Consider the following 57,671-nt stretch of genomic DNA (forward strand, 5'->3'; position numbering starts at 1 on the left):
GGACGTGTGTGGTGTCATCAGGGGACGGATCCCGGGAGGTCGGACGCCCACATGCGCCACAACGTCGGGCCGGCGCAGTCGGCGAAGACAGCCGCGTCGGCCGAGCAGCAAGCCGAGCGCCACGTCGGGCGCGGCGTCGACCACGAAGTCGGACGTGAAGCCGGGGAACCGCCCGGCTCGGCCGATCCGGTGTGGGGTCCCGTGTCCGCCCCCGCCCTCCCGTCCGTGGAGCCGGTGTGCCACGACGTCGCGGGCGTACCGATCTCCGGGCTGCTCGCGCGGCCGGTCCGCTCGCCCGGTCGCGGCACGATCCTGGCCCTGCACGGCGGCGGCTCGCGCGCGGCGTACTGGCACCGCGACAGCGCCGCCGACACGTCGCTGCTCCTGCTCGGCGCGTCGCTCGGCTGGTCGGTGCTCGCGATCGACCGGCCCGGGTACGGCGCCTCCGCCGGTCTCGCGCGCGAGGTCCAGGACCTCGACCACCAGGCCGACCTGGTGTTCCGGCTCATCGCCATGCTGCCCGGGCTGCTCGGGGACGACTTCGGGCCCGGGGTCTTCCTCGCGGGCCATTCGATGGGCGGCATCCTCGCGCTGCGCATGGGCGGGCGCGAGGAAGGCCTCGGGCTGTTCGGCGCCGCGGTGGGCGGTGTGCCGCTGCGCTACACGCCGGGAAAGGCGCAGGCGATGGCCGGGGTGTCGGAGGACGTCGAGCACGCGCCGCCGCTGCGCGGACCGAGCACGGCATTCGAGACGTACTTCGGGCCTGTGGGGTCGTACGACCCGGCGCTGCGCACGCGCGAAGGGCGCATCCTCGCGCGGATTCCCATCGCGGAGTTCATCGACGCGAGGGACGCGCCGCTCACGCTGCCCGGCACGATGGGCAAGGTGCGGGTGCCGGTGCACTGGACGGCCGCCGAGTTCGAGGCGTCCAACGCGGCCGGTCCCGAGACGCTGCCCGAGGTCGGGCAACTGCTCGCGCAGGCACCGCGCGTGGAGTTGCACACCCATCCCGGGGTGGGGCACAACATCAGCCTGCACCACGCCGCGAGGGCGTATCACCTGCGGGTGATCGCTTTCGCGGAGGAGTGCCGCTCGGACGCGGTGTTGCCGGTGTGACGGTGTGACGGTGTGACGGTGTCCAGGGTCGCTGCGGTTCCGGGGACCTGTCGAGGGCCCGTCGGTCGGCCCGCCGCGTCACTTGCCGAGTGCGGCGGCGCCGGTTCGTTGCCCGGCCGGTTCGGGAGCGTCGCGGACGCGGTCGTCGACCGCGCGGATGGCCGATGCCGTCGACACTGCGCCGGCACGCGACGCCCGCCCGCCTCGCGCCCGCGTCTTGCGTGGGATCTTGACTTCCTCCCCCTCGTAAACGAGGGGGAGTCCCCTCGGCCTCGCGGCCGAGCCACCGCGCGTCAGCGCGGCGGTCGGGACCTTTCCTGCTTCACCGACGACCGCCCCGTCCGGGAGGACTCCCGTTGAGGTCTCACACCGTCTCCACAGGCGGCAACCGCCAGCCCGGCGGCCAGAATGTTGTTCGCGGCATTCACGTCGCGGTCATGGACCACGCCGCATCCGCACGTCCACTCGCGGACGTTCAGCGGGAGCTTCTCCCGGATGGTTCCGCACGCCCCGCACAGCCTGGAGCTGGGGAACCAGCGGTCGACCACGACGAGTTCGCGCCCGTACCAGGCGCACTTGTACTCCAGCATCATCCGCATGTCCCGCCACGCCGCGTCCGAGATCGCGCGGGCCAGCTGGCGGTTCTTGACCATGTTGCGGACGGTCAGGTCCTCGATCACGACCACTTGATTCTCATGGACGAGCCGAGTCGTCAGCTTGTGTAGGAAGTCCCGTCGCCGGTCGGTGATCCGCGCGTGGACGCGGGCGACCTTCACGCGGGCTTTCGCACGGTTGTTGGAGCCCTTCGCCTTGCGGGACAGTTCCCGCTGCGCTCTGGCGAGGCGGGCGCGGTCGCGGCGCTCGTGCTTCGGGTTGGCGATCGCCTCCCCGGTGGAGAGCGTCACCAGCGAGGTGATGCCCGCGTCGATGCCGACCACGCTGTCGGTGGCCGGTGCCGGGGCGATGGTGTCGTCGCACAGCAGCGACACGAACCAGCGTCCGGCCGGATCACGGGACACCGTCACGGTGGTGGGCGTCACCCCTTCGGGCAGGGGACGCGACCAGCGGATGTCCAGCGGTTCGGACATCTTCGCGAGTGTGAGTTTCCCACCGCGCCAGGTGAACGCGGAACGGGTGTACTCCGCCGACGCGCGGGACCTCTTCCGCGACTTGAACCGAGGGTACTTCGCACGCCGGGCGAAGAAATTGCCGAACGCCGCCTGGAGGTGCCGCAACGCCTGCTGCAACGGAACGCTCGACACCTCGCCGAGGAACGCCAGTTCACCAGTCTTCTTCCACGCCGTCAGCGCGGCCGACGACTCCACGTACGAGACACGGCGCTGCTCGCCGAACCACGCGCGCGTGCGTTCCTCCAGGGCCTTGTTGTAGACGAGACGGACACAGCCGAACGTACGCGACAGCTCCGCCGCCTGCTCGCCGGTGGGGTAAAAGCGGTACCGAAACGCCCGCTTGACCGACAACTGCCCCATACCTCACAGACTATCAGCTTCCGTGTGAGACGCGGGCGTTCGCGTTTCGCTGTGCTGAAAGCCGAACCGCCCGGAGGCGGTTCGGCTGCCTTGTCCTGCTCCGCAGGGGTCTGTTTCCTCCCCGGCCTGAAGGCCGGGGTATCCACGGAGGAATCCGATTAGGTCCCGTTCGAGTCAGCTGATTTCGCCTGCCGTGGGTGGACCGTCCCATGACCCGTCTGCGATCTGCCGTGCCCGCTGAGGCTGTTCGCCTGCGAGATCGTTGCCACCGTGATCCTGCCGCCTCGAAACACCTGGGGAAATCACCGGATCAGGTGAATTCGTCAGCCGGTGCGGAGAGTGAACCACACCGTTTTTCCGTGCGGTTCCGCGTCCACGCCCCAGGTGTGGGCGAGGCATTCGATGAGTTTAAGGCCGCGTCCGAATTCGTCGTCCGCGTCGCCGCCGTGCTTGATCGGCAATCGGGTGCAGGCGTCCCGGACTTCGACGCGCAGGTACGGCCCGTGGTGGCGCAGCGTCAATAAATGCCAGGCCCCCGGCCCGACGTGGAGCAGGACGTTGGTGAGCAGTTCGCTCAGCAACAGCGCTGTGGTGTCGGCGAGTTCGTGCATACCCCACTCGTGGAGGACGCGTTCGGCCTCTCTGCGGGTGAGCCGGACGCCCCGGTCCGACGCCGCGAGTTCAACGCTGAAGTGACGGACGTCTTCCGCCATCACCGGCATGGTCATCCTCCGAAGGGACGCGCAGGGCGTGCGCCGAAAACGGGTCGGACGGTCGGAAAACCGCGACCGAGCGCGACCTGTTGACGGCGGTGAGTCAGATCGGGGATTCAGCGTGCCCTGACACCACTGAGCCTGCAACTCCCATTCTTGGATTGGCTGTTCTTTTCTCAATGTGGCCACGAAGCGCGTCATCGTGGTGCACACTGTCCCCCCATCCCGGCCGCGAAATCCAGTCGGCTCAGCCGGATTCCCGTCCGGTTCCATCCTCGGATCACCTCGGAGGCGCACCGTGGCCTTAGCCCCCAACCCCACTGTCCGCCAGCGCCGGCTCGGCACCGAACTCCGCAGGCTCCGCGAGATGTGCGGGCTCAGCCTGGAGGACGTCGCGCTGCGCCTCGAATGCTCGGACTCCAAGGTCAGCCGCATCGAATTGGGCCGCAGCGGAGTCCGGCCGGTCGACCTGCGCATCCTGCTCGACCTGTACGGCGTCGGCGACGAGACCGAGCGCGAAGCGCTGCTCACGCTTGCCCGGGAGGCGAAAAAGCGTGGCTGGTGGCGCAGTTACTCGTCGGTGCTGCCACCGTCGTACACCGAGCTCCTCAGCCTGGAGGCCGACGCCGCCGGCATGCGCGGCTTCGAACTCTCTCTGGTGCCGGGGCTGTTGCAGACGCCCGACTACGCCCGTGCGGTCATCTCGTCGGTGCGCGGTGACCTTTCGCCCGACGAGGTCGACACTCTCGTGCGGGTGCGCGCCGAACGCCAGGCGATCCTCGACCGCACCGGCCCGGACGGCGAACCGGCGTTCCAGCTCACGCTGGTGCTCGGCGAAGCCGTGTTGCGCCAGGTCGTCGGCGGGCGGGAAAGCATGCGCGCGCAATTGGCGTACCTCGCCGAGGCGTCGCAGCGGCCGAACATCCGTATTCAGGTACTGCCGTTCACGTGCGGCGCGCACCCCGCCATCGAAGGGGCTTTCGCCATCATCGATTTCCCCGCGCTGTCGGATCTGGACGTCGTGGTCGTCGACACGCGCATGAGTAGCCTCTATCTCGAAGAGCCCGACCAGGTCCGGGTCTACCAGCGGATGTTCGACGACATCCGCGCCTCCGCGCTTTCCTACGGGGACTCCTCGTCCTTGATCGAGCACGCCGCAAAGGAATTGTCTTGAGCAACGCACAGCACGATCCAGTACTCCGCACCGAGTCCGATGCGGACGACGTCACCGCAGATCAACCGGGTCTGCCGTGGCACCGCAGCACGTACAGCGGTGGCGCCAACAACTGTGTGGAAGCCGCCGGGGCACCCGCATGCATCCGCGTCCGCGATTCCAAGCGCCTTCCCGGCCCGGTGCTCGCGGTGGCTTCCGCGGCGTGGTGCGTATTCCTTGGCGAGACGCGTGCCGAGGGGCCGGTCGGCTGAGTTTCCGTCGATCAGAATTCACTCGTAAGCGTGATGGCCTTTCCCCGAAAGTGTGAATTTCGGTGATGATCGTTTTAGTGCTCGCCGGTTCCTGAAACGGCCCGCCGAGTCGCACGGGAGAGCGGGCCCGCACCCCAAGCGGCGACCCCCGCGCGCACGCGCCGAAACGTCGCCCGCCCACCGGGCACGGCGACAACGACCCGTCCGGGGCGACGACAGCCGAAGGTCTTCGGGCGCGGGCATGGGCGTCGGCGCGGTCCCTCGGACACGGTCCTCCGTGTCACCTGGGAGAGTGGGGGTGTGCATGTCTCGGTGTTGGGCCCGTTGCTCGTGCGGGACGACGAAGGGGAAGCCGTCACGGTCTCCGGCGCTCGCCTGCGCCTGCTGTTGACCCGTCTCGCGCTCGACGCCGGCCGGCCGGTCCCGACCGAAAGCCTGGTCGACGCGGTCTGGGAGCGGGACGGGCCGGCAGGCGCGGCCAATGCCCTTCAATCGCTGGTCTCGCGCCTGCGCCGCATGCTCGGTGCCGAGGCGGTCACCTCCGGCCCCGCCGGCTACACCCTCGCCCTCGACCCCGGCGCCGTCGACGCACACCAGTTCGAACGCGTGGTCGCACGGGGACGGCGGCTCCTCGCCGAGGGAGACCCGGCAGCCGCCGAGAGCGCTCTCACCGAGGCCCTCGGGCTGTGGCGCGGCGCCGCACTCGCCGACGCCCCGGCCGCGTCCTTCGCCGTCGGCCCCGCCACGCGCCTCGAAGAGCTGCGCCTCACCGCGATCGAAGACCGCGCGGACGCGCGGCTGCGCCTCGGTCGGGCCCCCGACGTCGTACCGGAACTCGAAGAGCTCGCGACCGAACACCCGCTGCGCGAACGCCTGCACGCGCTGTTGATGGCCGCGCTCGACGCCGTCGGCCGCCGCGCCGACGCGCTCGCGGTCTACCGGGCGGTGCGGGGTCACCTGGCCGACGAGCTGGGGATCGACCCGTCGCCGGAACTCGACGCCGCATACCTCGCCGTCCTGCGGGGGGAGCGGAGCGTACGCCCGGACCAGGCGGCTGCCGCCCCCGGAAACCCAGCCGCCTCCGACGCGCACATGCCACCGCCCGACCGGCGGGACTCATCCGCCGCCGGCACCGCGCTCACCGGCGCCACCGACACCGGCAACCCCGCAGGCGCCCCGGCGACCGCAGCCGACGAGGCGCCGGCCTCTCCGCCCCCGGCCGCCACCAACCTCACCGCCCGCCTCACCAGCTTCGTCGGCCGCGACTCCGACAGGGGGCGGCTCGCCGACATGCTGCGGCAGGCGCGCCTGGTCTCGGTCGTCGGACCGGGCGGCGCGGGCAAGACCCGACTCACCGTCGAGACCGGCGCCCGGCTCCTGCCGGATTTCCCGGGCGGTGTGTGGTTCGTCGAGCTCGCCTCCGTGCACGACCCCGCCGACATCCCGCAAGCCGTGCTCGCCGCACTCGGCCGCCGCGACGTCGGAGTCATCACGGTCGGCATGGTCGAGACCCAGGTCGGCGGAACCCCCGGTCGCGACGCGCTCGACCGCGTCGCCGAAATCCTCGCCGGGCGACGGCCCACGCTGCTGATCCTCGACAACTGCGAACACCTCGTCGCGTCCGCCGCCGCGGTTGCTGACGTTCTGCTCACCGAGGCGCCCGCGCTGCGCGTCCTCACCTCGACCCGGGAACCTCTCGGTATCGACGGCGAACTCCTCTATCCCCTGGGACCGTTGTCGCTGCCGTCCGACAGCGGCGATGTCGCCGCCGCGCTGGAGTCGCCCGCTGTACGGCTGTTCGCCGATCGGGCCCGCGCGGTACGGCCCAGCCTCGTCATCGACGCGGCGAACATCGGCGCCGTCACCGAGATCTGCCGCCGCCTCGACGGCATGCCGCTGGCGATCGAACTCGCCGCCGCCCGAACGCGGTCGCTCACCCCGACGCAGATCGCCCGGCGCCTCGACGACCGTTTCCGCCTGTTGACCGCCGGCAGCCGTACGGCGATGCCTCGGCACCAGACACTGCGCGCGGTCGTGGAGTGGAGCTGGGACCTCCTTGAGCCGCGCGAACAGGCTTTGCTGCGCAGGCTTTCGGTGTTCGCGGGCGGTGCGACGCTGGATGCCGCGGAGACCGTCCTCGCCGATCCCGGCGGCGAACTCGTCGACAGAGACGACGTGTTGGACCTGCTGTCGGGGCTCGTGGACAAATCGCTCGTGGACATGTTCGGCACCGGCGAACCGCGCTACCGCATGCTGGAGACCATCGCGGCCTTCGCCGCCGAACGCCGGGACGACACGGGCGCGGACGCCGGAGTTGCCCGCCGCCACCTGGAGTGGTGCTTCGAACTCCTCGAACGCACCAACCCGATGCTGCGCACCGGGGAACAGCTTGACGGCTTCGCGGCCATCTCCGAGGAACACGACAACATCGCCGTCGCGCTGCGCTTCGCGATCGACAACCGCGACGCGCCTTCCGCGGTGCGGCTCGTGGCTCTCATGGGTTGGTACTGGGCGGTGCGCGGCTACCACCGCGAAGCCGCGGCTTGGCTCCGCGACGCGCTGGCGCTTCCCGTGGAGGCCCCCGACCCCGACCCCGAACCGCGGGTCCTGGCCATGTGGTTCCTCGGTATCACGCTGGTGAGTTCGGGCGAGGAGTCCGAGGGGCTGCGCTGGCTGATGCGAGGCCGCTGGGCACTCCGCCACCTCCCGGGGAACCCGCTGAACCCGCTTCTGGACTTGGTCCGGGTGATGTCCGCCGGGCTGCGCGACTTCACCCGGGGGACAACGGAGGAGATCGACACGGTCGCGGAGCACGGCGAGCCCTGGATCCGCGCGGTCGCCGACCTCATGGGAGGTCATCTCGCGATCAACATCGGACGCGGCGAGGACGGAGTGCGCAGACTCGCGCAGGCTCGGGCCCGGTTCCTCGAACTCGGCGACCGCTGGGGCCGTTCCTCCGCCGCCGGCGGCCTGTCGGAGGTCTATCGCTTCACCGGGAGGTTCCAGGAAGCGCTTGCCGCCCTCGACGAATGCCTCGAACTCATCGGCCGGCTCGGCGCGGTCGAAGACGTTCCGCTGCTGTTGTCCCGGCGCGGGACGCTCCGCCTGCGCATGGGCGACGAGGCGGGTGCGCGGGCCGACATGAACAAGGCACTGGAGGTGGCCGAGGAGGGCGAGACCGCCGGCGGCCTTGTGCTGGCGTACGCGTGGGCGGGCGACATGGCCCGAATCCTCGGGGACCGCGACGAGGCCCGGCTGCACTATGCGCGAGCCGAGGAGGAGCTGCCGAGGACGCGGTCGGTGCCGTTCCAGATGGTGGCGTGCCTCCAGGTGAGCCTCGCCTACTTCGCGGATCTCCCGGCGGAGCGCGGCAAGGCCCGTCTCGCGCTGGACGCGGCGCTGGCCGCCGCCCTCGACGGCCGGGACATGCCGATCGTCGCGACCGTCGGCGAGGGCCTGGCGTGGTACGCGTTCCACGACGGCGCTCCGGTGCGAGCAGCCGAACTGCTCGGCGCGTCGGTCGCGGTGCGCGGACACCGGGACCTGGCCAGCCTGGACGCCGAGCGCGTGACGAACGAGGTACGGGCCGCGTTGTCGCAGGAGGAGTACGACAAGGCCTTCGCCCGGGGCGCGGCATTGTCCCAGCAGGCGGCCGTAGAGCTGATGAAGCGAAGCTGACGCACCGTCAGGCGACGTGCGTCGGGGGGGGGGGGGGGGGGGGGGGGGGNAGGTACGGGCCGCGTTGTCGCAGGAGGAGTACGACAAGGCCTTCGCCCGGGGCGCGGCATTGTCCCAGCAGGCGGCCGTAGAGCTGATGAAGCGAAGCTGACGCACCGTCAGGCGACGTGCGTCGGCGGGCCGGCGTGGGATTCCACGCCGGCCCGCCGGACAACCCCCAGACGGTCAGGTCTTGTTCGCGTAGCGGTTGACCGCGAACGGCGCGAACACCGCGAAGATGCCGGCCGCCCACAGCAGCGTGGCGGCGGCGTCCCCGCCCGCCGATCCGCCGTCGACCAGCAACGTGCGTACGGCGGAGGTGAGATGGCTGACCGGGTTCACGTCGACCCAGGCCTGGAGCCAGCCGGGCATGGTCTCGGTGCGGGCGAAGATGTTGGCGCCGAACGTCAGCGGGAAGCCGATGAGCATCGCGGTGCCCTGCACGCTGCGCGGGTTCTTCATCGTCACGCCGAGCACCACGAAGATCCACGACATGGCGAACGCGAAGACCAGGACCAGGCCGATCGCGGCGAGGACGGAGAACACGTCGGTCTGGACGCGGAATCCGATCGCCGAGCCGAAGCCGAACACGATCGCGATGGAGACGACGTACCGGCACACGTCGCCGAGCGCGGCGCCGGCCAAGGGCGCGAACCGCGAGATGGGAAGCGAGCGGAAGCGGTCGAAGACGCCTTTCGAGATGTCCTCGCACAGGGCGACGCCGGTGCCGAGCGACGCGAACACCACAGTCTGGACCAGGATTCCGGGCAACACGAACTGAAGGTAGTCGTCGGTGCTGCCTTCGATCGCGCCGCCGAAGAGGTAGACGAACATCACGATGAACAAGATCGGTTGCAAGGTGAGGTCGATCAACTGCTCGGGCTGGTGCTTGAGTTTGATCAGATTGCGCCAGGTGAGCGTCAGGGAATGGCGGACTATCGCGAACGGACGTGCAGCGACCGGGACTTCGGGCGTCGGGGTGCGGTGGTCGGACGGGGTCTGGGCGGAAGCGGGCTTGGCCACGGCGGTGGTCATGGGGTCACTCCTGTAGGCGGGGTCACGGTGCGGAAGGACGGAACGTCACAAAGGCGTGCGGCGAACCGCGGCCGGGCGGCTCAGGCGGCTCGCGGCCCGGAATTCTCCGCGGGCTGACGTCCGGTCAGCTCCAGGAACACCTCGTCGAGGCTGGGCAGGCGCAACGCGAGTTCGGTCGCCCGAATCCCCGCCTCGTCCAGGCGGCGAACGACGTACGGCAGCAGGTCCGGGTCGTGCACGGACACCGTCACCACACCGGGACGGCTGTCCCTGTCGGGCGTGAGACCGGTCAGCTCGGCCACAATCGCGACCGTGTCGTCCACACGCGCGGGATCCGCCGGACGGATCTCCAGGCTCTGGCCGCCGATCTGCGCCTTGAGCGCGTCCGCGGTGCCGTTCGCGATCACCCGGCCCTGGTCGATGACGGCGATGTCGTGCGCGAGCTGGTCCGCCTCGTCCAGATACTGCGTGGTGAGCAGGACGGTGACCCCCTCGTCGGCGACCAGGCCCCGGACGAGGTCCCACACGTCGCCGCGGCTGCGCGGGTCGAGCCCGGTGGTCGGCTCGTCGAGGTAGAGGAAACGGGGCCGGCCGACGAGGCTGGCCGCGAGGTCGAGGCGGCGCCGCATGCCGCCGGAATAGGTGCCGGGCGGGCGGTGCGCCGCCTCCGTCAGGTGGAAGCGTTCCAGCAGCTCACGGGCCCGGGCGCGGGCGTCGGACCGGGAGAAGTCGAGCAGCCGGCCGAGCAGGACGAGGTTCTCGAAACCGGTCATCTCCTCGTCGACCGAGGCGTACTGCCCGGTCAGCCCGATCAGCCGCCGCACCTGTACGGCGTCGCGCACGATGTCGTGCCCGCCGATCGCCGCGCGCCCCGCGTCCGGCGTGATGAGCGTGGCGAGCATCCGCACGGTCGTCGTCTTGCCGGCGCCGTTCGGCCCCAGCAGAGCCAGCACAGCACCCTCACGGGCGACAAGGTCGATGCCGTCCAGGGCGGTGGTCTGGCCGTAGCGCTTGACAAGGCCTTCGGCTTCGATCGCGTAGCGGGTCATGGCAGCTCCCGATGGTGGGTCTCGTGGCGGACGACAACCACCGTGCCGCGCGGCCCTGATACGCCCCGCACACACCGCTGACAGCGGCGGGCGAACGCGGAGCCGGCGCTGACACGGCGCTGACAGGGGCCTGACACGCGGCTGAGACGAGGCGGGTGGGCGCTGGCAGAGCGGTGGCCCCCGAGCGTTTCGCATACGCGTGACCTCCAGAGCACTGCCGTCCGCCTCGGAGCGGGCAATCCTCACGCTACGGATGACGCGGTCGCCCTCGCGGAGCCCGAGCGCGCATAGATCCTCGCCGGGGACTGTGATCAAGCGCCACGGAGAGTGAAATGGCGCCACGGTTTCCAACAGAGGCCTGCGCACGCGCTTCCGAGTCGGCGTCGAAGGCGACGGCGCAGCGCTTACGAGCTGTTCCCGTTGCCGACGCAGCTCGCCCCCTGCGCGTCCGGCATCGTTGCGGTGCCCTTAGCGTTCTCGGCGGCGCGGCCTTCTCGGCTTGTGCTGTGGCGTGGATGTCCTGCAGCCGCTGCCCGTCGGGGGATTCGTCGAATTGCGGCCCTCGCAACTTCCGCCCCGCGCGGCGGCCCGTGCGGTCTCTCGGGGGTGAACCAGACTCCGGGCCCCCGGAGATCAGGTGCGTGCGCCCAGCCAGGCGCGCCGTGACGGCGTCGGCTACGCCGTCTGCCACCGATACCACGTCATGGTGCACGAACCGTCCGAGGACCACACGGCTCATCAGCCACGCGCGACCAAGACGCCGACCACCGTCACCGTCACCCCGACGCCGGTCAGCAACAGAGCCAGGATGGACCGATTGTCCAAATTGCGATGTATGACCACTGGAGGAGACTGATATTAGTGGCCACGTCTCCGCCTCGCGGACATCGAATCGAAGCGCGACGAACGCACGCACCGGGCGTACGCCCCGGGCCGTCGGTGGCGCTCGTCCTCATCCCTCCGCGACTGTCTCCGACCTGCCGAGAAGGGTGTTCAGGCATGGGTGGTATCAGCGGAAGCGCCCTCGACAGCCTCCGCGAGAGACTGCGAGGACGTGTCCTCGCCCCACAGGATCCCGGCTACGACGAATCCCGCAGCATCTACAACGCCATGGTCGACCGGCGTCCTGCGGCCATCGCCCAGTGCGTCGACGCCGCGGACGTCCAGGCCACGATCGCCTTCGCCCAGGACACCGGGGTGCCGCTCGCGGTGCGCGGCGGCGGCCACAGTGGTCCGGGCCTGTGCCTGGTCGACGACGGAATCACGCTCGACCTGTCGCCCATGCGCTGGGCGCGGGTGGATCCGGCAACGAGCAGCATGCAGTTGGGCGGCGGCAGCCAACTGGGGGACGCTGACCACGCGGCTCACGGCTTCGGCCTGGCCATGCCGACGGGGATCAATTCGACCACGGGCGTGGGCGGTCTCACGCTGGGCGGCGGTCACGGCCACCTGACCCGCAAGTACGGGCTCACCATCGACAACCTGCTGGCTGCGGATGTCGTCCTGGCCGACGGGAGGTTCGTCACCACGTCCGAGAAGGACTACCCGGACTTGTTCTGGGCGCTGCGGGGTGGCGGCGGGAACTTCGGCGTCGTCACGTCCTTTACCTTCCGGCTGCATCCGGTGCACACGGTCGGGGTCGCGGTGACGGTGTGGCCCATCGACCGCACCGGGGAAGTGCTGCGCTGGTACCGAGAGTTCCTTCCGACCGCGCCGGACGACCTCAGCGGCTTCTTCGCCGTGATGGTGGTGCCTCCCGGGCCGCCGTTCCCCGAGCCGATCCATGGGCAGAAGGTGTGCGCCGTGGTGTGGTGCTACACAGGTGACCTGGATGCCAACCGCCTTGAGGAGGTGCTGGCCGCGGTGAACGACCCGGCCCCGCCCGCCTTCCACTTCACCACTCCCATGCCCTATCCCGCCCTGCAGACCATGTTCGACGATCTGGTCCCCAAGGGACTCCAGTGGTACTGGCGTGGGGACTTCTTCGACGGGATCTCCGACGCCGCGATCGACGTGCACCGGCGGTACGGGGAGGGCATCCCCACCGATCTGTCGACGATGCACCTGTACCCGGTCGACGCGGCGGCCCACCGGGTGGGTGCCGACGACACCGCCTGGGCCTACCGCGACGCCGTCTGGTCCGGCGTGATCGCGGGAATCGACCCCGATCCCGCCAACGCCGAGGTGATCCGGCAGTGGTGCATCGACTACTGGACCGACCTCCATCCGCACTCCATGGGCGGCTCCTACATCAACTTCCTGGGCGAGCAGGAAGGTACGGAACGCGTGCAGACCACCTACCGGGGCCACTACGACCAACTGGCCTCGATCAAACACGCCTACGACCCTTACAACTTCTTCCGAGCCAACCAGAACATCCCGCCCACGACCGGGTGACTGGCCCCTTCGCCACCCGTCCGGCAGCCTGGCGAGCAGCTATGACTTGGGCTGCGGCACCTCGGGGCTGCCCTTCTCCCGGACGGTGCTGCCGGTATACCGCTTGCTGACGGCGTCGGCGGTCGGTTTCGACGCGGACGTGAACACCACCTTCCCAGCCTCGGTCACGACCTCGAACTGCGAGCCTCACGCGCCTTGACATGGCTCACCGTCGCCATGCCCGGCACTGTCCTCGCCCTGATGCTCTGGGGACTGCCGACCGACGATCCGAAACACCGCAAACCACTGGCACCCTGCCGCCTACCGGGCAGGCCGTCGACTTGGGTCTCCGACGGGGCTGCACAGCGCGTACGGCGACCGGTTCACGGCCAAGCGGGCAGAGAAAGCCGGGCGGGTTGTCCTCAACTCTGTGGTCTTCCGCTCGTTGGCCACAACCTCACCACCGTCGGCACCTACACCGAACTGCTCTCTCGCTTCTTCGAGCCCGTCCTGCTCGCCCACGCAGTCCTCGCCGTACGCGGTCGCGTCAAACGCTGACACCCGGCTGAAGAACAGCCCCGGAAACAGCGAACCGGTTCCGGGGCCGTCCAGCGGAAGACGCGGTCAGCGCCCTACCAACTGGCGTAGCCGGTGACTTCGCTCGGCCTGACCTCGATGGGCGCGAGAGGTTCCAGCGCGGGCGCGGCCGGGGCCGGAGCAGGCGTTCACCCTCATGGGCAGAACCCGCGAGGCATACGCCGAGCGGGAAGCGGCGCTCGCCCTGACCGGCTCTCCGTCCGTGATGACCCGCGCTCTCCTGGCCATGGACGCCGCGACGTGCCTGCGAGCGGACGGAGACCACACCGCGGCGGCCAACATGGCAGCGAACGTCTGGCAGCAGCTTCCAGAGGCGTACCGCGACGGTCTCGTCCGGTCCCGCGCAGAAGCACTCCACGAAGCCCTGTCCGGCCATGCCCACGCACAACTCGGCGAGGCCCTGGCCGGATAGGCAACAGGCTGCAGCCGCGCGGCGGAGATCTCGTACGACGCCGTCGCGCCGTCAGTTCCCTGACCCGGACGGGCTCGCTGCGGCGCGACGCTCGCGGGCTGTACCGGGGGCCACCGCGTCCACCGATCGGACGCTCGCGCATAAGGGTGGCCCGTACAGCTATCGTCCTGACCATGGTGGTTCCGGAGCATTTGGAACGAACATCGGTGATCCTCCGCGCGGCATACCCGACAGGCCTGACCGACGCGGACCACCTGCCGCTGCTCCGCGTCCTGGCCGAGGGCATGTCGTGGAGCAATCTCCGGGCTGTCGGCGCGGAGTTCACAGCGGTGGCGGAGACCAAGGTGTGGATGGACGCGATCCGGGCCGAGAACACGCTCGACCTGGCGGAGCCCAAGGTGGCACGGGTGAAGGCGAAGCTCGTCACGTTTGGATGGGACCCGGAGGACGACCAGTGACCGCCACGCCGCCGCGTCCCGTCGTCGCCGCGCTTGCCGGGGTGACGGTCCGCAAATACACCACCGACCAGATCATCCTCGGCGGCGTCGACTGGACCGTGCGGGCCGGGGAGCACTGGGCGCTGCTGGGAGCGAACGGTGCCGGGAAGACGACGGTGCTGCGCATCCTCGGGGCGACGATCCACCCCACCGAAGGCACCGTCGACGTGCTCGGCAACCGGCTCGGCCGGGTCGACGTGCGGGAGCTGCGGACCCGGATCGGCTTCGTGTCCAGCGCGCAGAAGGTGCCGCTCGACGAGACCGCCCACACCGTCGTGCTGACCGGCGCCACCGGCACCGTGCAGCCCCTGTGGCGCAAGTACGACGACGCCACCCGCCGCCGCGCCCACGAACTCCTCGCCGAGCTCGACCTCAAGGACCTCGCGGACCGCCCGTACGCCGTCTGCTCCGGCGGCCAGCGCGCCCGCATCCTCATCGCCCGGGCGCTCATCGCGGACCCCGCGCTGCTGCTCCTCGACGAGCCGTTCAACGCCCTCGACCTGCCCTCCCGCGAAGACCTCGTCGACGCGCTGCACCGCCTCGCCGCCGCACGTCCCGACCTGACCACCGTCACGGTCACCCACCACCTGGAAGAACTCGCCCCGAACATCGGCCACGCCCTCCTGCTGCGCGACGGCCGCGTGCAGGCCGCCGGGCCCATCCACGACGTCCTGACCGGGCGTCACCTGACCGAGTGCTTCGGGCGCCCCATCGAGGTCACCCACCACAACACCCGCTGGCACGCCTACTCCCCACGCACGCAGACCACGACCGAAGGCTGAACACCCCGCCCTGGACACGGCTTTGGCCGCCGCCGGGAGCACCGTCCCGCCTTGGCGCGGGATTTCCCCCATCCCCTTCCGCCGGGGTGGATTGAGGGAAGACCATCGGGCGTCCGGGTTGGTGCGCACGATAGCTTCGGTGGAAGGGGACCAGGGGTGGGAAGACCCGTGGTGGGGCCGTGGTCGTGGGGAGGTGGCGGATGGTGACGACGGTGGTGCGCCCGCCCGCCACCGCATCCCGACTACGGGTGCCGGTGAGGCGGGTCGTGCGCGGCGCGCGGACGACGCCGGGGCGCTGGGCGGTGACGGGGGTGCTGCTGGTCGTGGTCGCGCTGCTGGCCGGGGTGTTCGCATTCGCGTCGGTGCGCGAGCGTGCTGCGGCGGCGGACCGCGTGGCGACCTCCAGCGAGCCGCTGGGCGTGCGCACCCAGGAGCTTTATCGCGCGCTCGCGCAAGCCAACGCCACTGCCGCCGCGGGGCTGTTGTCGGGCGGGGTGGAGAAGAAAGAGGTGCGTGAGGAGTACGCGGCGTCGCTGGACAGCGCGCAGCGCACTCTGATGTCCGCCCTGTCCGCCGGGAGTTCCGGCCGTATCGGCGAGTTGCTGTCGGGTCTTTCCGTCGAGATCCCGCGCTACCGCGAGGACGTCGCCCGGGCGAAAGCCGCGGCGCGGCAAGGTAATCCGCTCGGTGCGGCCTATCTGCGCGTCGCCTCGCGCCAGATGGAGGAAGTGATCCTGCCTGCCGCCGACGAGCTGCACGCGATCGCCGCCGACCGGCTGCGCGCCGACCAGCGGGAGGCAACCGCCGTGCCGTGGGCTGCGGTTGCGGTGGCGCTGGGGTCGCTGGCCGGGCTGGTCGTCGCGCAGGTGCTGCTCGCGCGCCGCACCAAGCGGGTGTTCAACCCCGGTCTGCTCGTCGCGGGCCTCTCGGTCGCGGCGCTCACCGGGTGGACGGTGCTCAGCCTCGCCGCGGCGGGCGACGCGCTGCGGGAGAGCCGCGACGACGGCTGGCGGCCGGTGGACGCGCTTTCCCAGGCCCGCTTCTCGCTGTTGCAGGCCCGCGCGGCCGAGGGCCAGATCCTCGTGCAGCACGGCAGCGACGGCGGCAAGTACAGCGCCGAACTCGACGCCAGATTCGCGGAGTTGACACGCGTCCCGGACGGGAGGCTGAACGTCGCGGCCGAGCTCTCCGCCGACGACGCGACCACGGCCGCGAAGGTCGCCGAGGCCCGCGCCGCGGTCGCCGATTGGATCGTCGCGCACGGCCAGGTCATGGAGAAGTACAACGCCACGCAGTTCTCCGCGGCCGTCGACCTCGTGATCCAGCCCGACGGCGCCGCCCAGGTGGCCTTCGTCCGCGCGGAGCGGGCGCTCGCCGACGCGATCGCCGAGGATCAGGCCGACTTCGTCAAAGCCGTCGGCGAGGCCCGCGACACCACCGACGGTGCGGCGGTCGGCGCGCTCGTCCTCGCCGTCGTCGCCGCCGCGGGCATCGTGGACGGCATCCGGCGCCGCGTCGGGGAGTACCGGTGAGGGCCCGCAACCGCCCCGCCGCGCCGAGGCGTTCGGTACCACGCGGCAGGTCGGTCGCCACCCTGGCGCTCACCTGCGCGCTCGTGCTCGCGGCGGGCGGCTGCGGAACCGAGCAGGCGGGCCACGGCACCGGACGCCCGGACACCCACCCCGTCGGCGGGCAGACCGAGCAGGCCAGGCAATTCGCGCAGGCCGCGGGACCCGCCGACCTGCCCGCCGCGACCGCCGCGACACCCGACTGCGGCAACCCCGAGCTCAGCCTCGAACCGCCCGCGACCGTGCCCGCGCCCGGCACGTGGCCCGCCGGCAGCACGATGCAGCGCATCCGCGAACGCGGCTACCTGATCGCCGGCATCGACCAGAGCTCCTTCCCGTTCGGCTATCTCGACCCGATCGACAACGGGCTCAAGGGCTTCGACGTCGACCTGATCCGCGAGGTCGCCCGCGCGATCTTCGGCGACGACCTGGACAACCGCATCCAATTCCGGGTGCTGCGCAATGCCGACCGGGTTCCCGCGGTGGAGAACGGCGACGTCGACATCGTCGCGATGACCATGACCGTCAACTGCGAGCGCCGCGAGCATGTCGCGTTCTCCGATGTGTACTTCGTCGCCGGCCAGCGCGTGCTCGTCCAGAAGGACCCGGCGCAGCCGCCGCGCGTCCGCGAGGGCCTGCCCGGCCTGGCGGGCCACCGGGTGTGCGCGGTCAACGGCTCGACGTCCCTCGAACGCATCAAGGACCCGCGGTACCAGGCCGTCCCGGTCGTGGGCGAGACGTGGGCCGACTGCCTCGTCAAGCTCCAGAAGGGCGAGACGGACGCCGTGTCGACCGACGACACGATCCTCGCCGGCCTGGGCGCCCTCGACCCGATCTACACCGAGGTCGTCGGCGCCACCGTCAGCCGAGAGCCGTACGGCATGGCCATCGCCCGGCAGAACACCGACTTCGTGCGCTTCGTCAACGCCGTCCTCGCCGACCTGCGCGCCGACGGCACCTGGGCCGAGCTCTACCGCAGGCACATCGGCCTCACCCTCGGCGAGCCGAACCCGCGGCCACCGGCCGTCACCGCCTGGCAGGACGCGCCGTGACCCCGGTCGGCGCGTGGACGCGCGAACACGTCGACCGCGAAATCGCCCGCCTGGAAGCCGAACGCGACAGCATCTCGGCCGGCCTCATGGCGCTGGAGGAGCACCCGGGCCGCCGCCTCCTCGAAGGCGCGGCACTCGACGGGCGCACGCGGGAGCGCTGGGACACGTGCCGGGGCGACATCGCGCGGCTGTGGGAGCTCTATGCGGCCTACAGCGCGGTGCTCGACGAGGCACGCGCCGTACGGGCCCGCCGAGTCCGGCCCAACCGCGCGGAACTCGAAGAGCTGACCCGCCTGTTGACCACCGCGTCCATCCGGATCCCGGGCCAGGAGGTGCCGATCGGCCGGCGCGGTCTGGTCGATCCCGCCGCGTCCACGCGCGCCGTCACCTTCGACATGCTCGTCGCCGAGATGAACACCGTGTGGCAGCGCGCCACCGAAGTCGTCGCCGCCGTCGACGAGGTGTGGTCCACGCTGCTGCCGCGCCTCGACCGGATCGAGGCCGCCGTCGCCGAGACCGAAGCCCTCCTCGACCGGCTCGGCGGCGCCAGACTCGCGATCGAGGCCCAGGTCGTCGACGAGGTACGCCGCCGGCTCGGCGAGGCCCGCACCCCCGTCGCCGCCGACCCGCTGCGCTTCGCCGGCAAGACGACCGGCCCGGACATCGCCGGCGTCGACCTCGACGTCCTCGAAAGCGATCTGCACGGCGTACGCGACGGCCTGCGGCAGCTACGCCACCTCCAGGAACGCTACGAGGAACGCCTCAGCCGCCTCACCGGCCTCATCGACGCGCTCGCCGCGGACCAGGCCGAGGCCCAACGGCGGCGGGACCACGTCGTGACCAGGATCGCCGGCGAGATCCCGCAGATCCCGGCGCTCGCCGGGCCGTTGCGGGCCCGCGTCACCGAGGTCACCGTGCTGCGCAAACGCGACGCCTGGTCGGAACTGTCCACCAGCCTCGGCGCGTTGGAACGAGAGACCACCGCGTCCGCGGAACGCCTGCGGACGGCACGCGACGACGTCGACGCGCTGCTGGCGAAACGCGACGAACTGCGGGGCCTGCTGCGGGCATACCGCGCGATGGCCGGAGGCCGGGGACGCGGAGAGGACGAAGCGTTGGAGGAAATCCACCACCGGGCGTACGAAGTGCTCTGGCGCGCGCCTTGCGACCTCGACCACGCCGCCCGGCTGGTCGCCGAATACCAACACGCCGTCACCACACCGGGATCCGCGAACCGCCGCACCGGCCGGGGCGGACCCGCCGACTCCGGACAGGCTCCCCGTTCCGGAACCCACCACCACACGGTCCGCCCCGCCTCCGGGGGCGCCCGCCACGAAGACCGGGCCGATCGGCCGAGGGGGGAAGGCAAGAACCATGACGATGTGTAACCGTCCCGGCTGCGACGGGGCCATCGACGAGGACGGCTACTGCCTCGAATGCGGCCGCAAGCTGCTCACGTCCACGGCAGGGGCCGTCCCCGCCCAGGGCGGTGCCCAGGCCGCCGGCCAGGGACCGCAGCCCGGCGGCACTCCCGTGCTCGCCAGCGGCCTCGGCGGCGGCCTCGGCGGTACGGGCCTGCCCGGCACCGGGCGGTCCGGCAGCTCGGCGTCCGGTTCGGCGTCGACCGGCTCGACCGGCCAGTCCGGGCGCACCGGTCGCACCTCGGGCCGTACCTCCCGCAGGGCCGGCGCGGTCACCAGCCGCCGCCTCGGCGCGGGCATCATCGAGGTCCCCGCGGTCCCGGTACGCGACCCGGCGCAGCTCCTCATGCGCGACCCGGTCGTCGCCGAGGAGCGGCGCTTCTGCCGCAACGAGGACTGCAACCGTCCGGTCGGGCGCGGGCGCGACGGGAAACCCGGCATCGCGAACGGCTTCTGCCCGCACGACGGCACCCCCTTCTCCTTCGCGCCGAAGCTCGAACCCGGCGACATGGTCGAGCACTACCGCGTCGTCGGCTGCCTCGCGCGCGGCGGCTTCGGCTGGGTCTACCTCGCCAAGGACACCAAGCTCCACGACATGTGGGTGGTGCTCAAGGGCCTCCTCGGCAGCGGCGACCCCGACGCGATCGAGGCGGCCGTCGCCGAGCAGCGCACGCTCTCGCGCATCCAGCACCCCAACATCGTCACCGTCCACAGCGTCGTCACCCACCAGGACCGCTACACCGGCGACCCCGAGCCGTACATCGTCATGGAGTACGTCGGCGGGATGTCGCTCAAGGAGCTCATCGAGAACCGCCGCATCGAGACCGGCGACCGCAACACCGCGCTGCCGGTCGAACAGGTCCTGGCGTACGCGATCGAGATACTCCCCGCGTTCGGCCACCTGCACAACCGCGGCCTGGTCTACTGCGACTTCAAGCCCGACAACGTCATCCAGAGCGACGACCAGCTCAAGCTGATCGACATGGGCGCGGTACGCAGCATCGACGACGACGGCGGCGCCATCTACGGCACACCCGGCTACCAGGCCCCCGAGATCGGCCGGATCCTCACCGACGACGCGGGCGAGCAGTACCAGATCGGCCCCACCCCGGAGTCCGACCTGTACACCGTCGGCCGCACGATGGCGGTGCTGAGCTTCCCGTTCGCGGGCTTCACCCGCGAGTGGAAGCACGGCCTGCCGCCGGCGAGTTCGGTGCCGCTGTTCCAGGAGTTCGAGTCGTTCCACCGGCTCCTGCTGCGCGCCACCCACCCCGAGCCCGAACACCGGTTCGCGTCCTCGTCCGACATGGCCGAGCAGTGCCTCGGCGTGCTGCGCGAGGTCGTCGCGGTCCGAACAGGCGAGCCCAAGCCCGCGCTGTCCGGCCTGTTCGGCCCCGAGACGCGCGTCGCGCACACCACCATGAGCGCCTGGAACCTGCCGGACGCCCCGTCCCCCGGGGAGGTCGCCGCCGCACTGCCGGTGCCGCGCGTCGATCCGAACGACCCGGCGGCCGGCCTGCTCGCGTCGCTGCCCACCAACGACCCCGACGAACTGCTCGCGGCGGTCACCGCGGCGGGGATCCAGTCCGTCGAGGCCACGCTGCGCCTCGCGTACGGGTGCATCGAACGCCGGCAGGTCGAACGCGCCGAGGCGTTCCTCGACGACGTCGACGCCGACGACTGGCGGCTGGTCTGGTACCGGGGGCTCGCCGCGCTCGCCGAGGAGCGGAACGACGACGCCCTCGCCGCGTTCGACGCCGTGCGCTCGCTGCTGCCCGGCGAACCCGCGCCGCGCCTCGCACTCGGCGTGTGCCTGGAACGCGTCGGACGCGCCGCGCAGGCGGCCCGCGAGTACCAGGGCGTGTGGAACACCGACCGCTCGTACGTCAGCGCGGCGTTCGGGCTCGCCCGCTGCCAACTCGCCGCGGGCGACCGGCCGGCCGCGGTCGCGACCCTCGAATCCGTGCCGGACACCTCCGCCAACCACGTCGCCGCGCAGACCGCCGCGCTGCGCATCCGGGTGTGCGACCGGAACCCCCAGGACCCGCTGGAAGACGACCTGTTGCAGGGCTCCGTGCAGCTGGAGGCCCTGAAGGTGCTGGGGCTGAGAGGCGAGGCGTACGACCGGCTCGCCGCCGACCTGCTCGGCGCCGCCCTCGACTGGGTGCGGAACGGCCGCGCGGGAGCCTCGGGGCGCGGCGGCAAGGTGCTCGGCAGCGCCCTGGAGGAGCGCCCGCTGCGGTTCGCGCTGGAAAGCACGTACCGCTCCCTGGCGCGGCACGCCGACCGAACGGACGAACGGGTGAGACTGGTGGACAAGGCCAACGAAGTACGCCCCAGGACCTGGGTGTGATCCGGGTGGGCGCGGGCCGGGCGACCCCGCACGGCGCGGCCTCGGCGGCGGGCGCGTCCGCGGGAGCCGCGCAGGCGGCGTACGGCTGCCCGAACTGCGGTGTCACGGCGCAGCCCGGCGACAACTTCTGCGAGGCGTGCGGCTACGACCTGCGCAATGCCGCACCGCCCCGTCCCGTCGCCGAACGCGCGCCCCGGCGGGGGGAGTTGGCGACCGCCAGATGCCGGTCGTGCCGCACTGCCACGATCGGCCCCGACGGTTGGTGCGAGGCGTGCGGCCGCGCCTACAACCCGCGCGACTCGATGGCGGCCGACCTCGGGATCGCCGCCGGGATGAGCGACCGCGGCCTGCGGCACCGCCGCAACGAGGACGCGATGGCCCTCGACGTCCTCGACACCCCGCACACCGGCCCGATCGTGGTCGCGGTCGTCTGCGACGGGGTGTCGTCGTCGCCGCGCCCCGACGAGGCGTCCGCCACCGCGGCGAGCACCGCGGCCGGGGCCCTCGCGGCCGCGCTGCGCGGCGGTGCGGGCCCCGAGGCGGCCACCCGGGCGGCGGCTGCCGCGGCGGCAAGTGCCGTGGCGCGCCTGGCCGGTCCCGGCGAGGCGGAGGGGAACGCGCCCGCGTGCACGTACGTTTCCGCGGTCGTCACGTCCGAATCGGTCACGATCGGATGGGTCGGCGACAGCCGCGCCTACTGGCTGTCCATGGACGAACACCCCTCCGCAGACCCCGGCGACACGCTGCCGCGCAGCGGCGCCGCGCACCCGGCGCCCCCGCCGGAGTACGAGCCGATGCGCATCGCCCTGCCCGGCACAGCGCAGCCCGCGGCGTTCCCGGACGACACCGACAGCACGATCCGGGTGCCGACACCGGCCGCGCTGCTCACCGAGGACGACTCGTGGGCGGCGCGCATGGTGGCGTGCGGGCAGATGACCGAGGCACAGGCCTTCGCCGACAGCCGCGCCCACGCGATCGTCTCGTGGCTCGGCGCGGACGCCGGGGAGGTGCGTGCCCGCGTGACGACGCTGCGGCCCAACACCCCCGGCGCGGTGCTGCTGTGCAGCGACGGGCTGTGGAACTACGTGCAGCCCGCCCAGACCCTGTCCGCCTTCACGTTGCCCTACGGGCTGGCGCAACCGATGCGCGCCGCACGGGCGTTGACCGACTACGCCCTCCAGTCCGGCGGTGCCGACAACATCACCGTCGTCCTCGTCCCCTTCCCACCCGCTGCCCACGCCGGGTCGGAACCGAAGGAGTAGCCGCCATGGCCGCCAACGAAAACCCCGCCGGGGCACCCGACTTCGATGTCGAGGTGTTCCAGAACCGGTATCTGCCGCTGGGCGGGACCGAGGTGCACGCGGTCGCCACGGTCACCGCCACCGGAGCCGCGCCCGGTACCGCGTCCGGTGCCGCCGCGGGGGTGGGTACCGGTCTCGCCGCCGAGGTCATCCTCGTGGACACCTCCGGGTCGATGGACTTCCCCTCGTCCAAGCTGTCGTCCGCGAAGCTGGCCACCAAGGCGGCGATCGACTCGCTGCGCGAGGGCACGCTGTTCGCGGTCGTCGCCGGGACCGGCATGGCGTCGATGGTCTACCCGACCGACGAACGGCTCGTACCGCTCGACGCCCACACGCGCCGCGAGGCCAAGCGCGCGGTCGACCGGCTGCGTGCGCGCGGCGGCACGGCGATGGGCCAATGGCTGCTCGCCGCACGCCGGTTGCTGGAGCCGTACCCGCAGGCGATCCGGCACGCGATCCTGCTCACCGACGGCAAGGACGAGAGCGAGACCGCCGCCGACCTGACCGAGGCGATCGAGCGCTGCCAGGGCGTGTTCACCTGCGACTGCCGCGGCGTGGGCACCGACTGGGTCGTGGCCGAACTGCGGCAGGTGGCCTCGGGGTTGCTCGGCAGCCTCTCCATGGTGGCCGACCCGGCCGACCTCATCGCCGACTTCACCGAGGTGATAGAGAACGCGATGGGCAAGGCCGTCGCGGACGTCTCGCTGCGCGTGCGCACACCCGGCAGCGCGCGGGTGAAGTTCGTCAAGCAGGTCATGCCGTCCATCGAGGACCTGACGCACCGTCGTACGGACAGCGGCACCAACATTGGTGACTACCCCACCGGTTCGTGGGGTGCCGAGACCCGCGACTACCACATCTGCCTGGAGGTCGAGCCGGGTGACCTGAACGACCCGGTGAGAGTCGGCGTGCTCAGCCTCGTCGCGCGCGGCGCGGACGGCACCGAGACCGAACTGGTCCGGGAAGGGGTGTTCGCCGAATGGACCGACGACCTCGACCTGTTCACCCGCGTCAACCCGAAGGTGCAGGAGTCGACCGGCGTCACCGAGATGTCCCAGCAGATCCAGGAGGGCCTGGAGGCGCGGCGCGAGGGCGACGTCGACCTGGCCACCGCGAAACTGCGGCGGGCCCTCGACCTGGCCGAGGAGTCCGGTGACGAATACACCGCCAAGCTGATCAAGAACGTCGTCGTGGAGGACCCCGTCACCGGCACCCTCAAACTGCGTTCCGACGTGTCGGCCGCGCACGAGATGGAGTTGGACACGGAATCGGTCAAGACCTACCGACTGCGCAAGACGAGTGCGGGCACCGGAGCCGGCGCCCGCAACCCCGACAGCCACGGCTGACGACGAGGACCACGGGGACGACGGGTCCGCGTGCGCCCGAGACGGCTAGGCGGAACGCGGTGCCAGGAACCGCGTAATCTGCTTGCCGGGCCCGACGGCCGCCGAGCGCACGCGAACCGCCGGAGTCCGGCGGGCGTCATCGTCACGGAGACAGGAGGGCGCCGACATGGCGATATGCCCGCGCGGCCACGAATCGATCGACGTCACCTTCTGCGATGTGTGCGGGCGGCCGATCGCGCAGGAGAGCAGCCCGGCGGAGCTGTGCCCGATGTGCCGGACGAGCCGCAACGGCAACGCCCGGTTCTGCGAGGCGTGCCGGTTCGACTTCGCCACGGTGTCCACACCGATCGGGCCCGCCTACGCGGCGCCCCAGCCGGAGCCCCCCAGCGCGTACAACCCCGGCGATCAGCCCGGCTACGCCTACCCCGAGCCGGTCTACCCCGACCAGTCGAGCAGGTCCGTGCCGAGCCAGACGACGTACGACGTGCCGGGGACGGCTTACCCTTATCCGCCCGCCGACCCGCAGACCTACGCGCCCACGGACCCCGGTTACACCGACCCGTCGTATAACGACCCGTCCTACCGTGACGACGGCTTCAATCACGGCACGGTCATCGGCCCGGGACCCGTGGTGGTCCCGCCGCCACCGCCCGGCCCACCGCAGCACCAGCCGCAATATGTGTGGACGCTGCAAGTCACCGCGGACGAAGGGTATTTCAACCGCGTCGTCGCCCAGGGCGGCCCGGACGCGCACGCGATGCGTTTCCCGCCGTACCCCGTCGCGTGGGAGGTCGCGCTGCACGGCGACGTCATCCGCGTCGGGCGCCGCCGCTCGGGCGAAGGCGCGTCCGGGCGCCACGAGATCGACATCGACCTCTCGGGCCCGCCGTCCGACCCGGGTATCTCCCACCTGCACATCGTGCTGATGCGCGGCCCCGACGGCGGCCTGCAACTGGTCGACCCCGGCTCGACGAACGGCACGACCATCAACGACGGCGAGGAGGCCATAGAGATCAACGTCCCGGTCCCCCTGCGGGACGGGGACCGTGTCCACGTCGGCGCGTGGACGACTCTGGAGGTCCGCCTGACGGCCGTGCAGTGAGCTGAGGGGGAGAGCCGCGCGCGTACGTGCCGGACCGCCGCACAACCGCCTTCCCCGGCGGGCGGCGGGCCCGGCACCCGCATTACGCTGGCCGGGCCAGTTGCTCTTCCTGCACCCCGGGAGTCCAGTCCCATGCGTACTCCGGCCGCGCGGCTCCTGGTCGTCATCGTCGCGCTGGCCCTGTTCGGGGCCGGTGTGTGGGGCGTCGTCTCGTGGCTGACGGGAGGCTCGTCGGGGAGCGGCGGCTCGGCGCGGTCGTCGCCGTCGTCCACGAGCGAGGAGCGGTTGCCGGTGTCAGCGAGCACGAGGTTGAGCGACCTGGTTCCCGCGCCCGTGCGAGCGCAGCCCGCCGCGGGCGCGGACTGGGCGCTGACGGCGAAGGCCCGCATACGCACCGCTCCGGGCTCCGCCGAGGCCGCGCGGACCGGTGAGTATCTTGCCAAGCTGCTGCGGCCCGCGACCGGGTTCGACCTCCCCGTGCAAAAGGGCTCCGGCGGTGCCTCCGACATAGCGCTGGTGATCGAACCGGGCGCCGCCGACGGCCCCGAGGGCTACCGCCTCGACATCGGCCCGGACGGTGTCACCGTGCGGGCCGCGCAGCCCGCGGGGCTCTTCCACGGCGTGCAGTCGCTGCGGCAACTGCTCCCGCCGCAGATCGAGTCGCCGACCCGCGTGACCGGCGTGCCGTGGGCCCTGCCCGGCGGCAGCATCACCGACCGGCCGCGCTTCGCCTACCGCGGTCTTTCGCTCGACATCGCGCGGCACTACTTCACCCCGGCGGAGGTACGCCGCTTCGTCGACCACCTCGCCCGCTACAAGTTCAACCACCTCCACCTGCACCTCACCGACGACCAAGGCTGGCGCATCGCGATCGAAGGGCGCCCGAGGCTGACCGAGATCGGCGCCGCCACGCAGGCCCGCGGCGGTCCGGGCGGGTTCTGGACGCAGGACGACTACCGCGCCGTCGTCGCGTACGCGGCCGAGCACCACATCACCGTCGTCCCGGAGATCGACATGCCGGGCCACACGAACGCGGCCCTGGTGGCGTACCCCGAGCTCGGGTGCGACGGCAAGACGTACGAGCCCTACACCGGCACACAGGTCGGTTTCAGTGCGCTGTGCGTCGAGAGCGAGGAGACCTACGCCTTTCTCGACCAGGTCATCGGCCAGATCGCCGCACTGACCCCGGGACCGTACGTGCACATCGGCGGCGACGAGGCCCACACCCTTTCGGCGGAGCGGTACGCGGCCTTCATGGACCGCGCGCAGCAGATCGTCGTGCGGCACGGCAAACGCGTCATGGCGTGGAACCAGCTCGCGGACGCCACGCCGGTGCCGGGCGCGGTCGTGGAGTACTGGCGCCCCGACGCGCGCGACGCCGAAGCGGTCGCACGCGCGGCACGCGTCGGCGCGCAGGTGGTGGTGGCCCCGGCCGACCACGTCTACCTCGACATGGCCTACGCGCCCGGCGAACGGCTCGGAACGAAGTGGGCCGGCTTCGTCGATGTCGAACAGTCGTACGCGTGGGACCCGGCCACCAACGTGCCGGGCGTGCCGGAGGAGTCGGTCATCGGCGTCGAAGCCGCGCTGTGGACCGAGACCGTCGGCGGCGTCGCCGACGCCGAATACCTCGTCTTCCCCCGGCTCCTGTCCGCCGCCGAAGCCGCGTGGTCCCCCCGCGAAACCCACGACTGGCAGGCCTTTCGCGCTCGCTGGGCGGCCCAGACACCGCGCTGGGACATCGCCGGCATCACCTACGCCCGGCGCTGATCCAAGGCGTCCTCGCGGTTGCCGGGCCACAAGGCGCCTGCCGAATGGATCGCTTCGGGCCAGGGAACGGGACGCCACAGAGGCGCGAGGCGGACACGACCGCGTCCGTGACGGCGACCGTGACAGAGACGAAGGTGTGAGCCATGGCGTACTACCGGCGACTGGGGGCCGTGCCGCCGAAGCGGCACACGCAGCACCGGACCCCCGAAGGGGGGCTGTACTACGAGGAGTTGATGGGCGAGGAGGGCTTTTCGTCCGACTCGTCGCTGCTCTACCACCGGCATCTGCCGTCCGCGATCGCCGCCGCGGAGGTGTGGGAGCCGCCGGACCAGGCGACGACGCCCAACCACCCGCTCAAGCCGCGGCATCTGAGGCTCCACGACCTCTTCGCCGGGCAGGAGTGGAAGACCGCCGACGCGGTGACCGGCCGGCGGCTCGTGCTCGGCAACGCCGACGTGCGCATCTCGTACGTCGCGGCCGGTGCGCCCAGTGAGCTGTACCGCAACGCGATCGGTGACGAGTGCGTGTACGTCGAGTCCGGCGGGGGCGTCGTCGAAACGGTTTTCGGCGCGCTGACCGTCGGGCGCGGCGACTACGTGCTCGTGCCGCGCGGGACGACGCACCGCTGGCTGCCGGATGGCGACGAACCCCTGCGCGCGTACTGCATCGAGGCGGACAGCCACATCGTGCCGGCGAAGCGCTATCTATCGCAGCGCGGCCAGTTCCTCGAACACGCGCCCTACTGCGAACGCGACCTGCGCGGCCCCGAGGAGCCGATGACCGCCGACGGCCAGGACGTCGACGTCCTGGTCAAGCATCGCGGCCCGCACGGCCGCCCGGTCGGGACCCGCTACACCTACCCCCGCCACCCGTTCGACGTGGTCGGCTGGGACGGCTGCCTGTACCCGTATGCCTTCAACATCGCCGACTTCGAGCCGGTGACCGGCCGGGTCCACCAACCGCCGCCCGCACACCAGGTGTTCGAGGGACGCAACTTCGTCATCTGCAACTTCGTTCCCCGCAAGGTGGATTACCACCCGCTGTCGATCCCCGTGCCGTACTACCACGCGAACGTCGACTCCGACGAGGTCATGTTCTACTGCGGCGGCGACTACGAGGCCCGCAAGGGTTCCGGTATCGGGCAGGGGTCGGTGTCGCTGCACCCGGGCGGCCATTCGCACGGCCCGCAGCCAGGTGCGTACGAGCGCAGCATCGGCGTCGACTTCTTCGACGAACTCGCCGTCATGGTCGACACGTTCCGTCCCCTGGAACTCGGCGAGGGCGGCGTTGCGGCGGAAGACGACGGCTACGCCTGGACCTGGGCGGGACGGGGGCCGGGACGATGACCGAACCAGGCCGGATCCCCCCGCTGTTCGCCGGACTCGTCGACGACGCCGCGCTCTTCCCGCCCGGCAACCTGCCCCTGCCGGATGCCGTCGCGGCCCACCGCGCACACCGCGCCGCCTGGTACTCCGACCTCGTCGGCCCCTTCGTCGCCGGCACCGCGCACCTGTCGGGACTGGCCGAACTTGCCGACCCCGACAAGCCGTTGCGGGTCGTGGCGGTCGTCGCCGGCGGCGCCGCGGGCGTGGGACCCGCGGTGCGGACCGTCATGGAGACGCCCGGCCTCGTGCTCGCCGGCGTCGAAGCGGCCGGCGAGCCCGGCGAGATCGTCGCCGCCTTCCACGAGCACGTGCCCGAAGACTTCGCCGGAGCCGTCGAAGTATCCGGCGGCGACAGCCTCGACGCCGATCTCGACCTGATCGCCGAGACCCGGCACCGCGCGAAGTTCCGGACCGGAGGCACCACCGCCGACGCGTTCCCCAGCGCCGCGCGGCTCGCGGCGTTCGTCGACGGCTGCGTCCGGCGTCGCCTGCCGTTCAAGCTGACCGCAGGCCTGCATCACGCCAAGGCATACGTCGACCCCGACACCGGGTTCGCGCACCACGGCTTCCTGGACGTCCTCGGCATGCTGCCCCAGGAGCCCGAAGCCCGCTCGCTTTTCGTCTCGTTCGGCAGTTGCAGCATCGCCGAGCCGCTGGGCGACCTGATCGCACTCGGCCTCGTCGTCCCGCCCACCGACCCCAAGGAGCAACACGCGTGACCTCCCCCTGGCCGCCGGCCTCGCGCGAACACCCCTTCGGCATCCACAACTTGCCGTACGGCGTGTTCACCACGACCGAAGACCCCTCCCCACGCATCGGCGTCGCGATCGGCGAACACATCCTCGACGTCAGCCCCGTCGCGCAGGCCACCGACTCCGACCACACCCCCCTGCTGGACGCCCCGAACCTCAATCCCCTCATGGCTGCCGGGCGTTCGGTGTGGACAACCGTGCGCGCCGAGATCACCGCGTGGCTGACCGACGCGGACTACCGCGACATCGTCACACCGCATTTGATCCGCAGCCGGAACGCGGTACTCCGGCTCCCGTTCGAGGTGGCCGACTACGTCGACTTCTACTCGTCCGAGCACCACGCGAGCAACGTCGGCCGCATCTTCCGCCCGGACAGCCGGCCGCTGACCCCAAACTGGAAGCACCTGCCCATCGCCTACCACGGCCGCTCCGGCACGGTCGTCGTCTCCGGCACCGACATCGTCCGGCCCTGCGGTCAACGCAAGGCCCCCGCCGACGAGTCGCCCACCTACGGGCCCTGCCTTCGGCTCGACATCGAAGCCGAGGTCGGCTTCGTCGTCGGCACCGGGACCCGGCTCGGCGACCGCGTGCCGCTCGACGGCCTCCGCGACCACGTCTTCGGGATGTGCCTGGTCAACGACTGGTCCGCACGCGACATCCAGGCGTGGGAGTCCGTGCCGCTCGGCCCGTTCCTCGGCAAGTCGTTCGCGACGTCCGTCTCACCGTGGATCGTGCCGCTCGACGCGCTCGCACACGCCTGGGTGACCCCGCCCGCACGCGATGTCGAACCGCTGCCGTACCTCGACGACCGCGACAGCGAACCGGCCGCACTCGACCTGGACATCGAGATCCGGCTCAACGGACACCCCATCTCCCGGCCGCCGTTCCGGACCATGTACTGGACCGCGGCGCAGCAGCTCGCGCATCTGACCGTCAACGGCGCCTCGTTGCGCACCGGCGACCTCTACGCGTCCGGCACCGTCAGCGGCCCGGAACCCGACCAGCGCGGTGCGCTCATCGAGCTCACCTGGAACGGACGCGACGAGATCAAACTGCCGGACGGCTCCCGGCGGTTCTTCCTTGAGGACGGCGACGAGGTGGCCATCGGGGCGTACGCGCCCGGTCCTGATGGCACCCGTGTCGGATTCGGCGAGGTGGTGGGCCGGGTCGTCCCGGCGCGGGTCTGAGGAGGGCGGCGGTCAGCCGAGCCCGCCGGCCCGCCGCCGCCACTGCCCCGGTGTCATGCCGAACTCGGCGCGGAAACGCCGCCCGAAATGCGTCGGGTCGGTGAACCCCCAGCGCCGCGCGACCACCGCGACCGTGCGCCCGGTCGGCGCGGTGTCCGCCAACTCGTCCCGGGCACCGCGCAGTCGCTCGGCGATGATCCACTCGTGCAGGCTGAAACCCGCCTGCGCGCACATCTTGTACAGGTACCGCAAGGAGATGTTGTGCGCGGCGGCGATCGACTCCGGCGTCAGGCCGGGGTCGGTCAGGTGCAGCCGGACGTACTGCCGCACCCGGGTCAGCAGCGTCTCCGCCACCACAGCCCGCGCCTGCCGCTCGTCCCGCCCCGCCGAGACCAGGAGGGCACGTGTCAACTCGGTGGTCGCCGCGCCCAGTTCGAGTGCCGCCGAGTCATCGGCCAGCCGATCGGCGTCCGCGGCCAGGCTGCGAAGGTGGTCGGCCACCACGTGGTACAGCGGACTCTGCGCGAGGTTGCCCATGGCACGGCGTACGACATCGAGGGAGACGCCGAGCCGGTCGAGCGGCACGTGGACCGTGTGGCTGCGGCCCTGCCCGGACCACGAGAAGTCGTACGGCGCACTCAGGTCCGCGACCATCAGCCCACCGGGCGGTACCAGTTGCTCGGTCGCGTGCTGCACGTGGCGCCCCGGGGTGCGGCTCTGCACGGACACCGCGATCACCGGCGGCGTGTCCTGCCGCGACTGGCGCGGGGTGCGTACCAGCCGGAACCCCGACGAGTCCGTGCGCAGCATCCGGACGCGGCCGAACTGCCATTCCTCCATACGCGTATGGATGCACTGCTCGGACCCCTCGTGGATCACGTAGCACGGCGCGACGGCGTCCAGCATCGCCGTGTAGACCGCGTCCATCCGCTCACCGACCGGCAGTTCCGCCGTGTCGAGGACGACCGTCATCCCACACCCTCCCGCAAGATGCCTGCGCTGCAAGATGGTGGCGCATCCGCCGCCCCGGAGTCGCGTACCCCTTCGCGCTTCCACCGACGACACCGTTGCCGGGTGCACCCGCAGCCGACAATTGTGCGCCACCGGCCCAGCGAACCGCACAGCATCCGCTTAACGTCGTGCTTGCCGATACGCGCCGGATGGCGGTCCGACGTGCCTTCGGCGGGCTGTCCGTCCCGTTTGCCACGCGACGGAACGCCCGGAGTCCACCCCGGTCGCGGCCCCGCCAACGGCCCGCAACCCGGCTTCGTCCCGGACCTCACAGGAGCCGCACGGCAGAGCCGGGGAGGCGGAGGCCCGCGGCCCCGGCTTCCCCGGCTCCCCGCGCCGACTTGTCGGCGATCCCGTCAACACCCCTGACGGATCAGCCCGTCGCGGTCGTCTTGGGCTGTGTCAGATCGTAGAGCGTGATGCCGTCGACGGCCTGCGAGGTGAAGTTCGCGGTGACCCAACTGCTGATCTCCTGGGACGCGTTGCTGCCGCCCATCTGCGCGCCCATGCCCGTGCCGCCGCCGATGAAGTAGTGGATCCTGCCGTCGGCGACCATCTCCTTGAACTGCTCCAGCGTCGGAGCCGGGTCGGAGCCGTTGAAGCCGCCGATGGCCATGACCGGTTTGCCGGTGGCGAGTTGGTAGCCGGACGCACTGTTGGAGCCGATCGCGGCAGCGACCCAGGTGTAATCGGACGCGTCCTTCTTCAGAAGGTCGGTGATCTCCTTGCTGGGTTTGCTGCCGTTCAGCAGGCCGCCCGGGCCACCGTTGCCTCCGTAGCCGCCGCCTGGGCCCGTGGTGGTGCCGTTGGGCGGGGTGCCGCCCTGGGGTGCGCCACCCCGACCGCCGTCGGGACGTCCCTGCTGGCCGTTCTGCTGACCGGGTTGGCCCCCTTGGCCCGGCGCGGGTGCCTGGCCCGGGTTCTGCTGCTGCGCCTGACCGTCACCGCCCTGCTGTGGTCCGGGGCCGATGAGCATCATGCCGGGCCCGGTGACCGTCGCGTACATGCCCGGGCCCATGGTGAACATGCGCGGCCCACCCATGCCCACACCCGCCGGTCCGGCGCTCGGGATGGATCCCGTGTGCGGCGTCGTGACCGTCTCCGCGGTGTACGCCGCGGGCGCCGCCAGCACGGCCGCCAGCGTCAGCCCGCCGGCCGCCACCGCCACGACGCGGCCGGCGAACCGAAGCGTCGCCAGCAGCGCGAGTGCCCCGAGCGCGCCCGCCACCACCACGGCCCACTTGAGCCACGGATGCCAGTCGGGTGTCCGGTCGAGCAGCCGGTACGCCCACCACGTCGACAGGCCCACGGTCACGGCCAGTGCCACGACGGCCTTCCACGAACGCCGCTTCTCCCACAGCAGCACGCCGCCCATGCCGACCAGCGCGCCGATCGCGGGCGCCAAAGCCACGTTGTAGTACGCGTGGAAGATGCCCTGCATGTAGCTGAAGACCACCATCGTCGTCACCAGCCAGCCGCCCCACAGCACGAACGCGGCACGTTGCCCGTCGACGAGCTTCCGCCTGCGCGTCACCCACAGCCCGGCGACGAGCAGGGCGAGCGCGGCGGGGATCAGCCACGACACCTGGCCACCGTTCTCGGGGTTGAACAACCGGTCCCAACCGGTTTCGCCCCAACCGCCGGGACCGCCGGCACGTACCGGGCCACCCCCCATCCCTTGGGGGAGCTCGGTTCCCGGAGCCGTCACGGTCCGCATGCCACCGCCGACGCTTCCGGTCTCCTCGCCGTTGAGGCGTCCCAAACCGTTGTAGCCGAGCGTGAGTTCGAGGATCGAGTTGTCCTGCGAACCGCCGATGTACGGACGCGACGACGCCGGCCACAGCTCGACGGTCAGGATCCACCAGCCCGCGGCGGCGACGAGCGCGGCGCCCGCCGCAAGCAACTGCCGGACGCGGCGCCACCACCCGGTCGGTGCGAACAACAGGTACGTGACCGCGAACGCCGGGATCACGACGAACGCCTGGAGCATCTTCGTCAGGAAGCCGAAACCGAGGAAAACCCCTGCCCACACGAGCCACTTCGTGGACGCGGTCTCCTGCGCCCGCAGCACCGCATAGGCGGCGGCGACCATCAGCAGCACCAGCAGGGCGTCCGGGTTGTTGAACCGGAACATCAGCGCCGCGACGGGCGTGAGCGCCATGACCGCACCGGCGAGGAGGCCGGCCGCCGGACTGAACCGCCGACGCACCGTCAGATACAGCAGCCCCACCGCCGCGACGCCCTCAAGCGCCTGCGGCACCAGCATGCTCCACGAGTTCATGCCGAACACGCGGGCGGACAGCGACATCACCCACAGCGACGCGGGCGGCTTGTCGACGGTGATGAAGTTCGCCGCGTCCGACGAACCGAAGAACATCGCCTTCCAGCTCTCGCTGCCCGCCTGAACAGCCGCCGCATAGAAGGAGTTCGCCCAACCGGATTCACCGAGCGTCCAGATGTACAGGAGCCCGGTCACGACGAGCAGGCCCAGGAGGCACGGGCGCACCCACCTGGGGTCGGCCTCCCGGCCGCGCACGAGCCGCACGGCCCGGTCACGGAGACCCTGGGAGGTCGTCAACCCCGGTGCGGCGACCGTGGCTTCGGGATGAATCGTGGTCATGAGGAGACCTCGGTGGGGGAGTCGGAGTCGGAGGTTTGGTCGTTCTTCGCGCCGACGGCAGCCAAATCACGTGCGGCCTCGGCGTTTTCCTTCGCGCCGGCATCGGCATGCGTGCTCGCCCGGAACACCCACACGCGCAGCATCAGGAAGCGGACGAGCGTGGCCAGCGCGTTTGCGGCGACCAGGACGGTCAGTTCGACCGCCCGTGACGCGCCCGGCGCGGTCATGTGCAGGGCGCCCAGCGCGAGGCTGGTCACCGCGAGGCCGATGACGAACACCAGTCCGCTCTGCGCCTGGTGGCGCAACGCGTCGGACCGGCCGCGCACGCCGAACGTGAAGCGGCGGTTCGCCGCGGTGTTGCCGATCGCGGTGATCAGCAGCGACAAGGCGTTGGCGACGAGCGCCGGCATCGCGGTGCGCAGCAGCGCGTACAACAGGATGAAGGCCAGCGTGCTCAGCACGCCGACCACGGCGAAGCGCGGGAGTTGACGGCGCATCCCGGTGGGCAGATGCGACTCGCGGGTGCGCGGGGACACGGGGATCCGGAACGTGCCGCCCATGATGCGGCGCCCGACCCGGGCCATGCCGCGCAGATCGTCGAGCGCGGTACGGACCACATCCACCCGGCTGTCCGGATCGTCGACCCAGTCGACCGGCACCTCGTGGATGCGCAGCCCCGAACGCTGTGCCAGCAAGAGGAGTTCGGTGTCGAAGAACCACGCCTCGTCCTCGACCAGCGGCAACAGCGCCTGAGCGATCTCGGTGCGGACGGCCTTGAAGCCGCACTGCGCGTCAGAGAAACGCGCGGCAAGTGTCGTACGCAGCAGAAGGTTGTACGTGCGGGAAACGAACTCCCTTTTGGGGCCCCGAACGACGGCCGATCCCCGGGACAGCCGCGTCCCGATCGCCACATCGCTGTGCCCGCTCAACAGCGGGGCCACCAAAGGCAGGAACGCGTCGAGGTCGGTGGACAGGTCGACGTCCATGTACGCGACAACGTCCGCGTCGCTCTCCGCCCACACCCTGCGCAGCGCCCGCCCCCGGCCCTTGAGGTCCAAGTGCACGGCCCGCACGTGCGGCAACTCCCGGACCAGCCGCGTCGCGACCGCCCAGGTGTCGTCGATGCTGGCGTTGTCGGCGACGGTGATGCGGAAGGCGTACGGGAATTCGGCCAGCAGATAGTCGTGCAGCCGCCGGATGCTCTGCTCCAGAACGTGCTGCTCGTTGTAGACCGGCACGACCACGTCGACCAGTCGCTGCCGACGGCGGGTCGGCGGCGCGGCCTCGGGTGGCTCGGCTGCGGGGGCACCGGCGGCCGGTGCCGTCGTGGGGGCTGTCGAGTGGTTCATGCGCCCACGCTCGGGGCGCGGACTGGGAGGGGCCTGAGCCGATTCTTAACGCCGGATGAGAAAGCGGTCCGGCTCCGGGCGATCAACGAGGAGGAAACGCCGCAACACCCACGGTAAGGGTCATCCGGGGATCGCCGGAGCCGGAGGCCACGTCGCCCGTCCGCGCCCGACCGGCACACGGCATCATCACGTCGGGGGTTCCGCCCATCACGCCTGTCCACCGACCGTCATAGGAGCACGCCCGTGTTCACCCACGACAACGACCCCGGTTTCGACGACGCCGACTTCGCCGCCGATCGCGACCTCGCCCGGGAGACGGCGCGGAGCCGCGCCGCGCTGCTGCGCCTGTTCGACGAGTTGGACGCCGAACTGGCCACGGTCCAGGCGCGCGTGGCCGAGTACGGATCGCCGGCCGCGGCGGTGGCCCGTACGGCGGACGCCGCGCGCGTCCGGGACTCGCTGCGCGCCGCGCCCGACCCGACCGACCTGTTCCTGGACGCGTCGCCCATCGGATGGTTCACCGCGCAACTGGCCCAGGCGTACGCCTGCCTGCCCGCAGGACCGCACGGACGCTTCGGCCCGGACGCCTCGGGCGCGTACCCGGCTCCCTGCCTGTTCGATCCGCACCACGGCCCCGCGACCACGACCGCGTTGTGGCAGCCGTCGCCGACGATCCTGCCCCGTCCGGTTCAGTGCTGCGCCGACGACGCGGCCCGCCTCGCCCGCGGTGAGGCACCGCGCGCCCGGAGGTTCGCGACGCTCGAAGGGCACCGGGCGATCTGGCAGTGCGACGACCGGATCTACGCGTTCTGGCTGATGGGGCACTTCACCCTCGCGGGCTGGGACCGGCTCTCGGCTGTCCTCGCCCAGACGGCGCTGGCCTCGTCCCTGCACTACGTGCTGGTCCACCAGTGGTAGCAGGGCCCCGACCTTCGCCCGGTCGACCCGGCGGCGACGACGTCCGCCCCTACGAGTACGCCGCAAGCCGGGCCTGTTCCAGGTCCGCCAGGATCGCGTCGAGGTTCGCGGGGTTCGCGGTGAACGCCAGCACCGCCCGGTGAAACGCCCCGCGCATCGGGCCCGGCATACGGTCCGACGCGTCGAAGCGGATTACCTCGGCCTCGGCCAGCGAGCGGCCGATCTTCTGGGTGACGGGGTCCGACGCGTACGCGGTGAGGGGGACGTTGCGGTTCGGGCTGAGTGAACCCGCCCGCACCCACAGGGTCTGCGCCTCGGCGCCGGCCAGATAGGTGATCAACTGCCGCGCCTGGGGCGTGTCGTCGAACATCGCCATGACGTCGCCGCCGACCTCCCGTGCGGGAACTCCCGTACGGGGCATGGCTTCCGGCTCGGCAAACACCGGGAAGGCGGTGAAGTCGAAGCCCGTCCCGGCTGCCGCTGTGCGGTACCAGTTCGCGGCGAACGACGCCTGGTGTTCCAGGCCGCAGCCGGGCGGCGACGCGAACAGGCCCTTGCCCGCCTGGTCGTAGCCGGTCAACAGCGCCGCCATCGGGTCGGCAGGCCCGGCCTGCTCGGTTGCGTTCTCGCCGGAGCCCGTACGGCCGATGGCCAGGAGCTCGCCCCACGTCTCCCACGCGGCGCGGATCTCCGGCGCGGTCCAGGCGAGTTCGCCGTTCGTCCACCGGTCGTACACGGCCGGGCCGGAGCGGGCGAGCACGATGTCCTCGATCCAGTCCGTGCCGGGCCACCCGGACGTCGAACTGGAAGCCAGTCCGAGGCACCACGGCTGAATGCCCGCCGTAGCCAACCCCTCCGCGGTGTCGGTGAGTTCGGCCCACGTGGCAGGCGGACGGAGGTTGTGGGCGGCGAGGGTCTCCGGGTTGTACCAGATGAGACTCTTCAGCGCGGCTTTCACCACGACCGCGACGCGAACGCCGTCGACCTCACCGAGTGTCGCCCAGTCGGCCGCGTACGCCCGGTCGTTGTCGGCGATGCCCGGCACCGAGTCGAGGGGCTTCAACCTGTTGGTCCGGGCGTAGCCGATCAGGTCGCCGGGTGACGAAAGAGCCGCGAGGTCGGGCGGGTTGTCGGCGTCGACCCGAGCGGCGAGCACAGCGTCGACGTCGCGGGTCCCCTCGTACCGGACATCGATGCCCGTGTCGCGCTCGAACGGCGCGACGACTTCGGCGAACGCGTCGGCCTCGGCACCGGTCCACGAGCCCAACACCGTGACGACAGGGCCCTCGCCGTCGTCCGCACAGGCGGCCAGGCCCGTCGCACACAGCACCGCTGCGAGGCCGATCGCGACGCCTCGGCGCAGCCGCCGACCGACGGTCCGCCGCCGCGGTCGGCCTCCGCGCTCCCAGCCCAGTCCACGCACCGTCACCACTCAGCCCCCAGACCGGTATTCGTCGAATCTGCGCCAATACCCCCACGCACCCGCACCGACCATGAGCACCGCCAGCAACGGAACGGCAGTTCCCAGCCCTTGGTCGGATCCGGCTTCGGCGAGCTTGCGTTCGGTGTCCTGCCGGACGTCGGCGGCGGCGGAGGTCAGGGCGGTATCAGCCCGGACGGCGAGACCGGTCAGCGCGGTCGCGTCGTTGCCGAGCAACAGGCTCACTGTCTCCGGGTCTTGCGGCGTCCGGTCGGCGTCGTCGTCGGGTGCCGGCCCGAAACCCCGTGCGCGCAGGGTGGCGACGGTGTCCCGCATCGCGGCGATGTCGCGGCCGACGTCCGTCCCGGCCCCTGCCGTCGGAGGCAACGCCACTCCTGCGGTGCCGAGTTCGTGCAACGCTTTGTCCGCCTCGGCGCGATGGTCCTGGCCGAGGCCACGCGTGACGAGCGCCAGCGATTCGGCGCCGACGACGCGGTGGACGTCGGTACGCGCCTGCCACAACGCGGTGACCCGCGTCGCGCCCTCGCCGGCCGCCTCGTTCACCCGATCCTGCGTCCGCGACGCGTTGACACCGTCCCACGCCACCAACACGCACAACGCCACCAGCGCGATCAGCAACGGCGGGTTGAGGTGCCGGCGGAACCGGCGCCGCAAGTAGACCATCGACACGACGATCACCACGAAGGCGGCGCCCGCACACAGCCAGAAGGGCACGGTTGCGGTGGACGACGTCCAGAAGCCGTCCCGGCCGTCGCGCATCGCGGCGAGCTCGGTGTCCCGCAACTCGCCCAGCCGCGCGAGGATTCCGGTGTTCTCCGCATGCAACAGGTCGGAGGCGTACACGATCCCGGCCACCGCAAGCGGACCCTCGCCGCCCGACTGTGCGACACCGACGAGGCCGGTGTACTCGATGATCAGCCCGTCCACAGCCCTCAGTTGCGGCAGCGCGGAGCGCGATTCACCGAGGCGTTCCCGCGCATCGGCAAGCGCCTGCCCGGCGATCTTGACGGCCTCCTGGTAGTCCGTTCCTGGGCCCGTCAAAGGAAACGACCCGGACACCAGCGCCCGCGCCGCCGCGCGATCCGCCTCTGTCAACGCCTCGGCGACCTGTTCGAGCGCGACGACGGCAGGCAGGTGGCGGTCGTGCAAGGCATCGGCTTCGTCACCCGCACGATCGACACGCACCCACGACGCGACGGCGGCGAGCACAACCGTGACGACGAAGAACAACGCCAGCAGCCGAACCCGTTGCGGCGTCGAACGCGGCACCCTACTGGCGCGCCCGGCCGTGGCCGGAACCCCCGTCGGGGCTGCCGTTCCCAGGGTGTTGACGCTCGGTGCGGTCACGGACGGTGCGGTGGCGGGCGTTCCGGCAGCGGGTTTGTTGCCGGTCGCGCGAGGCGTCATGGAGCGGGCTCCCCTCAGCAGAGCGCCCACTCTAGGTAACCGACCCATTCCCGTGCTACACGGCACTCCCCGTTGACTGGCTCGGACAGCGCGTGCTACCGCGAGTTCACCTCGCCCGGGGCCATCCCTGTTCCCGGCAGACGTACGCGGGCCAACGTGCCGCCGCCCTCGGCGGGTTCGAGAGCCGGGCACGTGGCGCCTCTCGGGCCGCTACCTGGGCGTTCTTCGAGAGCGACCTACTTTGACCGCTGTTGACCCTCGTGACAGGCACGGATCGAGCATGCGGGTGCTCTGGTCCCCCCTGCGACAGGAGGGACCAGAGGGCAGTTGGTTGCGTCGCGGTCACGCGGCCGGGAGCGGCCACGACGGGCCGCCGGGCTCGTCGTACCAGATTTGCTGGGTCCCGCCGGGCTCGACTGTGAGTCCGAACCGGTCCGGCGTCGGTTTGCTTTCGGCGGTCCACCACTCGTATGCGGCCTCGATGTCCGCCCAGACGTTGCGCTCGCCGTGGGCGGTCACCCGGAACGGACCCTCGTCCGCGCCCTGGTCGTGCGTGATGTCGGCCCAGTTGGCGCCAGTCGGGTCGATCACGCGGGTTGAGCAACACCAGTCGCCCGGTTCCGGGTCCTTGTTCCGTGCGCTGAGGAACTGGTAACCGGGGAGCCGCGCACCGATGGCGAACGCTGCCTCGGGCTCGTCGGCCTTCACAGCCCACGGCGGGAGGCTGCTCGTCGCCTCGTGTGCCTCGGCGTCCTGGTCGACGTCGGGCAAGGCGTCGTCGTAGCCCTCACTGTGCCGCAGCGGCATGAACGCGCCGAATGCTGCGAACCGGCCCTCGGCTCCTCCGTCCTGTCTCTTCGTCAGAACGGCGGTGCCGTACCCGACCCACGACGAATCCCACGGGAGCACGATCGTCCCGCCCACGCGCACCTGCTCGACCCACGCACGGGGCACGCCGTACGCGGCGCACGTCGCGATGACCGACCCGTACGGCGCGTGTGCCTTGTGGCCGGCCGACCCGTCGCCTGTGATGATCCGGACCTTTACTCCGGCTGTGGCGCACGCGCGCCGGGCCGACTCGGCGCACGCCGGGTCGATCTCGATCGTGGTGACCTCGGCCCCGGTCGCGTACGCGATGAGAGCGGCGTTCCAACCGGTACCGCTCCCGATCTCCAGGAACGGACCACCCTCGCGCGGGTCAAGGAACCGGAGCATCCGCGCAACCACGGTCGGCTGCGATGCGGACGATGTCCCCTGGGTCTCTCGACCCGGTGACCCGTCCACCGCGGTCGTCACCGGCTGGTCGTCGTAAGCGGCCTTCCACCACGTGTAGGGCTCGCTGCCCTTGTCCACGGCGGTGTCGTCCAACCAGATCCGATCCGGCAGGAACAGGTGCCGGGGCACGTTGGCCATGGCCTGACGCCAGACCGGATCGAGGTCGGGAACCTGTCGCGCGACCGACGCCGCGAGCATCTCGGCGCTGGTGCGCGAGTCGGGAGACGTCACTTCCCCTCGTCCTTCTTGTGCTTGCCGCTGTCGGGCTTCGGCTTCTGGCTGTCCTGGCTCGGCTTGTCCTTGCCGTAGTCCGTCGGTCCGCTGTGGTCGCCCATTGTGCTCTCCTTCTTGTCGCCGACCAATCAGGCCGGTCCCGTCCCCTGGTGGGACGAGTGAACCCGCCGGAGGGGCGGGGGCGGAGTAGCCGGATCAGGGGCCGTTCATACGTGAAGGGAGCCGTGCCAGGGGCCAATCTGTGGCCCATTCGCCGTACGCGATTGCTCTTGGCCAACACAATCGTTAGACGGGTTGTGAATCCTCGGGGGCGTTACGCGATGACCGACGAGACCATTGGTCCACTGTTGAAACGGCTGCGGCTTGGGCTGGAGCGCTCGCAGACGGAGCAAGCGGAAGAGCTGGCGAGACTGTCCGGGACTGCCGTTGACCGGAACGCGGTGTCACGATGGGAGCGTGAAGAGCGCCTGCCCGGCCGCTTCTGGCTGCCGCACCACGCTGAGGCGCTGGGCGTGCCAGTCGACACGCTTCGACGTGCCGTCGCTGAGACACGGCGTATGCGCCGGTCGGGCGGTCTCGAACTGATAGAGGAGGATGACCCGTTGGACCGACGCGTCTTCTTGTCAGCGGCGGTGGCGACGACCGCCCTCCCCGTGCTCCCGGCGTTACCGACAGGCAAGCTCGGGGAGCGAGTCGGCCCGGAACACGTCGGGCAGCTCCGGGCCTCGGTCGCGGCGCTGAATGCCCTCGACGACGCCTACGGCGGGGGTGAGGTTCGCACCCTCGCTCTGCGCCATCTCGCGCGAGTGCGCCGTTTGGTCAACGGCGCCGACTACGGCGAGTCGATCGGCTTGCAACTTCGAGAAGTGGCCGGGGAGTTGTCGGAGCAGTGCGGGTGGTTGTCCTTCGATTCGTGCCGGCACCAAGAGGCTTTAGCTCACTGGGGGGAGGCGCTGACAGTCGCCGACATGGTCGGCAGCCGACACCTTCGGGTTACGGTGCTTGCCTCCACGGCGTTGCAGCACATCTCCCATGGTCGCCCGCGTGACGGGCTGCATCTCCTTCATGCGGCGCAGCGAACCAACGCTCGGGGAGCGGACAGTCCCGCTATGGCATCGCTGTTGAAGTGCCGGGAGTCGCGTGCGCTGTGCCGGGTGGGCGACCGTGCCGGGTCCGTGGCAGCGATGAATGCGGCCGTATCCGCGTTCGATCGCACGCGCCGCGACCCTGACCCCGAATGGGTCGCCTTCCACGGACCGGCGGAACTGGCCTTCGCCCAGGGGTGCAATCACGCGGACGCCGGGGAATTGCCTGCGGCTGTCGCATGCCTACGGGGCGCACTCAACAGCCGGGAAGACGGCTTCGTTCGAAACGGGTATCTCTACCGGGTCTCCCTCGCAGAGGCCCTGATCGGGCTGGGGGCCGTCGACGAAGCTTGCGGGTACACCCACCAGGTCGTCACGGACCTCCCGGAAATCGCGTCCGTGCGTGTTCACAGCGGCCTCGGCCGGATCGCCAAGGCGCTGGACCCTGTTGACGCGGGTATTGCCCGTGACACGGTGGACATGATCCGTACGGCGACCCGGGAGGGGACGGCATGACGCATGCGGAATGGTCGCTCGAACGTTTCGAGGCGGACGGCGCGGCTGAACGGCTGGGCGTGCTCCGGGACCTGTACGCGGAGGTCTATGCGGAGGAGCCGTACAACGAGGGCCCGGAAGACGTGGCGAACTGGATCGGTGAGACGTTCCCCCGGCACATGGCCATGCCCGGCTTCGCTGCGGTCCTCGCTCGGACGGTGGCCGGCACCCCGGCCGGATTCGGCTACGGGATGGCGCTCCCGGAAGGCTCGCGTTGGTGGTCCGGCATGCTTGAGCCGCTGCCCCCGGAAGACACCGCCGAGACTGGCGAACGCACCTTCGTCATCATCGAATTCGTCGTTCGGGCCTCGTACCGCCGATCCGGCCTGGGGCGGGCCATGCATTCCGCGCTCGTCAGCCCGTGGCGTGGGGAACGAACGTCGTTGACCGAACGTCCGGACGCTCCGGCAGCGGTGGCTTTCTGGGATGCCTTGGGATACAAGCCGCTTGGGCCGTCTCGGCCGTGGCCGGAAGCTCCGCTGTACACCATGATGCGTCGCGACCACACCGTGTGAGCCAAGCCGCGGTCAAGGCATCCGAATGTGTGTCTTCGTCCTCGTCCGCAACCCGAGCACGAGAAGTGCCTGTGCATGGCACTTCTCGTGCTCGGCAAAGGTGGGCTATGCAGGCGGGCCAGGGTGGTCGGTGAACTCCCCGGGCGCCGTACGCGTGCCCGGCAGACGTACGCGGGCCAACGTGCCGCCGCCTTCAGCGGGTTCGAGCCCGACCGTGCCGCCGCTTTCGTGGACCGTTCGCGCGACGATCGCCAGCCCGAGGCCCGAACCCGGGAGCGCGCGGGCGCTCGCGGACCGCCAGAATCGGTCGAACACGTGCGGGGCGTCGGCCGGGTCGATGCCGGGGCCGTGGTCGCGTACGGTCAACTCGCCCTCGTGCAGACGAACTTCGATCGTTCCGTCGGGCGGGCCGAACTTCACGGCGTTGTCGAGCAGGTTGAGCACGGCCCGTTCGAGCTCCTGGTCGTCGCCACTGACGTGCCACGGTTCGAGGCCGACATCGAAGACGACGTTCTGCCCGCGCAACTTCGCCCGCTCCACGGCGTGTTCGACGACGGTGTGCCATGCGACGACACTGCGCGCGGGCGCGTTGCGTGCCCGCTCTGGCCGCGCGAGGTCGAGCAAGTTGCCGACGAGCCCGGACAACTCCCGCAGTTGGGCGCGTACGTTGCGCAACAGGCGCTGCTTGTCGGCGTCCGGCAGGGGACGGCCCTGCTCCTCGCTCATCAGCAGCAGGTCCGTGTTCGTGCGCAGGCTGGTCAACGGTGTCCGCAACTCGTGGCCCGCGTCGGCGATCAGCGCGGTTTGCCGTTCACGGGACGCCTTGAGGGCGCCGGTCATGGCATTGAACGACCGGGAGAGCCGGGTGATCTCGTCTTTGCCCTCGACGGGGAGCGACAGGTCCAAGTCCTCGGTACGGGCGATGTGTTCGACGACGTCGGTGAATTTGTCCACCGGCTTGAGAGCAGAGCGGGCGACGAGAACGCCCGTGGTCGCGGCGCCCAGGACACCGATGCCGGAGACGGCTAGGAGCAGGAGGGCGAGGTTGTCGAGGGATTCGTCGATCTCGGTGAGGGGGCGGGCAACGGAGATGGCGAAACTCTGGGTCTCGCCGTTCGGCAGGAGAAGGCGTTGGGCTTGGCGCGTGATGACGCGGACGTGGGTGCCGTCTTCGGCAGTTGTGGTGCGGATCACTTCGTTCCGAAGCCCACGTGCCACGTCGGTCTCTGCTTGGCTGACTGGATAGGGGCTGCCTGTCGGCTCTGCACAGCCGGAGCCGTCGGTAAGCACAATCTGCGTTGTTTGTAGTGGTCGGGTGGGCCCCATTCCCGGAAATCTGCCGGGAAACTCGGGCGGGTCGGCGTTGTTGACGCCGTCCCATGTGAAGCTCTCGCAGGTGAGTTGGCCGTTCACCAGGATGCGGTGAATGGGTGACGCCATGGTTTCCCGCAACGTCTGATCCATCTGCGACATCAACTGCTGCTTCGTCAGGAACCAGCACGCCGTCGAAGCAGCAGCCACCGCGACCGCCACCGCGACCGCCGTCATCAGCGCCAGCCGCGCCCGGAGCGGGAGACGCCGCATCACGAAACCTCCGGTGCTCTCAGCACGTACCCCACCCCGCGCACGGTGTGCACGACGCGGGGCCGGCCGCCGGCCTCCGTCTTCCGCCGCAGGTACATCACGTACACGTCCAGCGAGTTCGACGACGGCTCAAAGTCGAAACCCCAGACGTTGTGCAGGATCTGTTCACGCGTCAGCACCTGCCTCGGGTGCGACATGAGCAGTTCGAGGAGTGTGTACTCCGTGCGCGTCAACTCGACCGGCGTTCCGCCGCGCGTGACTTCGCGCGCACGCGTGTCCATGCGCAAGTCCGCGAATTCCAGGACTCCTTCATCCTTCCTACCCCCGGCCGCGCCGGAAGCCATCGAGCTTCGGCGCAGCAACGCGCGTACCCGGGCGAAGAGTTCATCGAGTTCGAACGGCTTGACCAGGTAGTCGTCCGCGCCCGCGTCGAGCCCGGTCACCCGGTCGCCGACGGCGTCGCGCGCGGTCAGCATCAGGATCGGCACGGTTGCACCCCGCGAGCGCAGCCGCCGGGCCGCCGTCAGGCCGTCCATGCGCGGCATGAGGACGTCCAGGATCACCAGGTCGGGCTCCCCGCGCTCAACCGCCTCCAGCGCGGCCAGGCCGTCTTCGGCCAGTGCGACGGAGTGGCCTTCGTAGCGCAGGCTGCTCTCCAGCGCCTCGCGGACGGCGGGCTCGTCGTCCACGACGAGGATCCGCGCCTGGGGCGACCCGGGGACGGGGTTGCTCATGGGAGTGCTGCTCTCCTTGCCAAGAAGAATCCTTGTACGTCACGTTATGTCGCGGTCGGCCGGAGGGCCTCACCGGTCTTCGGCCCGGACGTCGGCGATCGTGCCCGCCGCCGCCGACGCTGTCACGCCGACGTGCCGGACTCCAAGTCGGCGAGCAGCGTCTTGACCTGGTTGATCGGGATCGCGAAGCCGAGCCCGACGCTGCCGGCCTCGGTGCCGAGTGCGCCGGAAGTGGGCGAGTAGATGGCCGAGTTGATGCCGATGACCTGGCCGTTCATGTCGAGGAGCGGACCGCCGGAGTTGCCGGGGTTGATCGACGCGTCGGTCTGGATGGCCTTGTAGGTGGTGGTCTGGGCGGTGCTCGCGGCGGAGCCGTACGGTGAGAACGGGGAGGTGTTCTGGCTCCCCTCGGACGACGGCACCTCGACGTCGCGGTTGAGCGCGCTGACGATGCCGGACGTGACTGTTCCGGTCAGGCCCTCGGGCGAGCCGATCGCCACGACCGTGTCACCGACCGCGACCGTGTCGGAGTCGCCGAGAGACGCAGGCTTGAGGCCGCTGACGTTCTCGGCCTCGATGACGGCGAGGTCGCTCGCGCTGTCGGAGCCGACGACCGTGGCCGTGGCCGTGCGGCCGTCGGAGAAGGTCACGGTGATGGTGCCGCCGTCGGAGTCCGCGACGACGTGGGCGTTCGTGAGGATCCTGCCGTCCTCGCTCAGGATCAGCCCCGAGCCGGTGCCGGAGCCGCGCCGGGTCTGCACGGTGATCTCGACGACGCTCGGCAGGACGGCGTCGGCGACCGCCGACACTCCCGTGAGGCTTTGGTCCGATGCCGACTGCACGGGGGTCGTGCCGGAGTCGGCGGACACCGACACCGCGGCGGGGCTGTCGTCGACGGCGTTGCCGATGAGCCCGCCCGCGGCGCCGCCGACGAGCCCCGCGGCGAGTGCCGCCGCGACGACGAGGGCCACCCCGCGCCGCTTCCTGCCCTTGCCGCGGGCATGGCCGGGCGCGGCCGGGGGAGGGGCCGTGGGGGGTGCGGGCGCTTCGGCGGCGAAGGTTCCGGTGGCCCAGTGCTGGTTGCCTTCGTACACAGGCGCCTCGTACGTGGGCGCCTCGTACGTGGGCGTCTCGTGCGCGGCGGGCTCTCCCGGCGCGGCGGCCTCGGAAGCCCCATCCGTCCCGTAGGCATTCGCGTGCGGTTCCTGACCAGGGGTGCGGTGTGTGGTGTCCATGGCGTCGAGCTTCCGCCCGGATTCTGAGAATCGGCTGAGCGGCGAATGAAGGGTCGACTCAATATCCGGCGCGTTCCCCGGGCGGAATCCCCGGGAAGTGCGCCTCTCTCCTCCCTTGACCCTTATCCGACCCGATGGCTAAATCGGACGGGGTCACCCGGGACCCGCCTGGAACCGAAAGACACCCGGAAGACACCGGAAGACACGTCTGGCACCGAGCGGTCACGAGGAGACGTACATGCGAGCGATCCTGCACACGGACAAAGGTGTCGAGACCAGGGACGACATCGACGTCCGTGCCCCGCAGGCGGGCGAGGTGCTGGTGCGGATCGCGGCGACCGGTGTGTGCCACAGCGACGTGAGCGTACTCAACGGGGTCATCGAGTGGCCCGTCCCCGCGGTGCTCGGCCACGAGGGCGCGGGAGTCGTGGAGCGCGTCGGGCCGGGTGTGAGCGCGGTCAGACCCGGCGACCACGTCGTGATCACCACGATCGCGGCGTGCGGCATGTGCCGTTACTGCCAGACCGGGCACCCCAACCGCTGCCGCCAGACGCTCGGCAACCGCAGCACCCCCTTTTCGCTCGGCGGCGAGCCGGTCTGGAACTTCGCGGGGGCGTCGACGTACGCCGAGCTCACCGTCGTCAAGGAGATCCAGTGCGTCACGATCCCCGAGGACGTGCCGCTGACGTCGGCGTGCCTGGTGCCGTGCGGTGTGGTGACCGGAGCCGGGGCCGTGCTCAACCGCGCGAACGTGCTGCCCGGGCAGAGCGCCGCGGTCATCGGTCTCGGCGGAGTGGGGCTGTCGGCGGTGCAGGCGCTGCGGCTCAAGGGCGCCGGCCGCGTCGTGGGCGTCGACACGGTCCCCGGGAAGTTCGACCTGGCACGGCAGTTCGGGGCGACGGACTTCGTGCACGCCGGCAAAGGCGTCGATGTCGCCGATGAGATCCGGACGCTGTTCCCGTACAGCAGCGAGGCGAAAGTCGGCGTGTTCGGTGCGGGCGGTGTCGACTGGATATTCGAGTGCACGGGGGTTCCGGCGGTTCTGGAGAACGCCCTGGAGGCATTGGACTGGGGCGGCACGCTGATAGCCGTCGGCCAGCCGTCCCAGACCGCGACGGCCAGTATCCGCATCGCCAATCTGCTGCAATGCGACCGGGGAATCCTCGGAACGCGGGCCGGCGGCGTGCGTCCGCACGAGGACATCCGCACAATCGTCGAGCTTTACCGGCAAGGCAAGTTCGACCTCGACGCACTGGTGTCGAAGGTTTATCCGTCGGATCGATTCACCGACGTTCTCGACGACATGCACCACGGCCGCATCGCGCGCGGAGTGCTGGCATTCTGAACCCCGTTTCCGCCGCGGAACTGCGATGGACTCGGCGGCGGACGGCAGAGGCAGCCCCCACGGGGGATTTTCACGGCAGCAACGGCAGCTTCACGGCGGCCGGGCGAAGACGACGGGATCGGCGGGACAGATGACAGACCAGACGGCGACGGACACGGCGAACACCACGGGCAACTGGGGGCGTTGGGGTGCGGAGGACGAACGCGGCGCACTCAACCTGATCGACCCCGCGGGTGTCGCGGCGGCGGCCCGGGAGGTGCGGACCGGCCGGTCGTACGCGCTGGGCCTGCCGATTCAGCGCGAAGGCGTGCCGGTCTTCCCGCACCGGGGCGCGCCGCAGCGGTTGACGCTCAGCGACCACACCGACGACATGGGCATGGGAAGAGAGGGCGGCGAGGACGTCAGGTCCTATGAGGACGTGCTGGTCCTCGCGTCGCACAGCATCACGCACATGGACGCGCTGTGCCATGTGCAGCACCAGGGCAAGTTCTACAACGGTTTCGACGCGGCGACGTTCCGCACCCGCACGGGCGCCGAGCGCTGCGGTATCGAGAAGATCGGGGCGTTCACGGCGCGTGCCGTGCTGCTCGACCTGCCGCGATACCAGGGCGTCGAGCGGCTGGAGCTCGGATACCCCATAACCAGCGCCGACCTGGCCGGCTGCGCCGCTGCGCAGGACGTCGAAATGCGTTCCGGCGACGTGTTGTTGGTCCGCACCGGCTACATCGACTACTGGCTTGCCGAGACCCGGGCAGGGCGCGAACCGGTATACGCGCAGGCCGGTTTGACGCGGGACTCGGTGTCGTTCATCCGCGACCACGACATCGCCGCGGTCGGCGCGGACAACAGCGCGATCGAGGTCATGCCGTTCGACAACGGGGTCTTCCTGACGGTCCACATCGCGTTGCTGGTCCAGCTCGGGCTGCCGCTGATGGAGCACTTGTGGCTCACGGATCTCGCAAGCGGTATGGCGGAGGCGGGGACGCACGCGTGCCTTTTGTCGGTGTCGCCGCTGCCGGTCACGGGGGCAACGGGAAGTCCCATCAATCCTGTTGCCCTTGTGTGACCGGGCGCCCGCTGTCACAGTCACCGTGAATATTCTTCCCCGGAGCACCTGAATTCCGGTGCAACGGACGGCGTCAGGTGATCCGGCGTACCGCCGCCGACAGGCCGTCCCGGTTGTGTTGCGTGCGTCGAGACCGGGACGGCCGCCGGGATTTCGCCCGGCCGGTACGGCGGTCCGCGAAACACGCCAAGGCCGGGCGCTCACAAGATTATATTGACGGAGTCAAGTACTGGTACGATGGCCCACGTGAACTCCACTGACAATGTCGAGGCGATCCAGCGGGCGCTGGAAGCCCTCCTGCGCCGTCACGCCAGCCGCCGGGTCTACGCACGCCAGGCAGCCGTCGCCGGGGCCACGATCTCGCAGCCCGCGTACGTCCTGCTCCGCCGCGTCAAGAAGGTCGGCCCGCTGCCGATGGGCGAGTTGGCCCGGCTGACCAACATGGACCCCGGCGCCACCGCGCGACAGGTCGGCCAGCTCGAACGCGAGGGCTACGTCAAGCGCTCGCCCAGCCCCGACGACGGCCGCGTCAGCCTGGTCTCGCTGACGCCGCGCGGCGACGCGGTGCGGCGGCGGCTCACGTCCGTCATGGACCAGCACCTCAACGAGATGCTGTCGAAGTGGAGCGAGGAAGACCGCGCCGCGTTCGCGGTGCTGCTGGGCCGCTTCGTGGACGACATGGCGACGACCGAGTTGCACGCCACGGTCGAGGACGACGACGACACCGACTGACGACGACTCGCGACAACTCCCGACGACGCGGTCCGAAGTGGCCGTGTCAGTTGAGCAGTTCGACCTGATCCGGGCTGACCACCACAGTGACCTGCCGGGTGCCGCCGAGGATGCCGGGGAGGGTGAACGACACGGCGAGGCCGCGGTAGTCGACCTCCGTCACGACGCCCTCGGTGTTCTGCGGAACAAAGGGTTTGGTCCAGCCTTCGATGTTCGTGGTGGTGACGACGGGGTCGCCGATCTTCATCTGATTCCTTTGTGGGTACCCCGCCGTCACGCGGGGGAGGAAACGGAGTTCTGCGGAACCGCACAAACCCGGCACAGTGCAGCGCGGCGCGTCGCAGATTTGTTCTTCACGCGACGAGGGCACTACTTTGTGTTTGGCCGCCGGGCCGGCGATGTCGGCTTGTGGAGCCGGTGTAAGACCTGGGCGGAGCATTCCGGGCAGGGCGGTCGGCGACGACGCAGGAAACCCCAAGGCGCGAGCCGTGGGGGTCCCCTTGATCACCCTTGATCACAAGGGGAGACGTCAAATGCCGACCTCTGCTCGTGGGGGTGTTGGTGGACGGGGGTGAGACTGGGCGAACCAGTTAACTCCCCGCCACGCGCCGAAGCACCTGATTTCCCGAAGACCACCCCATCGGGTGGTCTTCGACTCCACGGAAATGACCCGAACGGACCAGTCCCCGACGCTCAGATCTTCGGGTCGCGGAACCCCTCCGGCGGCTTCACCCCGCCCGCCGGCCCCGGCACGCCCCGGAACCGGTAAGCGATCGGCTCGCGCCCGGCCTGCACGACCCACGCATGGCCGGTCTCGTCCCCGGCCAGACACCCCAGAACCGCCGCGGCGATGTCCTCGGGGCGCAGCAGCGGCATGCCCTGCTCCTCCAGGTACGCCTTGGCGCCGTCGAGCAGGGGAGTGTCGGTGAGGCCGGGGCATATCGCATGGATCGTGATGCCGCGTTCCGCGAGGTCCGGGGCCAGGGCGCGCACCAAGCCGACGACCGCGTGCTTGCTCGCGGTGTAGACGGGGTCCTTCGGCAGCGCCACCAGGCCGGCCAGCGACGACGTCGCCACGATCCGCCCGCCGCCGCGTCGTTCGAGCGGCCCGACCAGTGCGCGGGCGCCGAACACGACGCCGTCGACGTTGATCGCCATGATGCGCCGGTAGTCGGCGTCGGTGAGCGAGGCGATGGGGGTGCCGCCGGAGACGCCGGCGTTGAGGAAACCGATGTCGATGCCGCCGTGGACCTTGGTGACGGTCTCCACGAGCCGCTGCCACGAGGCGGGCGAGGTGACGTCGAGCGTGGCGAACGTCGCGCCGAGATCGTCCGCGGCCTTCCCGCCCGCCCGTTCGTCGATGTCGGCGATCACCACCTGCGCACCCGCGCCGCGGAGCGCGCGGGCGGTGGCGTACCCGATCCCGGACGCGCCCCCGGTGACGACAGCGACCTTGCCGGGCAGGTCGTATCCCACAGTTCCCCCTCGGAGCCGGCCGCACGGTTCGCCACGGATCCTGCTGCATGCCCGTCGCGGGTGTCCAGGCCGGCGCTGACTTTCCGTCAATAAAGGTGGCCGGCCACATCCGGGCGCCGCCGAGGGCGGCAGGCGCGCGACGCGGGGACGCTCAGCCCAGCAACCGGTCCAGCTCCGCGACCAGGCGCGCGGCCTGCGCCTCCGGGTCGCCGTCCTCCGGGGTCAGCCGCAGCTCCGGCTTCGACGGTGCCTCGTAGGGCGCGTCGATCCCCGTGAAGTCGCGGATCTCGCCCGCGCGCGCCTTGGCGTACAACCCCTTCGGGTCGCGCCGCTCGCACTCCTCGATGGGGGTGTCGACGAAGCATTCCAGGAACGGCAGCCCGTCCTGCTCGTGCAGCGCACGTGCGCGGTCGCGGTCCGCGCGGTACGGGCTGATCACCGGCACCAGCGCGACCACGCCGGCGTCCGCGAACAGCCGGGCCACCTCGCTCACACGGCGGATGTTCTCGGTCCGGTCCGCCTCCCCGAACCCGAGATCGGCGTTGAGCCCGTGGCGCAGGTTGTCCCCGTCCAGCCGGTACGCCACGATTCCCCGCGCCACCAGCAGCCGCTCCGCCACCACGGAAACCGTCGACTTCCCCGACCCGGACAGCCCCGTGAACCACACCGTCGCCCCCCGCCCGGGCCGGTCCGCACGCCCTATGCCGCTGCCGTGCCAGACCACGTTCGTGCTGCCCATTTCTCTCCGTCCACGCGCCACCAATCTCAGCGACGGTACCTGCCGCCCCGACGGCCGGGTCGACGAGGGCTGCACCGCGAGACGCCTTCGAACCTGAGTGGAAACCATAAGTTGGAAGCGTAAGTGATGATGGTTTAATAACTGCATGCTCTATCGGATGCCTGATTTGGATGACCGCGACCGTCGTGCCCTTGATGAGATCGCGACCATGCGTGACGCCCTGCGTCATCAGTTGCGTCCAGGAGCACAGTGGACCGGCCAGTTGCGACGAAACCTGACCGCGCGGGCCATTGTTGGGTCGAACACCATCGAGGGCTACGCCGCGACCATCGACGATGTCGAGGCACTTCTCGAGGGCGAGGAACCGGTCGAGACGTCCGACGCCACGCGCGCCGAGATTGAGGGCTATCGACGGGCGATGACCTACATCCAGGCCCTGTCCGACGCCGGGACGTGGTTCCGATACGACGCCGGACTGATCAACGCCCTGCACTTCATGGTGCAAGGGCATCACCTCGACAAGCGGCCCGGCCGGTGGCGTACCCGGCCGGTGTATGTCACGTCGCCGGATGACCCGATCGTCGCCGCGTATACGGCCCCCGGCGCGGATCAGGTGCCGGACCTGATGGACGAGTTGATCGCCTGGCTCAACGAGGGTGACCTGGACGCGCCTGTGCACGTGCGCGCGTCAATGGCCCATCTCAACCTGGTCAACATCCACCCTTGGCACGACGGCAACGGACGCATGTCGCGCGCCCTGTCCACCCTGGTATTCGCGCGAGAAGCGCTCATGCCGGCCGTGTTTTCCTCCATCGAGGAATGGCTCGGAGCCGGCCAGAACACGTACGCCTACTACAACGTCCTCGCCGAAGTCGGTGGTCCAGTCTGGTCGCCCGAGCGGGACACCCACCCGTGGATCCGGTTCTGCCTACGCGCCCACCACCGACAAGCCCAGATGGCACAGCGCCGATTCGACTCGTACGCGCGTGTATGGGTGTCCCTGGCGGAGGCGACCGCTCGCGAAGGCTTCGACGAACGCGTTGTGTACGCCCTCATGCCGGCCGTCTTCGGCGGGCGTGTTCGGCGCAGCGTCTACCAGCACGACGCGGAACTCGCCGACCAAACCGCCATGCGTGACCTTCGTGAACTCGTCCGCGCCAAATGGCTCCAGCCTGAAGGCAACGCCCGCGCTCGCCACTACCTGCCGGGACCGGCCATGACACCGATCCTCACCGAGGTCGTCCGCGGCATGCCGCCATACACCGACCCGTATCGCGACTGACCTCGGTTCCTGCGTCCCGTGGTCGGCAAATCGTCTGGCCTCAAAGTAGCTCGCGCGCCGGCGCATGTCCGAGTTTCGTGCCGGGAGGTGGCAGCGCGCGGGAGCCGCGGGACCGGGCAAGCTCAACGAGATCGACCGACAGACGGCCGGGACGGCCCGCCGCACCGGCGGGCCGTCCCGTGATCCGCGGCGGCTCGGTCAGCGGAGCCGGCGGGTCAGGTCGCGCAGCCAGGACGAGGTGGACACGTCCACGTCGTGGTCGTCCTCCAGTGCGGAGACGCTGACGTAGCCGTCGGTGACCGTGCGGACGTCGGTGCCCGGGGCGGCTTCCGTGTTGGCGCTCAAGCCGATGGTGTAGGTGCCCGGCCGGCCGCCCTCGCCGTTCACGGGAATGTAGTCCGGCGTGAGGAAGGGGCCTTCCGCGACGGAGGTCGCCTTCGTGCCCTTGGGCGGCAGCACCGAGCCGGGCTTGCCCGTGGCGGGGTCGACCGGGCCGGGGACGAGCGGGTAGTTGACGTTGAGCGCGACGCCCTCGGGGATGAGTTGTCCGCGCCGCGACTTGTCCTGGAGCTGCTTGACCAGGTTCGTGACGTATGTGGCGGCCGGGCCCCCGCTGTGGTTGATGCCTTCCGGCCAGTTGCGCGGGTCGGTCGCGAGGCTGATCGCCACCGACGGGACGTCGAATTCCAGCGCGGTGAGGGCGGCGTTGACCGTTCCGGAGTGGTTGATGAGCGCGCCGTAGTTGGTGCCGGGGTTCATGCCGGAGATGACGAGGTCGGGCTTTTCGCCGGCGAAGATCTCGTCGAGGCCGAAGTACACGGCGTCGGACGGCGATCCGGGCGTCAGCGTCCACACATCCGGCTCGGGGTTGGCCAGTTCGAGCTTGGTCGGCGGTTGGCTGATGCGCCCGCCCTGGCCGCTCTGGTCGGTGCCGGCCGCGACCACGACGACGTTGTGGCCGGCGGCCTTGAGGGCGTCGCGGAGCGTCACGATGAACGGTGTGTCCGAGCCGTTGGCGCCGCGCCAGCCGTCGTCGTTGGTGAGCAGGATGTTCAGGGGCTTCGGCTGCGCGCTCTTGTCGTCGGATTGCGGGGCGGCTCCGGCGGTTCCGACCGCGAACGCGGTGGCGCAGGCGACGGCGGCACAGGAGGCCACGCGTACAGCTCGTCTGGGCATCGGCCAGTACTCCTTCAGGCGGACGTCACGGGGTCGCGGGGAAGCCGCGGAGAGAAGCGGCCTCCCGCGGACTGAGAACCATACGCTTCCGTATGGAGCGCGCCAATACCACCGATTGATCTTGTCGTGAACGATTGGCGAACGGGTGCGGAGCGGCCTTGTCCGAACGCCGGGCGGTGACCACTCTGGAAAGAGTCAGGCAAATACCAATGAAACGGGTGAAATGCCATGACTGCCCATCCGGATACCGAACTGGTCCGCCGCGGATACGATGCGTTCACGCGCGGTGACATGGAGACGCTGGGAAGCCTCATGACCGGCGACTGCACGCACCACGCGCCCGGGTCGACCGCTATGGCGGGGCACTTCAAGGGTCGCGACAACGTGCTGGACCTGTACCGGCGCATGCACGAGGAGACCGGCGGCACCATCCGCGTCGAACTGGAGACCGTCATGGCCGACGGCCGCGGGCACGCGATCTCCGTGCACCGGTTCGCCGCCGCGCGCCAAAGCCGTGCGATGGACGAACGCGGCGCGCTGTTCTTCACGATCGTCGGCGGCAAGTTCTCCGATGTCGACGAGTGCGTCGAGGACATCGACAGGATCGACGAGTTCTGGAGCTGAGCATCGGGATGCGCGAAAGCCCGTGCCTGTCACGGGCTTTCGCATGTTCCGATGACCCTTGGATGGCTCCTGCTCGGCAACGGGACCGGTCAGGGGCGACTACATCGCGATGCTTTGCTCAGGCGGTGACCGACTCCGGCTCGGGGGTCGTCGTCGGGGCGACCTTGCGCATCGTCGACTCGGCGTCCTTGTCGCGGATGGTCAGCGACACCAGCGCGGCCAGCACCGCGATGCCGGCCGCGGCCCAGAACGCGGCGCGGTAGGCGTCCAGGTTCGGGGTCCGGACACCGTCGGGACCGGTGTGGAACGCCCCGACGGCCGCGATGACCGTGCTCAGGATCGCGACACCCAGGGCGGAACCGAGCTGGCGCATCGTGTTGAACAGCGTCGACGCGGCGCCGTTGTCGGCCGGTGCGGTCTTGGCGAAGGCCGCGGCTTGCAGGGGGACCATGCCGAACGCCAGCGAGACACCGGTGAAGAAAAGGATCGCGACGAAGGCGACCGAGGGGGTGTTCTCGTCGGTGAAGCTGAGCATGACCGCCGCCGACGCTATGCCGAGCAGGCCCCCGACCATCAGGCGGCGCGGCCCGACCTTCGGGTAGACGCGCGTGACGACCTGCGAGGTGATCATCACGCCCAACGCCTCGGGGAAGGTCAGCAGCCCGGTCTTGAGCGCGGACCAGCCGAAGGCGTTCTGGCACATGAGCGGGTACGCGTACAGCAGGCCGAGGAAGCCGCCGGCGGACAGCAGCATCACCGTGTTGGTGCTCGCGAACAGGCGGTCCTTGAACAGGCGGAGGCGCAGGATCGGCGCCGGGGCGCGCAGGAGTTCGTACCAGACCATCACGCTGAGCAGCACCACCCCGGCGCTGCCGGTGCCGAGGATGAGCGGTGTGCCCCAGCCCTTCGCGCTGCCTTCGCTGAGCGCGTACATCAGGGACGCGAAGCCGAGGCCCGCCAGCAGGAACCCGGGCACGTCGAAGCGGCCCGCGCTCGGCTCGCGGTGTTCCTTCAGGAAGAGCAGGCCGAAGACCAGCGCGACCGCGCCGACCGGCAGGTTGATGAAGAAGACCCAGTGCCACGACACCTTGTCGACGAGCAGGCCGCCCAGGACCGGGCCCAGGGCGGGGGCGAGTGCCGTGGGGACCATCAGGACGCGTGACGCGCGCACGCGCTCCTCGGGCGGGAAGACGCGGAACATCATCGCCATGCCGACGGGCGTCAGCAGACCGCCGCCGACGCCCTGGAGAACCCGGAACAGCACCAACTGGTCGACGTTCTGCGCGAGTCCGCACAAAACCGAGGCGATGGTGAAGATCGTCAGCGCGGTGAGGAAGACGCGCTTGCCGCCGAAGCGGTCCCCGAGCCAGCCGGACGCGGGTATGAACACCGCGAGGCTGACGAGGTAGCCCACGGAGACCGTGCCGAGTTCGGACGGGCTGACGTCGAAGTCCTCACCGATCGCCGGGAGTGCGACGTTGACGATCGTGATGTCGAGGATGTTGACGAACATCGCGGCCACGAAGACCGCGCCGACGACCACCTTCTGGTTGAGGTCGGGCAGACGTGAGCGGCCGGATGTCGGCATGGGGCGGGCTCCAAAGTCGTCGGCGGACGGTTGCGGCGGTGCGGCGGTGCAGCGGTGCGGGGGGGGCAACGACGCGCACCGAAAGAGCCGCAGGAGGAGCAGGAACGACAAGAGCGCAGCATCCGCGCGGCAACCGGGCGCAACTATCGGCACCCCGACCGAAATTCCTCGACGGGCGGGAAAGTGGCGCAGGCCACACCGCCGCGGCGACACAGATCGTGGAGCGGCCGGCCGCGAAGGCGACGGCCGACACACCGTCACCGCGGTCCGCCACCGGGAGCCGTGGGTGCTGTGGGTGCCGTGGGTGCCGTGCCGGTCTTCCGCCCGCCGGTGGCGTGGCGCCCCCTCAGTGCTCAGCCTCGCCGCGCGGTGTGATCCCGAGAGCCGCGCACGCCTCGTGGTACATGCGGACGACCTCGACGCGCACCTCGCGGCGCTCGGTCAACTCCCGTCCCCACGGGATCCGGACGTTCTTCTCGGCCCCGCCGACCACCGCGACGAAGTCGGCACCGAGCCCGTCCAGGCCGCTCATGCGTGCCGAGGTCGCGGAATCCTCCCGGCCCAGGGCGCGGACGATCAAAAGGTTGTCGTCGGGGTGGTCGTCGTTCATGTGCCGCGTGATCGCGGCGACGACGTCCGGTCCGAACGGGTTGGCTGACGACGGGCTGGTCATGGCGATTCTCCGGCTGGGTCGGTGGGGCGTGCGCAGGTGTGCGTCGTCAGGCCGCGGACCGGCGGCGCACGACGAGGAACGCCGCACCTCCGCCGACCACCACGACTCCGGCGACCACGCCGATGATGATGCCGGTCGACGAGCCGTCGCCGTCGTCGTCCTGGGCGCCTTCCCCGCCGGCGGCCTCGGGCCCGACGGTTGCGGTGTCCGTCGCGACGGACGGCATCGTCGTCACGCCGCCGGGCGGGCCGGCGTTCTCCTGGGGCTTGGTCGGCAGCGAGGCCGGGACGCCGCCGGTGAAGTTGATCGCGGCGCTCGCTTCCTGCGTACGGTCCTTGCCCATGCCGACGCGACTGGTCTGGAACGCGCAGGGGGTCGTGAGGCAGTCGGTGTTGCCGAATTTCGCGGCGGCCTTGACCTCGACGGTGAAGTTCCCCGCGGCGTCGACCGGCGCGATCTTGTAGTTGAGCCCGTCGCACGCGGCACCGGCCGGCTTGCCCGGGTCGCACACGGTCACGAAGAGGCTGATGCCGGGGACGAAGCCCGTGCCGGTCACCGTGA

Annotated in this window: 48 protein-coding genes and 1 pseudogene (1 of these 49 only partly in view); 28 read left to right on the forward strand and 21 right to left on the reverse strand. The window is 70.7% G+C overall.

Annotation, left to right across the window (positions count from 1 at the left end; translation table 11 throughout):
• Positions 1-51: 51 nt before the first annotated feature.
• Positions 52-1,116: an alpha/beta hydrolase gene (locus tag ACRX5W_RS15605; protein WP_436788723.1), complete on the forward strand. Its 1,065-nt coding sequence runs from the start codon at positions 52-54 to the stop codon at positions 1,114-1,116.
• A gap of 293 nt (positions 1,117-1,409) precedes the next feature.
• Here ACRX5W_RS15605 and ACRX5W_RS15610 read toward each other — a convergent pair whose 3' ends face one another.
• On the reverse strand, positions 1,410-2,606 hold the full coding sequence (locus ACRX5W_RS15610) for an RNA-guided endonuclease InsQ/TnpB family protein (protein WP_436788724.1): 1,197 nt from the start codon (positions 2,604-2,606) through the stop codon (positions 1,410-1,412).
• Between the two features lie 323 nt (positions 2,607-2,929).
• Positions 2,930-3,319 carry an ATP-binding protein gene (locus tag ACRX5W_RS15615; protein ID WP_436788725.1) on the reverse strand — a complete coding sequence of 130 codons (390 nt, stop codon included), beginning with the start codon at positions 3,317-3,319 and terminating at the stop codon, positions 2,930-2,932.
• Between the two features lie 298 nt (positions 3,320-3,617).
• On the opposite strand from ACRX5W_RS15615, the gene ACRX5W_RS15620 reads away from it, so the two are divergent.
• The 3 genes from ACRX5W_RS15620 (at position 3,618) to ACRX5W_RS15630 (ending at position 8,422) form a co-directional block, all read left to right on the forward strand.
• Positions 3,618-4,493: a helix-turn-helix domain-containing protein gene (locus tag ACRX5W_RS15620; RefSeq protein WP_436788726.1), complete on the forward strand. Its 876-nt coding sequence runs from the start codon at positions 3,618-3,620 to the stop codon at positions 4,491-4,493.
• Positions 4,490-4,744 (forward strand): DUF397 domain-containing protein, encoded by a 255-nt coding sequence (locus ACRX5W_RS15625; protein ID WP_436788727.1) that lies wholly within the window; start codon positions 4,490-4,492, stop codon positions 4,742-4,744. Before ACRX5W_RS15620 ends, ACRX5W_RS15625 begins: the two co-directional genes overlap by 4 nt.
• A 300-nt stretch (positions 4,745-5,044) precedes the next feature.
• Complete coding sequence (locus ACRX5W_RS15630; protein WP_436788728.1) at positions 5,045-8,422, forward strand: AfsR/SARP family transcriptional regulator; 3,378 nt, start codon at positions 5,045-5,047, stop codon at positions 8,420-8,422.
• A 225-nt stretch (positions 8,423-8,647) separates the two neighbouring features.
• Here the strand turns inward: ACRX5W_RS15630 and ACRX5W_RS15635 are convergent, their stop codons facing one another.
• Together ACRX5W_RS15635 and ACRX5W_RS15640 are read right to left on the reverse strand one after the other, a co-directional pair.
• Positions 8,648-9,496, reverse strand: a complete 849-nt coding sequence (locus ACRX5W_RS15635) for an ABC transporter permease (RefSeq protein WP_436788729.1) — start codon at positions 9,494-9,496, stop codon at positions 8,648-8,650.
• 80 nt (positions 9,497-9,576) lie between these two features.
• Positions 9,577-10,545, reverse strand: coding sequence for an ATP-binding cassette domain-containing protein (locus ACRX5W_RS15640; protein ID WP_436788730.1), 969 nt, complete (start codon positions 10,543-10,545; stop codon positions 9,577-9,579).
• A 999-nt stretch (positions 10,546-11,544) separates the two neighbouring features.
• Between ACRX5W_RS15640 and ACRX5W_RS15645 the strand changes: the two genes are divergently transcribed.
• Entirely contained in the window at positions 11,545-12,942 is a 1,398-nt protein-coding gene (locus tag ACRX5W_RS15645; RefSeq protein ID WP_436788731.1) for an FAD-binding oxidoreductase, read from the forward strand.
• 39 nt (positions 12,943-12,981) lie between these two features.
• Here the strand turns inward: ACRX5W_RS15645 and ACRX5W_RS15650 are convergent, their stop codons facing one another.
• Complete coding sequence (locus ACRX5W_RS15650) at positions 12,982-13,110, reverse strand: hypothetical protein (protein ID WP_436788732.1); 129 nt, start codon at positions 13,108-13,110, stop codon at positions 12,982-12,984.
• A gap of 9 nt (positions 13,111-13,119) precedes the next feature.
• Between ACRX5W_RS15650 and ACRX5W_RS15655 the strand changes: the two are divergent.
• The 15 genes and pseudogenes from ACRX5W_RS15655 to fahA all read left to right on the forward strand — a co-directional run.
• Positions 13,120-13,479: pseudogene (locus tag ACRX5W_RS15655) on the forward strand (pentapeptide repeat-containing protein); the annotation flags it as partial.
• Positions 13,480-13,654: 175 nt separating this feature from the next.
• Positions 13,655-13,930 (forward strand): hypothetical protein, encoded by a 276-nt coding sequence (locus ACRX5W_RS15660; RefSeq protein ID WP_436788733.1) that lies wholly within the window; start codon positions 13,655-13,657, stop codon positions 13,928-13,930.
• Positions 13,931-14,103: 173 nt separating this feature from the next.
• Positions 14,104-14,388, forward strand: coding sequence for a DUF3349 domain-containing protein (locus ACRX5W_RS15665; RefSeq protein ID WP_436788734.1), 285 nt, complete (start codon positions 14,104-14,106; stop codon positions 14,386-14,388).
• Positions 14,385-15,209, forward strand: a complete 825-nt coding sequence (locus ACRX5W_RS15670) for an ABC transporter ATP-binding protein (protein WP_436788735.1) — start codon at positions 14,385-14,387, stop codon at positions 15,207-15,209. Before ACRX5W_RS15665 ends, ACRX5W_RS15670 begins: the two co-directional genes overlap by 4 nt.
• Before the next feature lie 200 nt (positions 15,210-15,409).
• Complete coding sequence (locus ACRX5W_RS15675; RefSeq protein WP_436788736.1) at positions 15,410-16,741, forward strand: hypothetical protein; 1,332 nt, start codon at positions 15,410-15,412, stop codon at positions 16,739-16,741.
• The gene (locus ACRX5W_RS15680) at positions 16,738-17,829 is read left to right on the forward strand and encodes a glutamate ABC transporter substrate-binding protein (protein ID WP_436788737.1); all 1,092 of its coding nucleotides are present in this window, start codon (positions 16,738-16,740) and stop codon (positions 17,827-17,829) included. Before ACRX5W_RS15675 ends, ACRX5W_RS15680 begins: the two co-directional genes overlap by 4 nt.
• Entirely contained in the window at positions 17,826-19,217 is a 1,392-nt protein-coding gene (locus ACRX5W_RS15685) for a hypothetical protein (protein ID WP_436788738.1), read from the forward strand. Before ACRX5W_RS15680 ends, ACRX5W_RS15685 begins: the two co-directional genes overlap by 4 nt.
• Complete coding sequence (locus ACRX5W_RS15690) at positions 19,204-21,603, forward strand: tetratricopeptide repeat protein (RefSeq protein WP_436788739.1); 2,400 nt, start codon at positions 19,204-19,206, stop codon at positions 21,601-21,603. The genes ACRX5W_RS15685 and ACRX5W_RS15690 overlap by 14 nt, the downstream gene beginning before the upstream one ends.
• A complete protein-coding gene (locus tag ACRX5W_RS15695; protein ID WP_436788740.1) occupies positions 21,600-22,865 on the forward strand; it encodes a protein phosphatase 2C domain-containing protein in 1,266 nt (421 codons plus the stop codon). Before ACRX5W_RS15690 ends, ACRX5W_RS15695 begins: the two co-directional genes overlap by 4 nt.
• Positions 22,866-22,870: 5 nt before the next feature.
• On the forward strand, positions 22,871-24,250 hold the full coding sequence (locus ACRX5W_RS15700; protein ID WP_436788741.1) for a VWA domain-containing protein: 1,380 nt from the start codon (positions 22,871-22,873) through the stop codon (positions 24,248-24,250).
• 166 nt (positions 24,251-24,416) lie between these two features.
• Complete coding sequence (locus ACRX5W_RS15705; RefSeq protein ID WP_436788742.1) at positions 24,417-25,352, forward strand: FHA domain-containing protein; 936 nt, start codon at positions 24,417-24,419, stop codon at positions 25,350-25,352.
• 132 nt (positions 25,353-25,484) lie between these two features.
• Positions 25,485-27,122 carry a beta-N-acetylhexosaminidase gene (locus ACRX5W_RS15710; protein ID WP_436788743.1) on the forward strand — a complete coding sequence of 546 codons (1,638 nt, stop codon included), beginning with the start codon at positions 25,485-25,487 and terminating at the stop codon, positions 27,120-27,122.
• A gap of 143 nt (positions 27,123-27,265) precedes the next feature.
• Positions 27,266-28,468, forward strand: a complete 1,203-nt coding sequence (locus ACRX5W_RS15715; protein ID WP_436788744.1) for a homogentisate 1,2-dioxygenase — start codon at positions 27,266-27,268, stop codon at positions 28,466-28,468.
• Entirely contained in the window at positions 28,465-29,226 is a 762-nt protein-coding gene (locus tag ACRX5W_RS15720; protein WP_436788745.1) for a hypothetical protein, read from the forward strand. The genes ACRX5W_RS15715 and ACRX5W_RS15720 overlap by 4 nt, the downstream gene beginning before the upstream one ends.
• Positions 29,223-30,446 carry a fumarylacetoacetase gene (gene fahA, locus ACRX5W_RS15725; protein WP_436788746.1) on the forward strand — a complete coding sequence of 408 codons (1,224 nt, stop codon included), beginning with the start codon at positions 29,223-29,225 and terminating at the stop codon, positions 30,444-30,446. The genes ACRX5W_RS15720 and fahA overlap by 4 nt, the downstream gene beginning before the upstream one ends.
• Positions 30,447-30,458: 12 nt before the next feature.
• Here the strand turns inward: fahA and ACRX5W_RS15730 are convergent, their stop codons facing one another.
• From ACRX5W_RS15730 to ACRX5W_RS15740, 3 genes are all read right to left on the reverse strand, one after another.
• Positions 30,459-31,418, reverse strand: a complete 960-nt coding sequence (locus ACRX5W_RS15730) for a helix-turn-helix domain-containing protein (protein ID WP_436788747.1) — start codon at positions 31,416-31,418, stop codon at positions 30,459-30,461.
• Positions 31,419-31,830: 412 nt separating this feature from the next.
• Positions 31,831-34,077, reverse strand: a complete 2,247-nt coding sequence (locus ACRX5W_RS15735; protein WP_436788748.1) for an ArnT family glycosyltransferase — start codon at positions 34,075-34,077, stop codon at positions 31,831-31,833.
• Entirely contained in the window at positions 34,074-35,426 is a 1,353-nt protein-coding gene (locus ACRX5W_RS15740) for a glycosyltransferase (RefSeq protein WP_436788749.1), read from the reverse strand. Before ACRX5W_RS15740 ends, ACRX5W_RS15735 begins: the two co-directional genes overlap by 4 nt.
• 243 nt (positions 35,427-35,669) lie before the next feature.
• Between ACRX5W_RS15740 and ACRX5W_RS15745 the strand changes: the two genes are divergently transcribed.
• Positions 35,670-36,344, forward strand: a complete 675-nt coding sequence (locus ACRX5W_RS15745; protein ID WP_436788750.1) for a hypothetical protein — start codon at positions 35,670-35,672, stop codon at positions 36,342-36,344.
• Between the two features lie 49 nt (positions 36,345-36,393).
• Here the strand turns inward: ACRX5W_RS15745 and ACRX5W_RS15750 are convergent, their stop codons facing one another.
• The 3 genes from ACRX5W_RS15750 to ACRX5W_RS15760 form a co-directional block, all read right to left on the reverse strand.
• Entirely contained in the window at positions 36,394-37,773 is a 1,380-nt protein-coding gene (locus ACRX5W_RS15750; protein ID WP_436788751.1) for an ABC transporter substrate-binding protein, read from the reverse strand.
• A 3-nt stretch (positions 37,774-37,776) separates the two neighbouring features.
• A complete protein-coding gene (locus ACRX5W_RS15755; protein ID WP_436788752.1) occupies positions 37,777-39,192 on the reverse strand; it encodes a hypothetical protein in 1,416 nt (471 codons plus the stop codon).
• Positions 39,193-39,534: 342 nt separating this feature from the next.
• Positions 39,535-40,698, reverse strand: coding sequence for a methyltransferase domain-containing protein (locus ACRX5W_RS15760; RefSeq protein ID WP_436788753.1), 1,164 nt, complete (start codon positions 40,696-40,698; stop codon positions 39,535-39,537).
• A 323-nt stretch (positions 40,699-41,021) separates the two neighbouring features.
• Between ACRX5W_RS15760 and ACRX5W_RS15765 the strand changes: the two genes are divergently transcribed.
• Together ACRX5W_RS15765 and ACRX5W_RS15770 are read left to right on the forward strand one after the other, a co-directional pair.
• Positions 41,022-42,302, forward strand: coding sequence for a hypothetical protein (locus ACRX5W_RS15765; protein WP_436788754.1), 1,281 nt, complete (start codon positions 41,022-41,024; stop codon positions 42,300-42,302).
• Positions 42,299-42,856: a GNAT family N-acetyltransferase gene (locus tag ACRX5W_RS15770; RefSeq protein WP_436788755.1), complete on the forward strand. Its 558-nt coding sequence runs from the start codon at positions 42,299-42,301 to the stop codon at positions 42,854-42,856. Before ACRX5W_RS15765 ends, ACRX5W_RS15770 begins: the two co-directional genes overlap by 4 nt.
• Positions 42,857-42,961: 105 nt before the next feature.
• On the opposite strand, the gene ACRX5W_RS15775 is transcribed toward ACRX5W_RS15770, so the two are convergent.
• The 3 genes from ACRX5W_RS15775 to ACRX5W_RS15785 form a co-directional block, all read right to left on the reverse strand.
• On the reverse strand, positions 42,962-44,440 hold the full coding sequence (locus ACRX5W_RS15775; RefSeq protein ID WP_436788756.1) for a HAMP domain-containing sensor histidine kinase: 1,479 nt from the start codon (positions 44,438-44,440) through the stop codon (positions 42,962-42,964).
• Positions 44,440-45,174, reverse strand: coding sequence for a response regulator transcription factor (locus tag ACRX5W_RS15780; protein ID WP_436788757.1), 735 nt, complete (start codon positions 45,172-45,174; stop codon positions 44,440-44,442). Before ACRX5W_RS15780 ends, ACRX5W_RS15775 begins: the two co-directional genes overlap by 1 nt.
• Positions 45,175-45,296: 122 nt before the next feature.
• Entirely contained in the window at positions 45,297-46,409 is a 1,113-nt protein-coding gene (locus ACRX5W_RS15785) for a S1C family serine protease (RefSeq protein ID WP_436788758.1), read from the reverse strand.
• A 238-nt stretch (positions 46,410-46,647) separates the two neighbouring features.
• Here ACRX5W_RS15785 and ACRX5W_RS15790 point away from each other — a divergent pair, with 238 nt between their 5' ends.
• The 3 genes from ACRX5W_RS15790 (at position 46,648) to ACRX5W_RS15800 (ending at position 49,552) form a co-directional block, all read left to right on the forward strand.
• Entirely contained in the window at positions 46,648-47,754 is a 1,107-nt protein-coding gene (locus ACRX5W_RS15790; protein WP_436788759.1) for an alcohol dehydrogenase catalytic domain-containing protein, read from the forward strand.
• A 130-nt stretch (positions 47,755-47,884) separates the two neighbouring features.
• Positions 47,885-48,820 carry a cyclase family protein gene (locus ACRX5W_RS15795; protein WP_436788760.1) on the forward strand — a complete coding sequence of 312 codons (936 nt, stop codon included), beginning with the start codon at positions 47,885-47,887 and terminating at the stop codon, positions 48,818-48,820.
• Positions 48,821-49,066: 246 nt separating this feature from the next.
• On the forward strand, positions 49,067-49,552 hold the full coding sequence (locus tag ACRX5W_RS15800; protein ID WP_436788761.1) for a MarR family winged helix-turn-helix transcriptional regulator: 486 nt from the start codon (positions 49,067-49,069) through the stop codon (positions 49,550-49,552).
• 46 nt (positions 49,553-49,598) lie between these two features.
• On the opposite strand, the gene ACRX5W_RS15805 is transcribed toward ACRX5W_RS15800, so the two are convergent.
• The 3 genes from ACRX5W_RS15805 to cysC all read right to left on the reverse strand — a co-directional run bounded on the left by ACRX5W_RS15805 (position 49,599) and on the right by cysC (position 51,767).
• Complete coding sequence (locus tag ACRX5W_RS15805; protein ID WP_436788762.1) at positions 49,599-49,799, reverse strand: hypothetical protein; 201 nt, start codon at positions 49,797-49,799, stop codon at positions 49,599-49,601.
• 446 nt (positions 49,800-50,245) lie between these two features.
• Positions 50,246-51,028, reverse strand: coding sequence for an SDR family NAD(P)-dependent oxidoreductase (locus ACRX5W_RS15810; RefSeq protein ID WP_436788763.1), 783 nt, complete (start codon positions 51,026-51,028; stop codon positions 50,246-50,248).
• Positions 51,029-51,179: 151 nt separating this feature from the next.
• Positions 51,180-51,767 carry an adenylyl-sulfate kinase gene (cysC, locus tag ACRX5W_RS15815; RefSeq protein WP_436788764.1) on the reverse strand — a complete coding sequence of 196 codons (588 nt, stop codon included), beginning with the start codon at positions 51,765-51,767 and terminating at the stop codon, positions 51,180-51,182.
• A gap of 157 nt (positions 51,768-51,924) precedes the next feature.
• Between cysC and ACRX5W_RS15820 the strand changes: the two genes are divergently transcribed.
• A complete protein-coding gene (locus ACRX5W_RS15820) occupies positions 51,925-53,049 on the forward strand; it encodes a Fic family protein (protein ID WP_436788765.1) in 1,125 nt (374 codons plus the stop codon).
• Positions 53,050-53,247: 198 nt separating this feature from the next.
• Here the strand turns inward: ACRX5W_RS15820 and surE are convergent, their stop codons facing one another.
• Positions 53,248-54,225 (reverse strand): 5'/3'-nucleotidase SurE, encoded by a 978-nt coding sequence (gene surE / locus ACRX5W_RS15825; protein WP_436788766.1) that lies wholly within the window; start codon positions 54,223-54,225, stop codon positions 53,248-53,250.
• Between the two features lie 228 nt (positions 54,226-54,453).
• Here surE and ACRX5W_RS15830 point away from each other — a divergent pair, with 228 nt between their 5' ends.
• A complete protein-coding gene (locus ACRX5W_RS15830; RefSeq protein WP_436788767.1) occupies positions 54,454-54,849 on the forward strand; it encodes a nuclear transport factor 2 family protein in 396 nt (131 codons plus the stop codon).
• A gap of 118 nt (positions 54,850-54,967) precedes the next feature.
• Here ACRX5W_RS15830 and ACRX5W_RS15835 read toward each other — a convergent pair whose 3' ends face one another.
• The 3 genes from ACRX5W_RS15835 to ACRX5W_RS15845 form a co-directional block, all read right to left on the reverse strand.
• Complete coding sequence (locus tag ACRX5W_RS15835) at positions 54,968-56,437, reverse strand: MDR family MFS transporter (protein WP_436788768.1); 1,470 nt, start codon at positions 56,435-56,437, stop codon at positions 54,968-54,970.
• A 346-nt stretch (positions 56,438-56,783) separates the two neighbouring features.
• On the reverse strand, positions 56,784-57,110 hold the full coding sequence (locus tag ACRX5W_RS15840; protein WP_436788769.1) for a DUF2470 domain-containing protein: 327 nt from the start codon (positions 57,108-57,110) through the stop codon (positions 56,784-56,786).
• Positions 57,111-57,156: 46 nt separating this feature from the next.
• Positions 57,157-57,671 carry the 3' portion of a neocarzinostatin apoprotein domain-containing protein gene (locus ACRX5W_RS15845; protein ID WP_436788770.1) on the reverse strand. The gene runs 160 nt beyond the window's last position, so only the last 515 of its 675 coding nucleotides appear in the window; its start codon lies beyond the right edge, outside the window; its stop codon occupies positions 57,157-57,159.

The organism is Yinghuangia sp. YIM S10712 (assembly GCF_051388935.1).
Classification (GTDB): domain Bacteria; phylum Actinomycetota; class Actinomycetes; order Streptomycetales; family Streptomycetaceae; genus Yinghuangia.

Coding starts and splice junctions, on each gene's coding strand:
- ACRX5W_RS15605 (WP_436788723.1), top strand. CDS start 52: ATGCGCCACAACGTCGGGCCGGCGCAGTCGGCGAAGACAGCCGCGTCG.
- ACRX5W_RS15675 (WP_436788736.1), top strand. CDS start 15,410: ATGGTGACGACGGTGGTGCGCCCGCCCGCCACCGCATCCCGACTACGG.
- ACRX5W_RS15775 (WP_436788756.1), bottom strand. CDS start 44,440: ATGCGGCGTCTCCCGCTCCGGGCGCGGCTGGCGCTGATGACGGCGGTC.
- ACRX5W_RS15820 (WP_436788765.1), top strand. CDS start 51,925: ATGCCTGATTTGGATGACCGCGACCGTCGTGCCCTTGATGAGATCGCG.
- ACRX5W_RS15615 (WP_436788725.1), bottom strand. CDS start 3,319: ATGGCGGAAGACGTCCGTCACTTCAGCGTTGAACTCGCGGCGTCGGAC.
- ACRX5W_RS15715 (WP_436788744.1), top strand. CDS start 27,266: ATGGCGTACTACCGGCGACTGGGGGCCGTGCCGCCGAAGCGGCACACG.
- surE (WP_436788766.1), bottom strand. CDS start 54,225: ATGCCCAGACGAGCTGTACGCGTGGCCTCCTGTGCCGCCGTCGCCTGC.
- ACRX5W_RS15635 (WP_436788729.1), bottom strand. CDS start 9,496: ATGACCACCGCCGTGGCCAAGCCCGCTTCCGCCCAGACCCCGTCCGAC.
- ACRX5W_RS15755 (WP_436788752.1), bottom strand. CDS start 39,192: ATGACGCCTCGCGCGACCGGCAACAAACCCGCTGCCGGAACGCCCGCC.
- ACRX5W_RS15710 (WP_436788743.1), top strand. CDS start 25,485: ATGCGTACTCCGGCCGCGCGGCTCCTGGTCGTCATCGTCGCGCTGGCC.
- ACRX5W_RS15785 (WP_436788758.1), bottom strand. CDS start 46,409: ATGGACACCACACACCGCACCCCTGGTCAGGAACCGCACGCGAATGCC.
- ACRX5W_RS15700 (WP_436788741.1), top strand. CDS start 22,871: ATGGCCGCCAACGAAAACCCCGCCGGGGCACCCGACTTCGATGTCGAG.
- ACRX5W_RS15795 (WP_436788760.1), top strand. CDS start 47,885: ATGACAGACCAGACGGCGACGGACACGGCGAACACCACGGGCAACTGG.
- ACRX5W_RS15720 (WP_436788745.1), top strand. CDS start 28,465: ATGACCGAACCAGGCCGGATCCCCCCGCTGTTCGCCGGACTCGTCGAC.
- cysC (WP_436788764.1), bottom strand. CDS start 51,767: ATGGGCAGCACGAACGTGGTCTGGCACGGCAGCGGCATAGGGCGTGCG.
- ACRX5W_RS15805 (WP_436788762.1), bottom strand. CDS start 49,799: ATGAAGATCGGCGACCCCGTCGTCACCACCACGAACATCGAAGGCTGG.
- ACRX5W_RS15765 (WP_436788754.1), top strand. CDS start 41,022: ATGACCGACGAGACCATTGGTCCACTGTTGAAACGGCTGCGGCTTGGG.
- ACRX5W_RS15770 (WP_436788755.1), top strand. CDS start 42,299: ATGACGCATGCGGAATGGTCGCTCGAACGTTTCGAGGCGGACGGCGCG.
- ACRX5W_RS15730 (WP_436788747.1), bottom strand. CDS start 31,418: ATGACGGTCGTCCTCGACACGGCGGAACTGCCGGTCGGTGAGCGGATG.
- ACRX5W_RS15665 (WP_436788734.1), top strand. CDS start 14,104: ATGGTGGTTCCGGAGCATTTGGAACGAACATCGGTGATCCTCCGCGCG.
- ACRX5W_RS15705 (WP_436788742.1), top strand. CDS start 24,417: ATGGCGATATGCCCGCGCGGCCACGAATCGATCGACGTCACCTTCTGC.
- ACRX5W_RS15735 (WP_436788748.1), bottom strand. CDS start 34,077: ATGACCACGATTCATCCCGAAGCCACGGTCGCCGCACCGGGGTTGACG.
- ACRX5W_RS15835 (WP_436788768.1), bottom strand. CDS start 56,437: ATGCCGACATCCGGCCGCTCACGTCTGCCCGACCTCAACCAGAAGGTG.
- ACRX5W_RS15740 (WP_436788749.1), bottom strand. CDS start 35,426: ATGAACCACTCGACAGCCCCCACGACGGCACCGGCCGCCGGTGCCCCC.
- ACRX5W_RS15790 (WP_436788759.1), top strand. CDS start 46,648: ATGCGAGCGATCCTGCACACGGACAAAGGTGTCGAGACCAGGGACGAC.
- ACRX5W_RS15610 (WP_436788724.1), bottom strand. CDS start 2,606: ATGGGGCAGTTGTCGGTCAAGCGGGCGTTTCGGTACCGCTTTTACCCC.
- ACRX5W_RS15690 (WP_436788739.1), top strand. CDS start 19,204: ATGACGATGTGTAACCGTCCCGGCTGCGACGGGGCCATCGACGAGGAC.
- ACRX5W_RS15660 (WP_436788733.1), top strand. CDS start 13,655: ATGGGCAGAACCCGCGAGGCATACGCCGAGCGGGAAGCGGCGCTCGCC.
- ACRX5W_RS15840 (WP_436788769.1), bottom strand. CDS start 57,110: ATGACCAGCCCGTCGTCAGCCAACCCGTTCGGACCGGACGTCGTCGCC.
- ACRX5W_RS15780 (WP_436788757.1), bottom strand. CDS start 45,174: ATGAGCAACCCCGTCCCCGGGTCGCCCCAGGCGCGGATCCTCGTCGTG.
- ACRX5W_RS15645 (WP_436788731.1), top strand. CDS start 11,545: ATGGGTGGTATCAGCGGAAGCGCCCTCGACAGCCTCCGCGAGAGACTG.
- ACRX5W_RS15830 (WP_436788767.1), top strand. CDS start 54,454: ATGACTGCCCATCCGGATACCGAACTGGTCCGCCGCGGATACGATGCG.
- ACRX5W_RS15640 (WP_436788730.1), bottom strand. CDS start 10,545: ATGACCCGCTACGCGATCGAAGCCGAAGGCCTTGTCAAGCGCTACGGC.